This window comes from Ralstonia sp. 1B3, assembly GCF_036631435.1.
On the sequence record NZ_JAPNUG010000013.1, the window covers coordinates 1 to 54,303 of the forward strand.

The 54,303-nt window shown below is 64.0% G+C and carries 34 protein-coding genes and 12 pseudogenes; 27 read left to right on the forward strand and 19 right to left on the reverse strand.

The genetic code is table 11. The features are described from left to right. From dgoD to OWR21_RS03540, 4 genes and pseudogenes are all read left to right on the forward strand, one after another. Positions 1–1,090, forward strand: a 1,090-nt coding sequence (gene dgoD / locus OWR21_RS03525) for a galactonate dehydratase (RefSeq protein ID WP_332394622.1), incomplete at its 5' end; no start/stop codon positions are given. A gap of 115 nt (positions 1,091–1,205) precedes the next feature. Further along, positions 1,206–3,227 (forward strand): annotated as a pseudogene (tkt, locus tag OWR21_RS03530) (transketolase). A gap of 84 nt (positions 3,228–3,311) precedes the next feature. Then, the gene (gap, locus tag OWR21_RS03535) at positions 3,312–4,310 is read left to right on the forward strand and encodes a type I glyceraldehyde-3-phosphate dehydrogenase (RefSeq protein ID WP_009241512.1); all 999 of its coding nucleotides are present in this window, start codon (positions 3,312–3,314) and stop codon (positions 4,308–4,310) included. Positions 4,311–4,622: 312 nt separating this feature from the next. Continuing rightward, positions 4,623–5,666: a LysR family transcriptional regulator gene (locus OWR21_RS03540; protein ID WP_147215941.1), complete on the forward strand. Its 1,044-nt coding sequence runs from the start codon at positions 4,623–4,625 to the stop codon at positions 5,664–5,666. A gap of 71 nt (positions 5,667–5,737) precedes the next feature. Here OWR21_RS03540 and fur read toward each other — a convergent pair. Further along, a pseudogene (gene fur / locus OWR21_RS03545) lies at positions 5,738–6,168 on the reverse strand (ferric iron uptake transcriptional regulator). A gap of 149 nt (positions 6,169–6,317) precedes the next feature. On the opposite strand from fur, the gene OWR21_RS03550 reads away from it, so the two are divergent. The 8 genes and pseudogenes from OWR21_RS03550 to OWR21_RS03585 all read left to right on the forward strand — a co-directional run bounded on the left by OWR21_RS03550 (position 6,318) and on the right by OWR21_RS03585 (position 15,639). Then, complete coding sequence (locus OWR21_RS03550; protein ID WP_316899917.1) at positions 6,318–6,974, forward strand: outer membrane protein assembly factor BamE; 657 nt, start codon at positions 6,318–6,320, stop codon at positions 6,972–6,974. Positions 6,975–7,097: 123 nt separating this feature from the next. After that, the gene (gene dapB / locus OWR21_RS03555; RefSeq protein WP_252690667.1) at positions 7,098–7,889 is read left to right on the forward strand and encodes a 4-hydroxy-tetrahydrodipicolinate reductase; all 792 of its coding nucleotides are present in this window, start codon (positions 7,098–7,100) and stop codon (positions 7,887–7,889) included. Positions 7,890–8,062: 173 nt separating this feature from the next. Then, positions 8,063–10,695: pseudogene (gene leuS / locus OWR21_RS03560) on the forward strand (leucine--tRNA ligase). 30 nt (positions 10,696–10,725) lie between these two features. Continuing rightward, a complete protein-coding gene (locus OWR21_RS03565; RefSeq protein WP_147215948.1) occupies positions 10,726–11,250 on the forward strand; it encodes an LPS-assembly lipoprotein LptE in 525 nt (174 codons plus the stop codon). 25 nt (positions 11,251–11,275) lie between these two features. Beyond that, positions 11,276–12,351, forward strand: a pseudogene (gene holA / locus OWR21_RS03570) (DNA polymerase III subunit delta). A 74-nt stretch (positions 12,352–12,425) separates the two neighbouring features. After that, a complete protein-coding gene (locus tag OWR21_RS03575; protein ID WP_147215984.1) occupies positions 12,426–13,706 on the forward strand; it encodes a glutamate-5-semialdehyde dehydrogenase in 1,281 nt (426 codons plus the stop codon). Between the two features lie 83 nt (positions 13,707–13,789). Next, positions 13,790–14,212, forward strand: a complete 423-nt coding sequence (locus tag OWR21_RS03580; protein WP_027680553.1) for a CopD family protein — start codon at positions 13,790–13,792, stop codon at positions 14,210–14,212. A 17-nt stretch (positions 14,213–14,229) separates the two neighbouring features. Beyond that, positions 14,230–15,639, forward strand: coding sequence for a THUMP domain-containing class I SAM-dependent RNA methyltransferase (locus OWR21_RS03585; protein WP_332394623.1), 1,410 nt, complete (start codon positions 14,230–14,232; stop codon positions 15,637–15,639). A 33-nt stretch (positions 15,640–15,672) separates the two neighbouring features. Here OWR21_RS03585 and OWR21_RS03590 read toward each other — a convergent pair whose 3' ends face one another. The 9 genes from OWR21_RS03590 to OWR21_RS03630 all read right to left on the reverse strand — a co-directional run bounded on the left by OWR21_RS03590 (position 15,673) and on the right by OWR21_RS03630 (position 25,938). Further along, positions 15,673–16,680: a response regulator gene (locus tag OWR21_RS03590; protein ID WP_332394624.1), complete on the reverse strand. Its 1,008-nt coding sequence runs from the start codon at positions 16,678–16,680 to the stop codon at positions 15,673–15,675. An 82-nt stretch (positions 16,681–16,762) separates the two neighbouring features. Continuing rightward, a complete protein-coding gene (phcR, locus tag OWR21_RS03595) occupies positions 16,763–17,869 on the reverse strand; it encodes a two-component system hybrid sensor histidine kinase/response regulator PhcR (protein WP_147215954.1) in 1,107 nt (368 codons plus the stop codon). A gap of 7 nt (positions 17,870–17,876) precedes the next feature. Continuing rightward, positions 17,877–19,205: a sensor histidine kinase gene (locus tag OWR21_RS03600; protein ID WP_147215956.1), complete on the reverse strand. Its 1,329-nt coding sequence runs from the start codon at positions 19,203–19,205 to the stop codon at positions 17,877–17,879. Positions 19,206–19,225: 20 nt separating this feature from the next. Further along, entirely contained in the window at positions 19,226–20,638 is a 1,413-nt protein-coding gene (gene phcB / locus OWR21_RS03605; RefSeq protein WP_332394625.1) for a class I SAM-dependent methyltransferase PhcB, read from the reverse strand. Between the two features lie 659 nt (positions 20,639–21,297). Beyond that, entirely contained in the window at positions 21,298–22,335 is a 1,038-nt protein-coding gene (locus OWR21_RS03610; RefSeq protein ID WP_316872810.1) for a response regulator, read from the reverse strand. A 162-nt stretch (positions 22,336–22,497) separates the two neighbouring features. Further along, positions 22,498–23,958 carry an NAD(P)(+) transhydrogenase (Re/Si-specific) subunit beta gene (locus OWR21_RS03615; RefSeq protein ID WP_147215962.1) on the reverse strand — a complete coding sequence of 487 codons (1,461 nt, stop codon included), beginning with the start codon at positions 23,956–23,958 and terminating at the stop codon, positions 22,498–22,500. Then, positions 23,955–24,284 (reverse strand): NAD(P) transhydrogenase subunit alpha, encoded by a 330-nt coding sequence (locus OWR21_RS03620; protein ID WP_316890044.1) that lies wholly within the window; start codon positions 24,282–24,284, stop codon positions 23,955–23,957. The genes OWR21_RS03615 and OWR21_RS03620 overlap by 4 nt, the downstream gene beginning before the upstream one ends. 70 nt (positions 24,285–24,354) lie before the next feature. Continuing rightward, entirely contained in the window at positions 24,355–24,717 is a 363-nt protein-coding gene (panD, locus tag OWR21_RS03625) for an aspartate 1-decarboxylase (protein WP_009241493.1), read from the reverse strand. Positions 24,718–24,798: 81 nt separating this feature from the next. Then, positions 24,799–25,938, reverse strand: coding sequence for a Re/Si-specific NAD(P)(+) transhydrogenase subunit alpha (locus tag OWR21_RS03630; RefSeq protein WP_147215965.1), 1,140 nt, complete (start codon positions 25,936–25,938; stop codon positions 24,799–24,801). Positions 25,939–26,170: 232 nt separating this feature from the next. On the opposite strand from OWR21_RS03630, the pseudogene OWR21_RS03635 reads away from it, so the two are divergent. The 5 genes and pseudogenes from OWR21_RS03635 to OWR21_RS03660 all read left to right on the forward strand — a co-directional run bounded on the left by OWR21_RS03635 (position 26,171) and on the right by OWR21_RS03660 (position 32,804). Further along, positions 26,171–28,296: pseudogene (locus OWR21_RS03635) on the forward strand (TonB-dependent siderophore receptor). Between the two features lie 2 nt (positions 28,297–28,298). Continuing rightward, a complete protein-coding gene (locus OWR21_RS03645) occupies positions 28,299–29,438 on the forward strand; it encodes a DUF1624 domain-containing protein (protein ID WP_332394627.1) in 1,140 nt (379 codons plus the stop codon). 72 nt (positions 29,439–29,510) lie between these two features. Further along, the gene (locus OWR21_RS03650) at positions 29,511–30,005 is read left to right on the forward strand and encodes an NUDIX hydrolase (RefSeq protein WP_332394628.1); all 495 of its coding nucleotides are present in this window, start codon (positions 29,511–29,513) and stop codon (positions 30,003–30,005) included. After that, positions 30,002–31,114 carry a tRNA 2-thiouridine(34) synthase MnmA gene (mnmA, locus tag OWR21_RS03655; protein WP_332394629.1) on the forward strand — a complete coding sequence of 371 codons (1,113 nt, stop codon included), beginning with the start codon at positions 30,002–30,004 and terminating at the stop codon, positions 31,112–31,114. Before OWR21_RS03650 ends, mnmA begins: the two co-directional genes overlap by 4 nt. Before the next feature lie 91 nt (positions 31,115–31,205). After that, positions 31,206–32,804: an FMN-binding glutamate synthase family protein gene (locus OWR21_RS03660; RefSeq protein ID WP_332394630.1), complete on the forward strand. Its 1,599-nt coding sequence runs from the start codon at positions 31,206–31,208 to the stop codon at positions 32,802–32,804. A gap of 20 nt (positions 32,805–32,824) precedes the next feature. Here OWR21_RS03660 and OWR21_RS03665 read toward each other — a convergent pair whose 3' ends face one another. Continuing rightward, positions 32,825–33,433: a glutathione S-transferase gene (locus OWR21_RS03665; protein ID WP_316872817.1), complete on the reverse strand. Its 609-nt coding sequence runs from the start codon at positions 33,431–33,433 to the stop codon at positions 32,825–32,827. A gap of 239 nt (positions 33,434–33,672) precedes the next feature. On the opposite strand from OWR21_RS03665, the gene purB reads away from it, so the two are divergent. The 4 genes from purB (at position 33,673) to OWR21_RS03685 (ending at position 37,220) form a co-directional block, all read left to right on the forward strand. Then, positions 33,673–35,046 (forward strand): adenylosuccinate lyase, encoded by a 1,374-nt coding sequence (purB, locus tag OWR21_RS03670; RefSeq protein ID WP_316890035.1) that lies wholly within the window; start codon positions 33,673–33,675, stop codon positions 35,044–35,046. Positions 35,047–35,308: 262 nt separating this feature from the next. Then, complete coding sequence (locus OWR21_RS03675; RefSeq protein ID WP_332394631.1) at positions 35,309–35,890, forward strand: cytochrome b; 582 nt, start codon at positions 35,309–35,311, stop codon at positions 35,888–35,890. 98 nt (positions 35,891–35,988) lie between these two features. Then, positions 35,989–36,561 carry a YceI family protein gene (locus tag OWR21_RS03680; protein WP_316890127.1) on the forward strand — a complete coding sequence of 191 codons (573 nt, stop codon included), beginning with the start codon at positions 35,989–35,991 and terminating at the stop codon, positions 36,559–36,561. A 62-nt stretch (positions 36,562–36,623) separates the two neighbouring features. After that, the gene (locus tag OWR21_RS03685) at positions 36,624–37,220 is read left to right on the forward strand and encodes a YceI family protein (RefSeq protein ID WP_316872820.1); all 597 of its coding nucleotides are present in this window, start codon (positions 36,624–36,626) and stop codon (positions 37,218–37,220) included. A gap of 98 nt (positions 37,221–37,318) precedes the next feature. On the opposite strand, the gene secF is transcribed toward OWR21_RS03685, so the two are convergent. The 5 genes and pseudogenes from secF to queA form a co-directional block, all read right to left on the reverse strand. Beyond that, positions 37,319–38,290: a protein translocase subunit SecF gene (secF, locus tag OWR21_RS03690; protein ID WP_147216132.1), complete on the reverse strand. Its 972-nt coding sequence runs from the start codon at positions 38,288–38,290 to the stop codon at positions 37,319–37,321. A gap of 78 nt (positions 38,291–38,368) precedes the next feature. Further along, positions 38,369–40,256 (reverse strand): annotated as a pseudogene (gene secD / locus OWR21_RS03695) (protein translocase subunit SecD). Between the two features lie 113 nt (positions 40,257–40,369). Continuing rightward, positions 40,370–40,699: a preprotein translocase subunit YajC gene (yajC, locus tag OWR21_RS03700; RefSeq protein WP_332394632.1), complete on the reverse strand. Its 330-nt coding sequence runs from the start codon at positions 40,697–40,699 to the stop codon at positions 40,370–40,372. A 105-nt stretch (positions 40,700–40,804) separates the two neighbouring features. Further along, positions 40,805–41,947: pseudogene (gene tgt / locus OWR21_RS03705) on the reverse strand (tRNA guanosine(34) transglycosylase Tgt). A 2-nt stretch (positions 41,948–41,949) separates the two neighbouring features. Further along, positions 41,950–43,002, reverse strand: a complete 1,053-nt coding sequence (queA, locus tag OWR21_RS03710) for a tRNA preQ1(34) S-adenosylmethionine ribosyltransferase-isomerase QueA (RefSeq protein ID WP_332394633.1) — start codon at positions 43,000–43,002, stop codon at positions 41,950–41,952. Positions 43,003–43,092: 90 nt separating this feature from the next. Between queA and recG the strand changes: the two genes are divergently transcribed. Beyond that, positions 43,093–45,276, forward strand: a complete 2,184-nt coding sequence (recG, locus tag OWR21_RS03715) for an ATP-dependent DNA helicase RecG (protein WP_332394634.1) — start codon at positions 43,093–43,095, stop codon at positions 45,274–45,276. A gap of 145 nt (positions 45,277–45,421) precedes the next feature. On the opposite strand, the pseudogene OWR21_RS03720 reads toward recG, so the two are convergent. Beyond that, positions 45,422–46,581 (reverse strand): annotated as a pseudogene (locus tag OWR21_RS03720) (metallophosphoesterase). Between the two features lie 152 nt (positions 46,582–46,733). On the opposite strand from OWR21_RS03720, the pseudogene OWR21_RS03725 reads away from it, so the two are divergent. The 5 genes and pseudogenes from OWR21_RS03725 (at position 46,734) to ubiA (ending at position 52,117) form a co-directional block, all read left to right on the forward strand. Then, a pseudogene (locus OWR21_RS03725) lies at positions 46,734–47,678 on the forward strand (LysR substrate-binding domain-containing protein). Between the two features lie 303 nt (positions 47,679–47,981). Then, positions 47,982–48,224: a hypothetical protein gene (locus tag OWR21_RS03730; protein WP_332394637.1), complete on the forward strand. Its 243-nt coding sequence runs from the start codon at positions 47,982–47,984 to the stop codon at positions 48,222–48,224. Positions 48,225–48,397: 173 nt separating this feature from the next. Further along, a complete protein-coding gene (locus OWR21_RS03735) occupies positions 48,398–48,898 on the forward strand; it encodes a Dps family protein (protein ID WP_147216072.1) in 501 nt (166 codons plus the stop codon). Between the two features lie 211 nt (positions 48,899–49,109). Continuing rightward, positions 49,110–51,174, forward strand: a pseudogene (gene katG, locus OWR21_RS03740) (catalase/peroxidase HPI). Positions 51,175–51,241: 67 nt separating this feature from the next. Beyond that, on the forward strand, positions 51,242–52,117 hold the full coding sequence (gene ubiA, locus OWR21_RS03745) for a 4-hydroxybenzoate octaprenyltransferase (protein WP_332394635.1): 876 nt from the start codon (positions 51,242–51,244) through the stop codon (positions 52,115–52,117). Between the two features lie 521 nt (positions 52,118–52,638). On the opposite strand, the pseudogene proC reads toward ubiA, so the two are convergent. Next, positions 52,639–53,461 (reverse strand): annotated as a pseudogene (gene proC, locus OWR21_RS03750) (pyrroline-5-carboxylate reductase). 30 nt (positions 53,462–53,491) lie between these two features. Beyond that, positions 53,492–54,204 (reverse strand): annotated as a pseudogene (locus OWR21_RS03755) (YggS family pyridoxal phosphate-dependent enzyme). Positions 54,205–54,303 lie beyond the last annotated feature (99 nt).

Sequence of the window (54,303 nt, forward strand, 5' to 3'; positions counted from 1 at the left end):
CGAGACCGACGAGGGCGTCACCGGCTGGGGCGAACCCGTCATCGAAGGCCGTGCGCGCACGGTGGAAGCAGCGGTGCACGAGCTCTCCGATTACCTCGTCGGCCAGGACCCGAGCCGCATCAATGACCTCTGGCAGACCATGTATCGCGCCGGCTTCTATCGCGGCGGCCCGATCCTGATGAGCGCCATCGCCGGCATTGACCAGGCGCTGTGGGACATCAAGGGCAAGGTGCTGGGCGTGCCGGTGTACGAACTGCTCGGCGGCCTCGTGCGCGACAGGATGCGCACCTACAGCTGGGTCGGCGGTGACCGCCCGGCCGACGTGATTGCCGGCATGAAGGCGCTGCAGGCCGGCGGCTTCGATCACTTCAAGCTCAACGGCTGCGAAGAGATGGGCATCATCGACACGTCCCGCGCGGTGGATGCTGCGGTCGCCAAGGTTGCTGAGATTCGCTCGGCGTTCGGCAACACCGTCGAATTCGGGCTGGATTTTCACGGCCGCGTTTCTGCGCCGATGGCCAAGGTGCTGATCAAGGAGCTGGAGCCGTATCGCCCGCTCTTTATCGAAGAGCCCGTGCTGGCCGAGCAGGCCGAAACCTATGCCCGCCTGGCCGCCCACACCCATCTGCCGATTGCCGCCGGCGAGCGCATGTTCTCGCGCTTCGACTTCAAGCGCGTGCTGGAGGCAGGCGGGGTGTCGATCCTGCAGCCGGACCTGTCTCACGCCGGCGGCATTACCGAATGCGTGAAAATCGCCGCCATGGCCGAGGCTTACGATGTGGCGTTGGCGCCGCATTGCCCGCTTGGCCCCATCGCGCTGGCGGCCTGCCTGCACGTGGATTTCGTCAGTTGGAACGCCACGTTGCAGGAACAGAGCATGGGCATCCATTACAACAAGGGCGCCGAACTGCTCGATTACGTGCGGAACAAGGCCGATTTTGCGCTGGAAGGCGGCTATATCCGCCCGCCGCGCCTGCCCGGCCTGGGCGTGGACATCGACGAGGCGCTGGTCATCGAACGCAGCAAGGAAGCCCCCGACTGGCGCAACCCGGTGTGGCGCCACGCCGACGGTTCCGTGGCGGAGTGGTAAGCCGGGCGGGGGAGGGGACGTCGTAGCACGTTTTACTGACCGCGATCACCCCAGCCGGGTCATTCCCGTCTGGTAAAATCGCGGTTTTCCCGCCTATCTCCTGCCGCAGGTTCGCATGACCGCCCCCGCCCTCCACTCGAATACCACCCAGCCTACCCAGTTGATGGCCAGCGCCATTCGCGTGCTTGCCATGGATGCCGTCCAGCAAGCCAATTCCGGCCACCCCGGCGCGCCGATGGGCATGGCGGATATCGCCGTGGCATTGTGGAGCCGTCACCTGCGTCACAACCCGCTCAACCCCCGCTGGCCCGACCGTGACCGCTTCGTGCTGTCCAACGGCCACGGCTCGATGCTGATCTACGCGCTGCTGCACCTGACCGGCTATGACCTGCCGATGTCGGAGCTGAAGAACTTCCGCCAGCTGCACAGCAAGACCGCCGGCCACCCGGAATACGGCATCACTCCCGGCGTGGAAACCACCACTGGCCCGCTCGGCCAGGGCATCACCAACGCCGTCGGCATGGCATTGGCCGAGCGCCTGCTGGGCCAGGAGTTCAACCGCCCCGGCTTTGACATCGTCAATCATCACACCTACGTCTTCCTGGGCGACGGCTGCCTGATGGAAGGCATCAGCCACGAGGCCTGCTCGCTGGCCGGCACGCTCGGCCTGAACAAGCTGATCGCGCTGTGGGACGACAACGGCATCTCGATCGACGGCGACGTCGTTCACTGGTTCAACGACGACACCCCGAAGCGCTTCGAAGCCTACGGCTGGAACGTGATCCGCGCTGTCGACGGCCATAACGTTGCCGCCGTGGAAGCTGCGATTGCCGAAGCCAAGAAGTCGGACAAGCCCACGCTGATCTGCTGCCGCACGCTCATCGGCAAGGGTGCGCCCAACAAGGAAGGCGGTCACGACGTGCACGGCGCCCCGCTGGGCGGCGTGGAAATCGCGGCCGCGCGCGAAGCGCTGGCCTGGCCGCACGCACCGTTCGAAATTCCGCAAGCCGTGTACGACGCGTGGGATGCCAAGGGCCAGGGCAAGCACTGGAAAAGGCCTGGAACGCGCTGTTCGATGCGTATTCGGAGCGTTATCCGGCCGAGGCCGCGCAGTTCGAGCGCCGCATGCGTGGCGAACTGCCGGAAGCCTTCGACAAGGCCGTCGCCGAGTTCATCGAGAAGTGCGAGCAAAGGCCGAGACCATTGCCACGCGCAAGGCCAGCCAGAACACGCTCGAAGCCTACGGCCCGGTGCTGGGCGAGCTGCTGGGCGGCTCGGCCGACCTGACCGGCTCGAACCTGACCAACTGGAGCGGCAGCAAGGCCGTGCGTGTGGATGCCTGGGGCAACCACATCAACTACGGCGTGCGCGAGTTCGGCATGAGCGCCATCATGAACGGCATCGCGCTGCACGGCGGCTACATTCCGTACGGCGGCACGTTCCTGACGTTCTCCGACTACAGCCGCAACGCGCTGCGCATGGCCGCGCTGATGAAGATCCGCTCGATCTTCGTCTTCACGCACGATTCCATCGGCCTGGGCGAAGACGGCCCGACGCACCAGTCGATCGAGCACGTTGCCAGCCTGCGCCTGATCCCGAACATGGATGTCTGGCGCACCGCCGACACCACTGAAACGGCTGTCGCTTGGGCGGCCGCCATCGAGCGCCAGAACGGCCCGAGCTGCCTGATCTTCAGCCGCCAGAACCTACCGTTCCAGGCGCGCAATCCGGCCACGCGCGAAGCCATTGCGCGCGGCGGCTACGTGCTGCGGGATGGGGCAAATGCGGCCGCCAACGGCAAGCCGGACGTGGTCATCATCGCCACCGGCTCGGAAGTTGGCCTAGCGGTCGGTGCAGCAGACCAGCTCGCCGCCGAGGGCATCCATGCGCGCGTGGTGTCGGTGCCTGCCACCACCGTGTTCGACAAACAGGATTCGGCCTACAAGGCGAGCGTGCTGCCGGCAGTGCCGCGCATCGCCGTGGAAGCGGGTGTGACCGATTTCTGGTGGAAGTACCAAGTACAAGCCGTGGTCGGTATCGACACGTTCGGTGAGTCGGCCCGGCAGGCGTGCTGTTCAAGCACTTTGGCTTCACCGTCGAGAACGTGGTGAACACCGCCAAGAGCGTCATTGCTTAACTGATTTGCGCACGCGGCACCCACGAGGTGCCGCGCTGTTTTTATCGCATCGTCGATTTCTTTTCTGCTATCAGGAGACTGACCATGACCATCAAGATCGGCATCAACGGCTTCGGCCGCATCGGACGCATGGTGTTCCGCGCCGCCGCCGCCAACTTCAAGGACATCGAAGTCGTTGCCATCAACGACCTGCTCGAGCCCGACTACCTGGCGTACATGCTGAAGTACGACTCGGTGCACGGCCGCTTCGACGGTGAAGTGTCGGTCGACGGCAACACGCTCGTCGTCAACGGCAAGAAGATCCGCCTGACCGCCGTGAAGGACCCGTCCGAGCTGAAGTGGGGCGAGGTCGGCGCCGACGTGGTGATCGAATCGACCGGCATCTTCCTGACTAAGGAAGGCGCGCAAAAGCACATCGACGCGGGCGCCAAGAAGGTGATCATGTCGGCCCCGTCGAAGGACGACACCCCGATGTTCGTGTACGGCGTGAACCACGAAACGTACAAGGGCGAGGCGATCATCTCCAACGCTTCGTGCACGACCAACTGCCTGGCACCGGTTGCCAAGGTGCTGAACGACAAGTGGGGCATCAAGCGCGGCCTGATGACGACCGTGCACGCTGCCACCGCCACGCAGAAAACCGTTGACGGCCCGTCCAACAAGGACTGGCGCGGCGGCCGCGGCATCCTGGAAAACATCATCCCGTCGTCGACCGGCGCTGCCAAGGCCGTCGGCGTGGTGATCCCGCAACTGAACAAGAAGCTGACCGGCATGTCGTTCCGCGTGCCGACCTCGGATGTGTCGGTGGTCGATCTGACCGTCGAGCTGGAAAGCGCCGCCACGTACGCTGAAATCTGCGCCGAAATGAAGGCACAGAGCGAAGGCGCGCTGAAGGGCGTGCTGGGCTACACCGAAGACAAGGTTGTCGCTACGGATTTCCGCGGCGATGCCCGCACCTCGATCTTCGACGCCGAAGCCGGCATCGCACTGGACGGCACCTTCATCAAGGTCGTGAGCTGGTACGACAATGAGTGGGGCTACTCGAACAAGTGCCTGGAAATGGCGCGCGTGGTCGGCAAGTAATCCTGCTGAACGGCACAGAAGAACGCGCCTTCGGGCGCGTTTTCTTAGGTGGGCCAAGCGCAGGCCCCGTCACAGGCATGTCCGGCTCGCCCGGGGTCCCGTCGACGTTTGTCATAGACGAGAAAGAAAACGTTTGCGGGCGAGCAAATTTCCAATTCGCGCTACAGGAATTCGCTTTGAAAATCGGGTTGCAGTCCGTACACTGAACAAATACTACATTGTGATGTGGCGGGCTTTTACGTCGCGTCCGGCCCATTGCCTCGGCAATGGTTGCCTTTCCAGTTTTCCAACGTGTTCGAGCCAAGGCGTCCCATGGTCAACGTCGATACCAAGCTGCTGGTGATTTTTGTTGAGCTGCTGAGCAAGCGCAACGCCACCTACGTGGCTGAAAAGATGCACATGACCGCACCGGCTGTCTCGCATTCGCTGGGTCGTCTGCGCGAGATCTTCGACGATCCCCTTTTCATTCGCGTTCCGCACGGCCTGACACCCACGCCCAAGGCGCTCGAGCTGGGCCCGAAGGTGCGCGAGATGCTCGACCTGTGGGCGGCCATCAACGAGGGCGATATCGCCACGTTCGACCCCGCCGAAGCCACCGGCACGTTCAACGTCAGCTTTGCCGGCACGCTGGGCGATGCGCTGTTCGACCGCTTCCTGCTGCGCATCAAGCGCCTGGCGCCGGCATTGCAGGTGCGCCTGACCGAGTCGTCTTCGTGGGAAGCCGATGTGGCCGCCATGCGCGCCAACGAGCTCGATCTGGCCTTCTCTCCGTTCCCCACGCGCCACCCCGAGATCATGGAAGAGGTCGTGACCTCCTTCAACATGTGGGTCTGCGCGCGCAAGGACCACCCGATCCTCGGCGATCGCTGCACGCTGGAGCAATACCTTGACTGCGAGCATATCTTCATCGCGCAGGGCAGCCCGGGCAGCCGGGTCGCGCCGTCGCTCATTCCGCTGGACTACGCCTTGCAGCAGCGCGGCCTCAAGCGCAACTCGACCATGACGGTGCACAGCTGGCGCACCCAGGGCGAAGTGGCGGCCCAGACCGACATGATCTTCACGGTCAATTCGCTGATGAAGGATATGGTCTGCAAGATGTACGACCTCAACGCATTCCCGCTGCCGACCGAGCTGGAAACTGTGCTGGGCCTGAACATGCTGTGGCACCGCAGCCGCAACACGCACCCGATGCTGGTGTGGGCGCGTCAGCTCTTCAAGCAGGTCGTCGCCGAATACACCGGGCAGGCGTCCGGCGCGCCGGCCCATCCGCCCGTGCAGGCCAAGGAACACGGCAAGGCCGAGAAGGGTGGTCAGGGCGACGCAGAAAAGGAGGGTGAGACGCGGCTGTCCGCCTGACATCCGCCATCTCGCCGCTCCAATGAAAAACGGCCGCAGACGATGCGGCCGTTTCCTTTGGCGACGACGCTTCAGCGCTTTGGCCGGTGCGGGCAGGCTTCCTTCGTGCAATTGCCATAAAGCGACAGCGCGTGCTCCTGCAGCGCAAAGCCGCGCGCACGGGCGATGCTCTGCTGGCGCTGTTCGATCTCGGCATCAAAAACTCTTCGACGCGGCCGCAATCGAGGCACACCAGGTGATCGTGGTGCTTGCCCTCGTTGAGTTCGTAGATGGCCTTGCCCGATTCGAAGTTGTTGCGTGACAGCAGCCCCGCCTGTTCGAATTGCGTCAGTACGCGATAGACCGTGGCCAGGCCAATGTCCATCTGCTCGGCGAGCAGGATGCGGTACACGTCTTCGGCGCTCATGTGGCGCTCTTCGCTGGTCTGAAAGATCTCGAGGATCTTCAACCGCGGCACCGTGGCTTTCAGACCGATGTTCTTGAGGTCTGCAGGACTCGGCATGCGCCAGGCTCCCTAGAGTACAATGTTCGGATTCCAATCATAAGGGTTTTGGCGGCAAAAGTCCTATTGACGGGCCTGCACAATGTGCCTGGCCGTCGCCGATTCCTCCCGTACCGGCACACCCGGAACCGTTTGAAGGCCGATCGCTCATGACCTTTTCCTTTGCGCGCAGTCCTGTCCGTTTTGCCCACGTCGCCCGTCGCGGCGGCCTGTTGATGGGTGCCATGCTCGCTGCGTCGGCGTTGCTGGCCGGATGCGGCACCTATGACAGCACCACGCGCAAGATCGCCAATGCCGTCACGCCGTATCGCATCGACATCGTGCAAGGCAACTTCGTGTCGCGCGAACAGGCGGCGCAGCTCAAGGAAGGCATGACCCGCGACCAGGTGCGCTTCGTACTCGGCACACCGCTGTTGACGGATATGTTCCACGCCAACCGCTGGGACTATATTTTCTCGTTCAAGCGTGGCAATACGGCTGTTGTGCAGGAACGCAAGCTGACCGTGTGGTTTGACGGCGATCGCCTCGCCAAGTGGGTGGGCGCTGATGAACTGCCGTCCGAAGCGGAGCTGATCTCGGAAATCGACGGCATCAAACGTCCGAAGAAGGACGCCGCGCAGGCCGCTGCTGCCGCGGGCGCGGCACCCGCTGCACGTGCACCGTCGATTCCGTCGGCTGAAGTGACGGACCGCGTGCAGTCGACCGCAGGCTCCAAAAACAACGTTGACGTGACGCTGCCGGAGCGCCGCACTGGCGGTGGTGGTACTGACACCAGCGTTCCGCCGCCGGCCACCCAATCGCAGTGAACGCCGTGAAGCGCGCATAGCCAGCGCGCCGGCATCACGACTTCGAGCGAGCGGCGGACGGGTTCCGCCGCTTGTGCGTTTTACAGACCGTTTTCTCTTTTGCAGCTTTTCGCTCTCACCGACATGAAAATTGCGATTGCAGGCGCCTCGGGCCGCATGGGCCAGATGCTGATCGATACCGTACTGCGCACGCCGGGCGTGACGCTGGGCGCCGCGCTGGACCGCGCGGGCAGCGATGCCGTGGGACAGGACGCCGGCGCCAAGCTTGGCAAAACCACCGGTGTCATCGTGACCGACGACGTGCGCGCGGGTCTCTCGCAAGCCGACGTGCTCATCGACTTCACGCGTCCTGACGCAACGCTGAATCACCTGAATGTCGCCCGTGAGCTGGGCACCGCGGTGGTCATCGGTACGACCGGTTTCACGGCTGAGCAAAAAGCCAGCTTCAAGACCTACGGCGAGTCGATCGGCGTGGTGTGGGCGCCCAACATGAGCGTGGGCGTCAACGCGACCTTCAAGCTGATCGAAGTCGCCGCGAAGATCCTGGCGCAGGGCTACGACGTCGAGATCATCGAGGCGCATCACAAGCACAAGATCGACGCCCCGTCGGGCACCGCGCTCAAGATGGGCGAGATCGTGGCCGAGGCGCAGGGCACCAAGCTGGCCGATCGCGCGGTCTATGCGCGCGAAGGCGAGACCGGCCCGCGCGAGCTTGGCACCATCGGCTTTGCCACCGTGCGCGGCGGGGACATCGTCGGCGACCACACCGTGCTGTTTGCGGGCGACGGCGAGCGCATCGAAATCACGCATCGCTCCAACACCCGCCAGTCGTATGCCGAAGGCGCCGTGCGCGCTGCGGTCTACGTGGCCGGCAAGAAGGGTCTGTACGACATGAACGACGTGCTCGGCCTGTAATCAGGCTGGCGGCAGAAGGCGCTGGCAGGCCTGTCCAGCGCCTCTTTCCACTGCTCGCGATCGCCCGGATGGGGCGGGTGGCGACGGTATAATCGGGCCTTCCGTTATTCAATCCGGCTGCGCGCGTTGGCGGCGCGGCTGCAATCGCCGGGGCATCCGGGCGACCCATCACCATGCAAGACAAATACTCCCCGTCCGACGTCGAACAGCAAGCGCAGCAACACTGGCAGGCCCTGGATGCCTACCGCGTGACCGAACATGCGCGCGCTGCTGACGGCTCGGACAAGCCCAAGTTCTACGCCTGCTCGATGCTGCCGTATCCGTCGGGCAAGCTGCACATGGGCCACGTGCGCAACTACACGATCAACGACGTGATGACGCGTCAGCTGCGCATGAAGGGATACAACGTGCTAATGCCGATGGGCTGGGACGCCTTCGGCATGCCGGCGGAAAACGCGGCGCTCAACAACGGCGTGGCACCGGCTGCATGGACCTACGACAACATCGCTTACATGAAGAAGCAGATGCAGTCGATGGGCCTGGCGATTGATTGGTCGCGCGAGGTTGCCACCTGCAACCCGGACTACTACCGCTGGAACCAGTGGCTGTTCCTGAAGATGCTCGAAAAGGGCATCGCCTACCGCAAGACCGGCACCGTGAACTGGGACCCGGTCGACCAGACCGTGCTCGCCAACGAGCAGGTGATCGACGGGCGCGGCTGGCGCTCGGGCGCGGTGGTGGAAAAGCGCGAGATCCCGATGTACTACCTGGGCATCACCAAGTATGCGCAGGAACTGCTCTCCGACCTGGACCCGCTGGGCTGGCCCGAGCGCGTCAAGCTGATGCAGCAGAACTGGATCGGCAAGAGCGAGGGTGTGCGCTTTGCATTCCCGCACAACATTGCCGCTGACGACGGCAAGCTGATCAACGACGGCAAGCTGTACGTCTTCACCACGCGTGCCGACACGATCATGGGCGTGACGTTCTGCGCCGTGGCCGCGGAGCATCCGATTGCCGCGCATGCCGCGCAGGGCAACCCGGCGCTCGCCGCGTTCATCGAAGAGTGCAAGCACGGCAGCGTCATGGAAGCCGACATGGCGACCATGGAAAAGAAGGGCATGCCGACTGGCCTGACGGTCACGCACCCGCTTACCGGCGAATCCGTGCCGGTGTGGGTCGGCAACTACGTGCTGATGACCTACGGCGACGGCGCCGTGATGGGCGTGCCCGCGCACGACGAGCGCGATTTTGCCTTCGCGAACAAGTACCACCTGCCCATCAAGCAGGTGATCGACGTGAAGGGTCAGCGGTACGACACGACCACCTGGGCCGACTGGTACGGCGACAAGGAACACGGCGTGCTGTTCCACAGCGGCAAGTACGATGGCCTGAACTATCAGCAGGCCGTCGACGCCGTGGCTGCCGATCTGGCCGCACAAGGCCTGGGCGAGAAGAAGACCACCTGGCGCCTGCGCGACTGGGGCATTTCGCGCCAGCGCTACTGGGGCACGCCGATCCCGCTGATCCACTGCGAGAGCTGTGGCGTCGTGCCGTGCCCGAGCAGGACCTGCCGGTGCGCCTGCCCGAAGATCTCGTTCCGGATGGCACGGGCAACCCGCTCGCCAAGGATCCCCGCTTCCTGAATTGCACGTGCCCGTCGTGCGGCAAGCCCGCGCGCCGCGAGACCGACACGATGGATACCTTCATCGATTCGTGCTGGTACTACATGCGCTATACGTGCCCGGACGGCGAGACCATGGTCGATGCCCGCAACGATTACTGGATGCCGATGGACCAGTACATCGGCGGCATCGAGCACGCGATCCTGCACCTGCTGTATGCGCGCTTCTGGACCAAGGTCATGCGTGACCTGGGCCTCGTCAAATTCGATGAGCCGTTCACCAACCTGCTCACGCAGGGCATGGTGCTTAACGAGACGTACTACCGGGAAGATGCCGCAGGCAAGAAGCAGTGGATCAACCCCGCCGACGTCGACGTGCAGACCGACGAACGTGGCCGCCCCGTGGGTGCCACGCTCAAGGCCGACGGCCAGCCGGTGGTGATCGGCGGCGTCGAAAAGATGTCGAAGTCGAAGAACAACGGCATCGACCCGCAAGCGCTGATCGATCAATACGGTGCCGACACGGCGCGCCTGTTCACGATGTTTGCTGCGCCGCCCGAGCAACAGCTCGAGTGGAACGACGCCGGTGTGGAGGGCGCCTCGCGTTTCCTGCGCCGTCTGTGGAATTTTGGCGTGGCCCATGCCGACGCCATTCGCGCCGGTCACGGCAATGGCGTTGTGGCGGGTGCAACGGATGCCGATCGCGCGCTGCGCCGCGAGCTGTACACCGTGCTCAAGCAAGCGAATTACGACTACGAGCGCCTGCAGTACAACACCGTCGTCTCGGCGACGATGAAGATGCTCAACGCGCTGGAAGGCGCCAAGGACGCCGGTGCCGACGCACGTCGCGAAGGCTTGGGGCTGCTGCTGCGCGTGCTGTACCCGGTCGTGCCGCACATCACGCACGTGCTCTGGACGGAACTGGGCTACGCCGGTGCATATGGCGATCTGCTCGACGCCCCGTGGCCGCAGGTCGACGAAGGCGCGCTGGTGCAGAGCGAGATCGAACTTGTGCTGCAGGTCAACGGCAAGGTGCGCGGCAGCATCGTCGTGCCGGCCGACGCCGATCGCGCCGCCATCGAAGCGATTGCCGCCAAGGATGAAGCGGTCCAGAAATTTGCTGAAGGCAAGCCGCCCAAGAAGATCATCGTGGTGCCGGGCCGTCTGGTGAACGTGGTGGCCTGATCGGCCATCCCACTCAAGGAACGCATGGTTATGTCGTTGTCCCGAGGTTTGTCCCGCCGCCGCTTTGGTCGCTCTGTCATTGCCCTGGGGATTGCGCTGCCGGCGCTGTCCGCCTGCGGCTTCCACATGCGGGGCAATACCGACTTCGCGTTCAAGCGGCTGTACATCAACTTGCCGCAGAACTCGCAGATGCGCGCGCAGTTGCGCCGGCTGATCGACAACGGCTCCGACACCGTCATCGTGTCGGATAAGAAAGACGCCGATGCGCTGCTCGACGTGCTGGCTGAAGACCGTGTGAAAACCATCTCGTCGCTCACGCCGCAGGGTGTGGTGCGCGAGTACCGCATCACGTATCGCTTCCGCTTCCAGCTGCGCGATGCGCACGACAACCTGCTGATCCCGCCGTCGGAAATCACGCAGTTCCGCGATCTCTCGTACAACGAGACGCAGGTGCTCGCCAAGGACTACGAAGAAGCGGCGCTCTACCGAGACATGCAGGGCGATACGATCAACCAGCTCGTGCGGCGCCTGGGCGCCGTGAAGCTGCCGTCGTAAGCGGCGGATCAGGGCAAGGTTTGCCATGCAATTGCGGCTCGACGCGCTCGAAGGTCATCTGAAGCAGGCTTCTGCCAAGGGCTCGCGCCGCTGTACGTGGTGCATGGCGACGAGCACCTGCTCGCACTTGAGGCGGTCGATGCGCTGCGGCAGGCCGCGCGCGCGCAGGGCTTTACCGAGCGCGACGTGATGAGCGTCGAGCGTGGCTTCTCGTGGTCGCGCGTGACCGAGGCCCAGCAGTCGATGTCGCTGTTCGGAGATCGCAAGATCGTCGAGCTGCGTATTCCGTCGGGCAAGCCCGGCAAGGATGGCGGCGAAGCACTGCGCGCATTGGCTGCGGGCACGCCGTCCGGGCCGGCCACCGACACCGTCACGCTGATCACGCTGCCGCGTCTGGATTTTGCGACTGCCAAGTCGGCGTGGTTCGCGGCGCTCGAAGGCGCGGGTGTGTCGATCAAGGTCGATTCGGTGGACCGCACCAAGCTGCCCGGCTGGATTGGCGAGCGTCTCGCGCGTCAGCAGCAGCGTGTGGAGCCCGGTGAGCCTGGCCGCCGCGCGCTGCAGTTCATTGCCGACCGTGTGGAGGGCAATCTGCTCGCCGCGCATCAGGAAATCCAGAAACTCGGCTTGCTGCATCCGCCCGGTGTGCTGACGTTCGACGATGTGCACGATGCGGTCCTCAACGTGGCGCGCTACGACGTGTTCAAGCTATCCGAAGCCATGCTGGCGGGCGATGTGCCGCGTCTGGTGCGCATGCTCGAAGGCCTGCGCGGCGAGGGCGAAGCTACGGTCCTGGTCCTCTGGACGTTGACGGAAGAAATTCGCGTATTATCAAAAATCGCTTCGGGCGCGGCCCAAGGCAAGCCGGTGGCGTCCATGCTGCGAGAACTCCGGGTGTGGGGGCCACGCGAGCGGCTGGTGCCGCAGGCGGCGCAGCGGCTGTCACAGCGCGAGCTGGAGGGTGCGCTCTCCATGGCCGCCAAGCTGGATCGGCAGGTCAAGGGCTTGCGCGAGCCGTCGCTGCCGGCCGAGCCATGGGATGGCCTGCTGCAACTGGCGATGCGCATCGCGCGGCCGGGCAGTCTTCCGGTGCCGGCCTGATCCACACCATCGGCCGCAAGTCTCCGAATTGTCCTCACACTGAATTTGCCGGCAGCTCGCCGGTCGCGATCATCATGAAGCAGCTCGACGTGAACGAATACATGGCCCTGGTCGGCCGTCAGGCGCGCACCGCCTCGCGTGGCATGGCCCGGGCCGGCACCGCGCAGAAGAACCGCGCGTTGTTGCACATTGCCGCCGCCGTCCGTCGCGATGCCGCCAAGCTCAAAGAGGTCAATGCCCGCGACGTCGAACGTGCTCGCGCCAACGGCCAGGACGCCGCCTTCATCGACCGCCTTACGCTGACTGATCGTGCCATCGAGACCATGGCCGCCGGCCTGGAGCAGATCGCCGCGCTGCCCGACCCGATCGGCGAGATCAGCAACATGAAGTTCCGCCCGACCGGCATCCAGGTCGGCCAGATGCGCGTGCCGCTTGGCGTGATCGGCATCATCTATGAGTCGCGGCCGAACGTGACGGTGGATGCCGCGGCGCTGTGCATCAAGTCTGGCAACGCGACCATTCTGCGCGGCGGCTCCGAAGCGATCGAATCGAACGGCGCGCTGGCGGCGCTCATCGAGGAAGGGCTGGCCGATGCTGGCCTGCCTGCCAACGCCGTGCAGGTGGTGGCCACCACGGATCGCGCGGCGGTCGGCAAGCTCATCACCATGACGGAGTACGTCGATGTGATCGTCCCCCGCGGCGGCAAGAGCCTGATCGCGCGACTGATCGAAGAAGCGCGGGTGCCGATGATCAAGCATCTGGACGGCATCTGTCACGTCTACATCGACGTCGACGCCGACATCGAGAAGGCCGTGCGCGTGTGCGACAACGCCAAGACGCAGCGCTACGCACCGTGCAATACGATGGAAACGCTGCTCGTGTCGCGCGATGTGGCTGCGCGCGCGCTGCCGCCGCTGGCAAAGATCTACCAGGACAAGAGCGTGGAACTGCGCGTGTGCCCGGCCACGCGCGCCACGCTGGAAGCCGCCGGGTTCGGCAATCTGAAAGACGCCGTCGAGGCCGACTGGCACACCGAATATCTCGCGCCGATCCTGTCGATCCGCACCGTCGACGGCCTGGACGATGCCATCGAGCACATCAACACCTACGGCTCGGCGCACACCGATTCCATCATCACCGAGAACTACTCGACCGGCATGCGCTTCCTGCGCGAGGTCGATTCGGCCAGCGTGATGATCAACGCGTCCACGCGCTTTGCCGATGGGTTCGAGTACGGCCTGGGCGCCGAGATCGGCATCTCCAACGACAAGCTGCATGCGCGTGGGCCGGTGGGGCTGGAGGGGCTGACCTCGCTGAAATACGTCGTGTTCGGGCACGGCGAGATCCGCACCTGATATCGCTTGCTGCACATTGAGCGCCGCCATGAGCGGCGCGCTGTTTACCGATCGCGCTTCACACCATTCACGGGACGCTTCGCATGCTCTGGGTCAAAGCCTTTCACATCGTCTTCATTGCGTCGTGGTTTGCCGGGTTGTTCTATCTGCCGCGCATCTTCGTCAACCTGGCAATGGAAACCGAGCGCGCGGCCATCACGCGCCTGCTGATCATGGCCCGCAAGCTGTTCCGCTTCACGACGATGCTGGCGATTGTCGCGATCCTGCTCGGGTTGTGGCTGTTCCTGGGATATCGCATCGGGCTGTATCCGCCCAATGGCTGGATGCACGCGAAGCTCGCGCTGGTGCTCGTGACGATCGGCTACCACCATGGCTGCGGCGTGCTGCTGCGCAAGTTCGAGGCGGGCGCCAACAAGCGTTCCCACAAGTTCTACCGCTGGTTCAATGAACTGCCGGTGCTGTTGTTGCTGGCGATTACGATCCTGGTGGTCGTGAAGCCGTTCTGATTTTTTCTGGTTTTCCGATGGCAACTGCTTACTTCGCGCCATGCCCCCGAGGGCTGGAACAGGCGCTGGCCGATGAACTGGCCGAAATCGCCATTCGCCCCGAGGTCGATGAGCTGGCGGCGTTCGAGGTGGGCCGCACCGTGCCGGGCGGCGTGCATTTCTTCGGCACGCAGGGTGCGGCGTATGCCGTCAACCTGCACAGCCGCATTGCCAGCCGGGTGCTGATGCGCCTGGCTTCGCGCGGGTATCGCTCGGAAGACGACATCTACGCGCTGGCCGCCGCGCAGCGCTGGGAAGACTATTTCACGCCCGACGAGATGATCCGCGTGGACGTGACCGCGCACAAATCGCCGTTGCAGAGCCTGAAGTTTGTCGGCCTGCGTGTGAAGGACGGGGTGTGTGACCGCTTCCGCCAACGCATGGGCGCGCGGCCCAGCGTTGATACCGTCTCGCCGGACGTGCGCATCTACGCATACCTGACCGAGACCGATTGCACAATCTATCTCGACACCACCGGCGAGCCGCTCTTCAAGCGCGGCTGGCGTCAGGAAAAGGGCGAGGCGCCGCTGAAGGAAAACCTCGCCGCCGGCATTCTGCGCCTGACGGGCTGGACGGGCGCACATGGCATGCCGTTCTACGATCCGATGTGCGGCAGCGGCACGTTCCTCGTTGAAGCTGCACAACGCGCGCTCGGCATTGCGCCGGGCGGTCAACGCGCCTTCGCCTGCGAATGGTTGCAGGACCACGATGCCAAATGCTTCAAGCGTCTGCGCGAAGCCGCTGCCGACGCGGCCGCCGCATCCATGCGCCGGGCACCGCCGCTGGTGGCGGGCGCCGACATTTCCACCGACATGCTCGCTTATGCCGCCGCCAATTGGCAGCGTGCCGGTCTGCCCGGCGAGCCGGTGCTCAAGCAGGTCGATGCGCGCTTCGGCAAGCCGCCGTTCGAGGCCGCCGGCGTGTTGTTGATGAACCCGCCTTACGGCGAGCGTATCGCCGTGCGCGGTGCACACGGTTCTCGCCGCCGCCGGCCGGAAAGCGAAGGCGACGAGGATGGCACCGTGTTCGAGCGCGCCAGCCGCGCCATGGGTGCCCCGGGCGACGATGGCCGCCGTCCGATGCGCGAACTGCGTCAGCCGGAGCCGCCGCCCCCGATCGACCCCGAGGAAGAGGCCGCCGCCAACGAATTTGCGCAGGCCTTTGCCGGCACGCTCAAGCGTGAATTCGCCGGCTGGAAGGCGTTCGTCTTCACGGGCGATCTCTCGATGCCGCGTCGGATGCGGCTGAAGGAGTCGCAGCGCACGCCGCTGTACAACGGCAACATCGAATGCCGTCTGTTCCGCTTCGACATGGTGAAGGGCGGTATGCGCGATCGCCCGGAGCGGCCTGTAAAAGGCGATGCCTCAAACGACAACGCCGACGCATAAGCATCGGCGTTGTGTGCCAACGGCGGGCCCGGTTCAGGCGGCCTGCAGATCCTGGAAATGCTGCATCCACGCCGTGAGTTGTTCCGGCGTGAGCTGCGTCTGGTTGTCGAGCAGGCGCAGCTTGACGGTCGCGCCGTCGCGCTCGGCCGTGAGCGACCAGCCTTTTCCGTCGAGCCACAGCAGGAACGCCAGCCATTTGGCATGCGCGTCCGACACCTTGTGCGTGGACGCGGCTTCCAGGAATTCCGTCAGCGTGGTGAGATCCACCACCGCCGCAGCATCGCTGCCCGACGGCGAGACCTTGCCGTGCAGGACCTCGGCCAGCACCTCCAACGCCTGGGCTGCCGGCTTGCTGTCAAAGCGTGACGACAAGTCGAGATAGGCCTGGCGCACAGCGTGGCTGAACTCGCCGGTGCGCAGGCTTTCTTCGCCGACCAGCTCGGTGTAGTCCTTCATCGCCCAGTCCGGCTGCGCGAGCGATTGCAGACCTACGGCGGCAGCGGCTCGCAGGTAATCGTTGACGGCGCTGAATGACGACAGCCCCGACACCGCGAGGTACAGCGTCTGCAGCGCGCCGATGCGGTGCGTGAGCGTCTGGCTTTGGCGCACGGTCATCTTCTCGCGCAGCAGCGCGTCACGCTCACGGCGCAAGTCAGAGAATTCCAGCGCCTGCTTCAGTTCCACGCGCAGCGCCGTGATGTCCCACGGCTTCTTGATGTAGCGGTGAATCTGCCCCTGGTTGACGGCCTCCACCGTGTCTTCGATTTCGGAGTAGGCGGTGGTCAGGATGCGCACCAGGTGCGGATAGCGCTCACGTGCGTAACGCAGCAGTTCATTGCCGAGTTCGCCCGGCATGCGCTGGTCCGACACGAGCACGCCGAGCGTGGCGGCGTGCTGGTCGAGCATGCGCTTGCCTTCTTCGACCGAGGTGGCGGTGACGACCGGCGCCAGTGAACCGATGGCACGGCCGAAGTAAGTCAGCGCCAATGTCTCGTCGTCCACGTACAGGATCTTGGGCTCGTTGCCCCCGGGATTGGTCATCCGTCACTCCTCATAGCAAATGCAGCCAATACGGCGAACGCGCGGATCACGTGCGGCGTGGTTCGTAGTGTTGATGGTCTTGTCATGGGAACGTCAGAGTCACGCGCGTGCCTGCGCTGGGTGCAGAATCAATCGCAATCGCTCCCCCGAACGATTGCATGATCCGCGTACAAAAAATCATGCCCATGCCGTTGCCGCCTTCTTCGGCGCGCGTGGTCACGGGGTCGATGGTCAGCCGCGCAAGAACGTCCGGCGCGATGCCTGGGCCGTTGTCTTCGATGCGGATCATGTGCTGGGCGTTGCCCGCATCCGGAGCGCGGCTGGCGATGATTTCGAGCTTCGGCGCATCGGTCTGCCGCAGTGCCTGCAACGCATTGCTCGTGAGCGACGAGAGCACCAGCATCACGCAGTTGGGCAGCGTCTGGATCGGAAAATCGTCTTCCACGCGGTACGACACCCATTCGCGCTGCGCGTTCGTGAATGGGTACGTGTCGAACAATGCGCGGATCAAGCCGCCCGCACTGTTGGGCGTGGCTGCCGTGCCGGGCTTGCCGTAGGTATTGCGCACGGAATTCAGGAACGTGGCGATGACCGAGAGGCAGTAGCGCGCGTTGTCCTGCACGCGGTCGGCGGCGCGGCCAATTTCTGGAAGGGCGCCGGGCGTGGGCTCCGTCTGATCCACGCGCATGCGGATGCCGCGCGCAAAGTTCGAGATGGCGGCCAGCGGCGTGTTCAGCTCATGCGCAAGAAAAGCCAGCGTTTCGTCGATTGCCATGAGGCGCTGGGTACGCAAGAGGCGATCCTGGCGCAGGGCCAGCGCCTCCTGCAGCGAGCGACGCACGTCTTCGGGCTGATAGGGCTTCTCCAGGATCTTGAACACGCGTCCGGTGTTCACGGCCTGAATCAGCAGGTCCTTGTCGGCATATGCGGTGACGAGGATGGTGGCAATGTCGCCGTATTCCGCGTCGATGAAGCGCAGCAGTTCGGTGCCGTCGCCGCCCGGCATGCGGAAGTCGGTCAACACCACGCTGATGCGCTCGTGGGAATCGCGCAGCACGGCCTTGGCCTCTTCGACGCTGTTGGCTGTCAGCACCTCATAGCCGGCGCCGATCGTGCGTGCAAACCATTTGCAGGCCTGCGCTTCGTCGTCGACGTAGAGGATGGTGACGGTGTCCGGCGTGGTGTCCATGATGCGTCTACTCCGAGCGCGGCAGATCAAACGTGAAGCGCGCCCATTCGCCTTCCTTGCTCGTCACCGCCAGGGTGCCGCCGTGGCGCTGGATCACGCTGTAGCTGATCGACAGCCCCAGTCCCAGGCCCTTGCCGACATCGCGCGTGGTGAAGAACGGCTCGAACACGCGCGACAGGTTCTTCTCCGAGATGCCGGGGCCGTTGTCGGTCACCACCACATGCAGGCGGTTGTCGATCCACTCGCCGGTAATTTCGATGCGTGGGTTCTCGCGCTGCACCTTTTGCATGGCAAGCGCGGCGTTCGACAGCAGGTTGATCAGCACGCCGATGATGGCCGCCTCGTCGCCGCGCACCAGCGTATCCGGCGGCAGCTTGCGTTCGAGCGCCACGCCGCGCAACTCGTGGCTCGTCAGCCGGACGGCCGAGTCGATGGCCTTCTCCACCAGGAATGGCGCATCGGCCTCGCCCTTCTCGGGGCTGCGGTAGGCGAAGGTCTTCAGGTCTGACACGATGTGCTGCACGCGCTGCATGCCTTCCTTGGCATCGGCCAGGCATTCGAGCAGCATCGGGCTGCCCTTGGCGATCGGGTCTTCCTGCGCCACGGCGATGGCCATCAGGCAGAAGTTGACCGGGTTGTTGATCTCATGCAGCAGTCCGGCAGACAGTGTGCCGATAGCGGCCATCTTTTCCTGCTGCAGAAGCTGGCCCTTGATGTCGGTGAGGTTCTGGTTGGTCTGCGCCAACTGCTCGTTCTTCTGCGCCACCTCTTCCTTGAGCCGGAAGAGCTGGAAGCGCCCACGCTCGTTGAAGTACGTGTACAGCGTGCTCGTCGCAATCGAGAACAGGATGAACAGCGAATGCACGATGAAGATCTCGCGCGACTGGATCCCGCCCGGGTGCAGCGTGCATGCGATCACCCAGAAGATGTATGTGCATGTGCCGAACAGCACGGCCTGCAGAAAGCCGATCGGCATCACCATGCCCACCGCGTAGATCGCCAGGTTCAGCCCAGAGTAATACGGTGAACTGGCGCCCTCGGTGTCGTAGATCATCCACGAGATCATGATCTGCGGGCAGATCAGCCAGAAGAACGTGAGGCTCTGCACGTGTTCTTCGCCCCAGCGCGTGTACAGCACCAGCAGTGCGCCGAACATGATGAGCGACGTGATGACGCGCAGCGACGCGAACAGCCAGAGCTTGTCCACATACATGCCGTAGTCCAGCCCGACACCGGCCAGCACCAGCACGATGCCGGTAATGGCCGCCATGCGGCTGAAGACGAGCCGGAACTGCTTGAGCTCGGCCTGGTATCCGCGATGTGTAATGGGCTCCATGCGTGTTCCTGGGCTGCGGATTAAGCGGCGGGTGTGGCGGGCCCGGCCACGCTGGCCTGGGCGAATACGTTGACGCCGGTCACGTCGGTATAGACGCGCACGTCGTGCGAGCCCTCGGGCAGCAGCTCGGCCATCAGCGGTTCATCGCGATAGACCAGGTACCACTCGAGCACGTGTTCCATCACGAAGCGCATCGGGTTGTTGCCGTGCACGTTGGTCGCAAGAATGGCGCCGCCTTGGCGCGTGCGCGCAGCAAAGTAGGAGAGCAGGCGCTGGCAGACCTTGTTGGACAGATAGTCGAACAGGCCAGCGCAATACACGGCATCGCAATCGCCGGCTTGCGGGCTCTCGGCCGTGATGCGCCGCTTGAGCAGTTGATGCACCGATTCATGCACGAAATCGACGGTGACGGTCTTGCGCGCGCGGTCCATGGCACGGCGCATCTGCTCGCGGGTGTAGTTGAGCGTCTCTTCGCTGAAGTCCACCAGCTCAAACGACAGCAGCGACGGTTCGGGATGCTGCTGAATGAAGCGCTGGATTTCCACCGCCGGCCCGCAGCCCACGTTCAGCACCTTGAAGGTCCGGCCTGCCGCCTTCGCCTGTGCAGCCAGGTCGCTCAGATACTGCACAAGAATGTCGATGCGGTTACGGTGCGCCTCGGCCACGTCGGTGCGCAGGAAGGCGGCGTTGACGATCTGGAAGTACGTGTTTGGCCCTTCGCGCGGGTCGGAGAGGATCTGGTTGACCATCTCATAATCGCCTGCGTAGCCGAGCGGCTTGGTGTACGTGCGATAGATGAACGGCGCGCGCAACAGCAGCGGATGCAGCGCCGCTTGCGCGAACGTGCGGTGCGCGGGTGCAAGCTCCGCCTCGACCTTGCCGGCTTCCGATTCCAGACCGTCCATGTAGCCCTTGAGCTTGAGCATGATCGGCTCGGCCAGCTCCTGGAAGACATCCATGCGCAGCTTGTTGTCTTCGCGCGGCAATGTCTTCGACAGATCCACTTGCTCCACCCAGCGCGACACCTCGGCCAGGAACGCACGCATCTCGTTGACGACGATCTGATAGTCGCGATGGATGCGGAAACGCTCCTGCCATTCCTGCACGAACGTTCGCGCTTCTTCGCCCACCGAAGCAGGCGTGTCGGCCACTTCCGACAGCTCGCGCCATTCGTCGATCAGCGTGAGCGAGACAACGGCGGTCAGGCCCGTGTTCACCAGGCTGATCACCACCGCCTTGCCGAGATAGGCCTGCCGGGTCCCCATCTTGATGGCGAGCTCGGACAGCACCTCGCTCACCTGCACGATCGAATAGGGGTTGTAGATCTCCATCACCAGGGCACGCCGCTGCAGCGTGATGATGGTGCCGCGGACCTGCTGACCCTGTGAGTTGCGGAAGCTGACCGCGGGATCGATTTGGTTGGGTGAGTACACGGTGCGAATTTGCCGGAGACTTCAGGGAAAACGTCTGCCAAGCGGGACGCTCACTCCAACAACCGCGCACTCGGAGTCGCACTGCGAATCCGGGCACCGCGAACACGGCGCGCCCCGCCGACACCGCTGGGCATGCCGCCGCATCAGTCGTGAAAGCGTGCTTGAAGCCGTCCGCTGGCCGTGCGCAATACGCGCCAGCCCGGGCGTCTCGCCCAAACCCGCTCCGAAAAGATCGGGGAAGATGACCGACTGCAGCCGGCGCCTTCAGTATCCCTACTGCGGCACCCTTACCTGTACTGCTCGCCGATCAACAGCGTGGCAACGGGAATCGTGCAACCGTGAACCATGACCAGATTGGAACGATGCACTCCCCTGACATCCGCAACGCGCGCTGCTTGAACGCGCGGCCCGCTGCTGCATCCCAAATCGTCTCTCAAGGAGAATCCCGCACAGTAATGAACTCCAGGCGCCGTATCGAATGTTGCGTGCCGGCACCCGCGTTCGCCATGATGCCGCAGCTATGCCACGCACGCATCAGGGCGATTCAGCCGGGCCACGCTCTGACGTCGTGGCTGCCGGATGACGCAATCGATTGTACTTGCCCAATGTGACCCACACAATGCGGAAACCCGCAGTGCAGAGCAAGCGGAAACACCACCTCAGCGTGATTTGCGGCCGGTGAGCGCGTCCGGATCCTGCTTGTAGTTGGTGAGAAACTGGGTATAGCTGTAGACCTGCGCCGGCAGCAGGTGGCTCGGCATGTCGAACAGTGCGTAGTAGTACGGCTCGCGGCCCTGGCATACCTCGGCGGGCAGGCAATATTGTTCCCACTCCACACAGGCCGGGGTGTACATGCCGTCGCCAGGCCAGAAGAACGGGACGATCTGCTTGTCGTGCAGCCCCTTGAGCAGCGCGTCGGGCGCGTTGTAGGCCTCGGCGTTTTCCAGGTGCGTGAGCATGCTCGCGTTGGTCTCGATGACCATGAGCGTCGCCCGACCATCAGCGGTGAGCAGCAGCACGCCGGCGGGGTGCGGATACAGGTAGTACTCGATGAAGCGGTAGCGCGCGGACAGCTCACGCACGAGCCGTGTGATCGCCGGGTCCGACAGAAAACTGAAGGAGTGGCGCGACAGCAGATCGCGCAGTGTGCTCGACAGGTTGCTGAAGTAGCGCACCTGCAGCGCTTCGATTTCCGCGCTGAGCCGCTCGGCCATCGCCGGATTGTCTTTCTTGATGTAACGGTCGATCAGGCCGTCGTTGAAACCCTGCACGGCGATGTTTTCGTCGGCCATGCCGGTGAGCAGGATCGTCATGCACGGCAGGTCTTTGAGCTTGGCGCAGAATTCCAGTCCGTTCATGCGCGGCATGGAGTAATCCACCACGATGACGGACGGCTGCAGGAAGCGGTTGACCTCGTGGATCTGGCGGTAGACGCGGTCGACGTCGAGCTGGATTGTGCGGCGTTCGGTCGAGAACGTCAGATCATCGTGGGTGACCCGCACCGGCAGAAAACCCGGCATGCGCAGCGAATGCCACTGGCGCAGCCACGCCAGCGCCTCTTCCGGGTCATTGAAGGCCAACAGCGCACGCGATGGGTCCATCTGGAACCCAAGGCTTTCCACGAACGATTGGCTGTCGTCGACCACCACCGTCAGGGTCGGGTGGAAATAGACCGGCAGGGCGCTGTCCTGTTGCATACGTCGGGAAGAGTCGGAAGAGGGCTGGGTGCAGCGCACGGCCGGTGTGGCCAGCGCTGCCCGTTTCCACTACGTTACTGTCTGCCGCCGCCGGGAGCAAGCGGAACCGGTCTGACCTGACGGACCGTTGACGGCCGTCAGTGGAGCCGCCAGTGCGCCGCTTTACTCGACGGATTTCACCATGTCCTCGACGACCTTCTTGGCGTCGCCAAACACCATCATCGTCTTGTCCATGTAGAACAGCTCGTTGTCCAGCCCGGCGTAGCCGGCATTCATCGAGCGCTTGTTCACGATGATCGTCTTGGCCTTGTAGGCCTCCAGGATCGGCATGCCGGCAATGGGCGACTTCGGATCGTTCTTGGCCGCCGGGTTGACCACGTCGTTGGCGCCCAGCACCAGCACCACGTCGGCCTGGCCGAACTCGCCGTTGATGTCTTCCATTTCGAAGACCTGGTCGTAAGGCACTTCCGCTTCGGCCAGCAGCACGTTCATGTGGCCCGGCATGCGGCCGGCGACGGGGTGGATCGCGTATTTGACGGTCACGCCCTTGTCCGACAGCTTTTCGGTCAGCTCCTTCAGGGCGTGCTGTGCGCGCGCCACCGCCAGACCGTAGCCGGGGACGATGATGACCGTCTCGGCGTTGCCCATGAGGAAGGCCGCATCATCGGGCGAACCCGATTTGACCGGGCGCTGCTGCCCGCCGCCACCCGCTGCCGCTCCGGCGGACGCTTCGGAACCGAAGCCGCCCAGGATCACGTTGAAGAACGACCGGTTCATCGCCTTGCACATGATGTAAGACAGAATTGCACCGGATGAACCGACCAGCGAGCCGGCGATGATCAGCATCGGGTTGTTGAGCGAAAAGCCGATGCCGGCCGCCGCCCAGCCCGAGTACGAGTTCAGCATCGACACCACCACAGGCATGTCTGCCCCGCCGATCGGGATGATGATCAGCACGCCCAGCACAAACGCGATGGCCGTCATGATGATGAACGGCAGCCAGCTCTGGCTCAGGAAGAACAGGATGCCGAAGCCGAGCATGGCCACCGCCAGCAGCAGGTTCAGCATGTGCTGGCCGGCAAACTGCACCGGCGCGCCCTGGAACAGGCGGAACTTGTATTTGCCCGACAGCTTGCCAAAGGCGATGACCGAGCCCGAGAACGTGATGGCGCCGACGAAGGTGCCGATGAACAGCTCCACCCGGTTGCCCAGCGGCAGCACGTTGTCGCCCGCCACGGTGATGCCGAAGGCCGACGGTTCTGCCACCGCGGCGACCGCAATACACACTGCAGCCAGACCGATCAGTGAGTGCATGGCGGCCACCAGCTCCGGCATCTTGGTCATCTCGACCGTGCGCGCCACGTAGGCGCCGATGCCGCCGCCGACCACCAGGCCCGCGAAGATCAGGATGAAACCCGTGGAGGCGCCGCTCTCGGTGCCCGCAAACATCTCGGCCTTGAGCTTGTAGATGAGTGCGACCGTCGTGACGGCGGCGATCGCCATACCCGTCATGCCGAACGCGTTGCCGCGCCGCGCCGTGGTCGGGTGGGAGAGCCCCTTGAGCGCCTGGATGAAGCAGACCGAAGCCAGCAGATACAGCAGGGTGACGAGGTTCATGCTCATTGCTTGGCTCCCTCGCTCTGACCGGCCTTGGCCTTCGGCTCTTTCTTCTTGAACATTTCCAGCATGCGCTGGGTGACCAGGAAGCCGCCAAACACATTCACCGCTGCCAATGCCACCGCCACCACACCCATGGTGCGGCCCAGGCCCGTTTGCGTGAGGCCGGCCGCCAGCATGGCGCCGACGATGATGATGGCCGAGATGGCGTTCGTCACGGCCATCAGCGGCGTATGCAGCGCCGGCGTGACCGTCCACACCACGTGGTAGCCGACGTAGATCGCCAGCACGAAGATGATCAGGTTGATCACCGTGTGATTGACCAGCTCCATGAGTGCTCCTCCTCGCTTCTTGGTCGATGTGCGAAGCGGCCAGACCGTTCAGGCCCGGCCGCCCGGCGCGTCAGGTTTCCTTGATGGCCTTGATCTTGTTGCCCTCGCCCAGCAGCACGACCTTGGGCTTGTAGCTGGCGACTTCTTCTTCGTTCATCGGGGCATAGGTGCAGATGATCAGCAGATCACCTACGTGCGCCCGGCGCGCTGCGGCACCGTTGAGCGAGATTTCGCCCGAGCCGCGCTTGCCCTTGATGATGTAGGTGGAGAAACGCTCGCCGTTGTTGACGTTGTACAGCTCGATCTTTTCGTATTCGCGCATGTCGGCGGCGTCGAGGAGGTCCTCGTCGATGCCGCACGAACCTTCGTAGTCCAGATCGGCCTGGGTGACCGTCGCGCGGTGCAGCTTGGCGCGAAGCATGTTGCGTTGCATGAAGCTTCCTTGAAACAGAAATGAAATCGCCACTGGCGACCGCGCCGGGCCGTGACGCCCGGCAGGCCGCCGTCTCCGTTCTTATTTGGCGGCGCTCGTGGCTGCGGGAGCGCGCACCACCTGGCCGGCCTGGCTGAGCAGGCAGGCGGCCACGATGTCGTCTTCGCGGTTGATGTTCAGGCCGCCATCCTTGTCGATGATCAGCTTGAGGAAATCGAGCACGTTACGGGCGTAGAGGGCAGAGGCGTCGGCCGCCACCATCGACGCGAGGTTGGTGTAGCCCACCAGCGTGACGCCGTGTTTGACGACCACGCGGTCGGCTTCGGTCAGTGGGCAGTTGCCGCCTTGCGCAGCCGCCAGATCGACGACGACCGAGCCGGGCTTCATGGCCTGCACGGTGGCTTCCGACAACAGCGTCGGCGCGCGGCGGCCCGGGATCAGCGCCGTCGTGATGACGATGTCGGCCTGGGTTGCGCGCGTGTGCACCAGTTCCGCCTGGCGGCGCATCCAGTCGGGCGGCATCGGGCGGGCATAGCCGCCGACGCCCTGGGCGATTTCGCGCTCTTCGTCCGTCAGGAACGGCACGTCCAGGAACTTGGCGCCCAGCGATTCGATCTGCTCTTTCACCGCCGGCCGCACGTCGGATGCCTCAATGACGGCACCCAGGCGCTTGGCCGTGGCGATGGCCTGCAGGCCGGCCACACCAGCGCCGAGGATCAGCACGCGCGCGGCTTTCACGGTGCCGGCTGCGGTCATCAGCATCGGCATGAAGCGCTGGTAATGGTTGGCAGCGACCATCACCGCCTTATACCCGGCGATGTTGGCCTGGGAGGAGAGCACGTCCATGCTCTGCGCGCGCGTGGTGCGCGGCGCCGCTTCCAGTGCGAACGCGGTGACGTTGGCGGCGGCGAGGCGGGCCGTGTTCTCGTCATCGAACGGATTGAGCATGCCGACCAGCACGGCGCCCGGCTGCATCTGCGCCAGTTCGGCCGCTTCCGGCGAGCGCACCTTCAGCACGATCTGCGCGCCCAGCGCCTCGGCCGCGGTGCCGATTTTGGCTCCGGCCGCGACATATGCGTCGTCTGGCTGGGCAGCGGCGACACCGGCACCCGATTGCACCGTCACCTGATGGCCAAGCGCCACGTACTTTTTCACCGTTTCCGGGGTCGCGGCAACGCGCGTCTCGTCCGCCCGCGTCTCCTGCGGGATGCCGATGTGCATCGTGTTCTCCTCGTCATGGTGCCCGCGCGTGCGGAATGGCGCGCTGGGTCGGTTTTGTTGAACGATGTGGAGCTTACCCGAACTTTTGGCAGGCGGACCGCTCCTGAAACGCTGCTCGAACATGAGCATTGGCTTAGCGACACGCGCCGGAATGTCGCGCGGGGCTCTCCTTTTATTGCAACTGAATTGCAATTACGTTAGCGTGGCTGTTTTCCATGTGCCAATTATTGCCATGCAGCGTAGACGACGGTCCATCCCCTCGCAAACCAGATGGAGCCTTCTTGGAGCGGTTTTGTGCAGCGCATCAAATATATGCAACGCCGAGCCGGCCCCAACGTTTGCGCTGGATGAATCCATTGTGAGAGGCTCGGCGGGCGACGAACGTTTGCGTGTGCGGCGGGCGAGCTCCGCCACGCTGACCGACACGCCGCTCAAAGACGTGCCGCAGGCGGTGGGCGTCGTGACGCGCGGCGCGCTCGATGACTTTGGCGCAACACGTTTGGACACTGCGCTTGACTGGGTCAGCGGGATCAGTCGGCAGAACAATCTGGGCGGCATGGCCGACAACTTCGCCATTCGCGGCTTTGCGGGCGACCTCAACACGGGCGCGGATTACCTCGTCAATGGCTTTTCGGCCAATCGCGCCAACAGCGTGCCGGTGGACGCCATCAACATTGGGCGCATCGATGTGCTCAAGGGGCCATCGGCGGCGCTGTATGGGCGCAGCGACCCGGGCGGCATCGTCAACATCGTCACGCGTACGCCGCAGTTCAAACCGTCGCGCGAGGTGACGCTGGCGGTGGGCAACCCCGATCGATACCGGCTCGCGACAGAGATGACCGGCCCGCTGTCCGAGCGCTTTGCCTATCGACTGGGCGTGGCGGCGGAAAGCAACCAGAGCTTTCGCGATTTCTCGTCGACTCGGCGATACGTCGTCGCGCCGTCGCTCACGTGGTTGGCGGCGGACGACACCGTGGTCACCTATGCGTTTGAAGCGGCGCAGCTGAACACGCCGTTCGACCGGGGCATCGTCGCCATTAACAAGCAGCTGGGCGCGTTGCCGCCTTCGCGCTTTCTGGGTGAGCCTGGCGATGGCGATACGACTGTGCGCACGCAAAGCCATCAGTTAACCGTCGAGCACCAATTGAACAGAGGCTGGAAACTCAATGGCGGGTTGCAGTATCGATCATCGCAATTGTTCGGCAAGTCGTCGGACGCCGCGAGCCTGCAGGCGGACGGCCGCACCCTGTGGCGCCAGGCCCGTGAACGCGACTACCACGCCAATGACCTCGCCGGCCGTGTCGACGTGCAGGGCGATGTGCATACCGGAGCGGTCAAACATACGCTCGTCGCGGGTGCGGATTTCTACAACTTCCGCTACGACCCGGTGCTGTATCGCGCCAACCCGAGCGCCGGCGCGCCGTATGCCATCGATATTTTCGACCCCGTCTATGGCCAGCCGCGCCCGAATGTGCGGCCGAGCATCAGCACGCGCGAGTCCCAGCGCGGTTATGGCGCCTTCGTGCAGGACCAGGTGACGCTGTCCCCGCAATGGAAGCTGCTGGCCGGCGTGCGCATGGACCGCTTCCTGCAGCACGCCGACAACCGCCTGACCGGCACGCGCGTGGCGCAGCAGCAGACCGCCTATAGCCCGCGCATCGGCATCGTGTATCAGCCCGTGCAGACGCTGTCGCTGTATGCCAATACATCGCGGTCGTTCCGGCCCAACACGGGAGTGGGCGCGCAGGGCAACGCGTTCGCGCCGGAGCGGGGGCGCGGCCACGAAGTGGGCGCCAAGCTGGAAACCCCGACGGCCGGCTCGGCGGCACGCTGGCGCTGTACTCGATCGACAAGACGAATGTACTGACGGGCGATCCGCGCGATCCGACATTTCAGCGCACGGCGGGTGCGGTGCGAAGCCGCGGTGTCGAGCTGGATGTGTCGGGGCAGGTGACGAAGAACATCAAGATGCTGGCCACGTATGCCTATACCGATGCCCATGTCACCGCCGATACGGTGCTGCCATCGGGCGCGCCGCTGTCGAACATTCCGCGTCATAGCGCCAGCGTGCTGGGCCTGTATGAGTTTGGCGCGGGCGCGTTGGGCAGGGCCGGTGCGGGTGGCGGCGTGGTCTACGTAGGTGAGCGCGCCGGCAACAGCGTCAACAACGGCTTCAAGCTTCCCGCCTACACCACCGTGCGCCTGCATGGCTATGTGCAGCCGACGCGCGCGCTGCGTCTCTCGCTCACGATCGACAACCTGTTCGACAAGCGCTACTACGCCAGTTCGTACAACGAGCTGTGGGTGGCCCCAGGCGCGGAGCGGCAGATCACACTGGCCGCGACCTACAAGTTCTGACGATGGCGCCCACTTCTTCGCGGCTTGCCGCAGTGGATGCGTTGCGCGGCCTGGTCATGATGCTGATGGTGGTCGACCATCTGCGGGAGTTCTTCTTCCTGCACGCGCAGGTGGCCGATCCTGTCAATCTGGCCGTTACGCCGACGGCACTGGCGCTCACGCGCTTCGCAAGCCACCCCTGCGCGCCGGTGTTCGTGTTTCTGGCGGGCATGTCGGCATGGCTGTCCGGGCAAAAGCAGGGCGGGGATCGGCGCGGAGTGTCGGCACATCTCTTCAAGCGCGGGCTGTTTCTCGTGGCTCTGGAACTCACCGTCGTGAACTTTGCCTGGACGTTCACGTTTCCGCCCACAACGGTCTATCTGCAAGTCATCTGGGCGATCGGGTTATCGATGATCGCGCTGGCGGGGCTGATCTGGCTGCCGCGTGGCGGTCTGCTGGCGGTCTCGCTGATGATCGTGGCGGGGCACAACCTGCTCACGGATGCGCAGGTGGCGCCGGATTCATCGTGGCATGCACTGTGGGCGGTGCTGCATCAGCGTGACTGCATTGTGTTGGCCGACGGGCTGCGGCTGCGCACGTCGTATCCGGTGCTTGCGTGGATCGGCGTGATCGGTCTGGGTTATGCCTTTGCGCCGGCGTACGCGCGGCGTTCGCGGGCCCGCCGTGCGTTGTGCTGGCGGCTCGGCGCTGCAAGCCTGACCGGCTTGGCGGTGTTACGCATGCTCAACGGCTATGGCGAGCCGCAACCGTGGGTGCTCGATCCTGATGCGCTGACCACCGCCGTGTCGTTCGTCAATCTCACCAAATACCCGCCGTCGCTCGATTTTCTGCTGATGACGTTGGGCTTGGGGCTGTGCGCGCTGGCGTGGCTGGACCGCCTGCCCGCACGCGCAGCCGACATGCTCCAGACGCTGGGCGCCGCGCCGATGTTCTTCTATCTGCTGCATTTGTATGCGCTGCACGTCGCGTATCTGGCGGCGTTACAGGCGTTGGGCGCAAACCATGGCGAGCGCTTCGGCTTCAACGCGGTATGGCAACTGTGGGCGGCGTGGCCAGTCACGATCGCGTTGCTGTATTGGCCGACACGCTGGTTTGCAAGACAGCGCTCCACCGGGCGCCATCGGTGGATGCGCTATTTGTGAAGCGGTCGCGATCACAAGCGGATGTTGCCTTGCAGGGCTACAATAACGCCTTGTTTTTGTTGCCTTTTTGCCATGAACCAAGCCGTCCGCTGGAAACCCAGCGTTACCGTTGCCGCCGTCATTGAACAGGACGGGCGCTTTCTGCTGGTGGAGGAGCACACCGATGTCGGCTTGCGCCTGAACCAGCCCGCCGGCCATCTCGACCCGGACGAAAGCCTGGTCGACGCCGTCGCGCGCGAAGCGCTGGAAGAAACCGCGCACAGCTTTGTACCGACTGCCTTTCTCGGCTGCTACATGGCGCAGTTCCAGCCGCCGCAGGGGGATCCGGTCACCTATGTGCGGATGGCATTTACCGGCGAGCTTGGCCCTCAAGATCCGCGCCGCACGCTGGACGACGGCATCGTCCGCACTGTCTGGATGACGGCGGATGAAATTCGCGCCAGCCGCGAGCGCCATCGCAGCCCGCTGCTGCTCGCCTGCGTGGAAGACTACCTGGCCGGCAAGCGCTATCCGCTCGACGTCATCCACACGCACGCCAGCGTGTACGGGCTGGGAGTGCAGCCATGAGCAAGAAGCGCATCGTCGTCGGGATGTCCGGCGGCGTCGATTCGTCCGTCACCGCGTGGCTGCTCAAACAGCAGGGCTACGACGTCGTCGGCCTGTTCATGAAGAACTGGGAAGACGATGACGACAGCGAATACTGCTCGACCCGACAAGACTGGATCGACGTGGTCTCGGTGGCCGACCTGATCGGCGTCGATGTCGAAGCCGTCAACTTTGCCGCCGAGTACAAAGACCGCGTGTTTGCGGATTTCCTGCGCGAATACTCCGCCGGCCGCACGCCCAATCCCGACGTCCTCTGCAACGCCGAGATCAAGTTCAAGGCCTTCCTCGACCACGCGATGGCGCTTGGCGCCGACACGATCGCGACCGGGCACTACGCCCGCGTGCGCGAGATCGACGGTCGCTTCGAACTGCTCAAGGCGTTCGACCACACGAAGGATCAAAGCTACTTCCTGCACCGGCTGAACCAGGCGCAGCTGTCGCGCACGCTCTTCCCGCTGGGCGAAATGTCCAAGACGAAGGTGCGGGAGATCGCCGCCGAGATTGGTCTGCCCAACGCCAAGAAGAAGGATTCCACCGGCATTTGCTTTATCGGCGAGCGGCCGTTTCGTGATTTCCTGAATCGATACCTGCCGACCAGGCCCGGCCCGATCAAGACGCCGGACGGCAAGACCATCGGCGAGCACATCGGCCTGGCGTTCTACACGTTGGGACAGCGCAAGGGCATCGGCATCGGCGGCAGCCGCGACGGCAACGGCGATGCCTGGTACGTGGCCCGCAAGGACATGGCGGCCAACACGTTGTACGTGGTGCAGGGTCACGACCACCCGTGGCTGCTGGCGCACACCGTGCACGCCGACGATCTGAGCTGGGTTGCCGGCCAGGCACCCGCCGAAGGCACGCACCTTGGCGCCAAGACGCGTTATCGCCAGGCCGATGCGCCTTGCACGGTCGCACGCGCGGCCGACGGCGCGCTCACGCTGACTTTTCCGGAGGCGCAGTGGGCGGTTACGCCGGGTCAATCCGCTGTGCTGTACGACGGTGAGATCTGCCTGGGCGGCGGCATTATTTCCGCAGCTGAGCCGGCTATCGTTGAAAAGGCGGTCGCCTAATCGGTTTTTGCAACACTGCGTTGTGTCGGCTGCGACTGCTGCTGCACTCGTTTAAGCTTGCGCCCTGATTTGTCTTCAAACAGGGTTGGTCATGCTGCCACGTCGTTACTGGGCCTTTGCGGGCGTTGTGCTGTTGTTTGCCGTCACCGCCGGGTTTGCGGTAGCGGGGCGCCTGCATTGGGTGTGCGCGGTCATTCCGGGCATGTTCGTGATCCTCGGCGTGCACGACATCACGCAGACGCGCCATTCGGTGTTGCGCAACTACCCGCTCTGGGGCCATTTCCGCTTCCTGTTCGAGTTCATTCGCCCGGAAATCCGCCAGTATTTCGTTGAAGACGACACCGACGAAAAGCCCTTCTCGCGCGCCCAGCGCAGCATCGTTTATCAGCGCGCTAAAGGTGAAGTCGACAGCCGTCCGTTCGGCACCGAAGTCGATGTGAAGGTGGCCGGGCACGAATGGATCGGTCACTCGCTGGCACCGTCGCGCATTACCTCCTCGGACTTCCGCGTGATGGTCGGCGAGGGCCGCGCCAAGCCGTATTCGATGTCGGTGTTCAACATCTCGGCGATGAGCTTCGGGGCGCTGTCCGGCAATGCCATTCGCGCACTCAACCGCGGTGCGAAGCTCGGCAACTTCATCCATGACACCGGCGAGGGCTCGATCTCACCGTACCACCGCGAAGAGGGCGGCGACCTGATCTGGGAAGTCGCCTCGGGCTACTTCGGCTGCCGCGACGCCAATGGCCGCTTTGATCCGGATCGCTTTGCCGAGCAGGCACGCAGCCCGCAGGTGAAGATGATCGAGGTGAAGCTGTCGCAAGGGGCCAAGCCGGGCCACGGTGGCGTCTTGCCTGCGGCCAAGGTGACGCCCGAGATTGCCGCCACACGCGGCATTCAGATCGGCAAGGATTGCATCTCGCCGGCCTCGCATTCGGAATTCAACTCGCCGCTGGGTTTGCTGCAGTTTGTGGATCGCCTGCGTACGCTGTCGGGCGGCAAGCCGACCGGCTTCAAGCTCTGCATCGGGCATCCGTGGGAGTTCTTTGGCATCGTCAAGGCGATGCTCGAGTCCGGCATCCTCCCGGACTTTATCGTCGTTGACGGCGCGGAAGGCGGCACCGGCGCCGCGCCGCTGGAATTTACCGACCACGTCGGCACGCCGCTGCAGGAAGGGCTGCTGCTGGTGCATAACACGCTGGTCGGGACCAACCTGCGCGACAAGATCAAGATTGGCGCGTCGGGCAAGATCGTCACGGCGTTCGACGTCGCTCGCACGCTGGCCATGGGTGCCGACTGGTGCAACGCTGCGCGTGGCTTCATGTTTGCGCTGGGCTGCATCCAGGCGCAGAAGTGCCACACCGACCGCTGCCCGACCGGCGTAGCGACACAGGACCCGTCTCGTCAGAAGGCGCTGGTGGTGCCGGACAAGGCCGAGCGAGTGCATCAATATCACGCGCACACGCTGCATGCGCTGCTGGAGCTGACGCAGGCCGCGGGCCTGCAGCATCCGGCGGATTTCCGCGCGCACCACATCGTGCGGCGCGTGTCAGGTAACGAGGTGCAGTTGCTCTCGACGCTGCTCAAGTACCTGGAGCCCGGCGATCTGCTGGCCGGGCGGTACCGTTACCAACTGTATGAGCGCTACTGGCCGATGGCCCAGGCCGAACGGTTTGACCCGGTGGCCGTGTAACGCTCGACCATTGCCATGGATTACTGGGGCTGGGTTTCCATGAAGCTCGGCCGCTTTTCCATGCGCGCGTAGAACGTGGCGAGGTTCGCGTGACGTTCGCGCCAGTCGATCTGCGGCTGGCGGAAATCCAGATAGGCAAGCGCGCAGCCGACGGCAATGTCCGCCAGCGTGAGGTGGTTGCCGTTGCACCAGGTCTTGTCGGCCAGGCCTTGCGACATGGCTTGCAGCGCTTGGTCGATCTTGTGGGTCTGGCGCGCGAGCCACGTTTCGCTGCGCTGCTCCGGTGTGCGCTGCGTGTGTTCAATGCGCAGCATGAGCGCGGCGTCGAGCAGGCCGTCAGCCAGCGCCTCCCAGCAGCGCACTTCCACGCGCTCCCGGCTCGATGGCGGAATGAGGCGCGCCACCGGCGACAGCGTATCGGCGTATTCGGCAATCACGCGCGAGTCGAACAGGGCGCCGCCGTCGTCCATCACCAGGCAGGGCACCTTGCCCAGCGGATTGAACTGGTGGATCTGCGTGTCTGCGCTCCACACGTCTTCCAGCACGAACTGGTAGTCGATTTTCTTTTCAGCCAGAACCACGCGCACCTTGCGGGTGTACGGGCTGGCGTGCGATCCGATCAGTTTCATAGGCATGTCATGTTGGAGGCGGAAGTATAGCTGCGCACTTTCCCGAGTGCGCTGCGCGGCGCCTGAACCGAACTCAACCAAACGGAGGCTTGCTTTAGGCCGGATTGGCCGTGAAAGACAGGTGCCGGGTGGTAAAATCGCGGGCTCGCCTGGGTGCGCGTATGCACCTTGGTTCAACGCGCAACGCCGCGTCCGGGTTGTCCGGATTGAGATTCCCTTCACATTTTTTCCCGCCTGCCATGTCGTCGCTTTCTGCCCTGACCGCTCTGTCTCCCATCGATGGCCGCTACGCTGCCAAGGCCGATCCGCTGCGCGAGTGGCTGTCGGAAGCCGCTTTCATGCGCAATCGCGTGAAGGTGGAGGTGCATTGGCTGATCGCCCTGTCGCAGGCCGGGCTGGCGGAGATCCCGCGTTTCTCGGCCGCCGCCGAAGGCGCACTACTGACGCTGGTCGAGAACTTTGCCGAGGCAGACGCCGCCCGCATCAAAGAGATCGAAGCCGTCACCAACCACGACGTGAAGGCCGTCGAATACTGGATGAAGGAGCGCGTGAAGGGCAACGCCGAGCTGGAAGCCGCCAGCGAATTCATTCACTTCGCCTGCACGTCGGAAGACATCAACAACACCTCGCACGGGATGATGCTCAAGGGCGCGCGCGACACGGTCATCGTGCCGACGCTGCGCCGCGTTCAGGCGCGCCTGGTGGAGCTGGCCCATGCCAACGCCGACGTCCCGATGCTTTCGCGCACGCACGGCCAGCCGGCCAGCCCGACGACGCTGGGCAAGGAAATGGCCAACGTGGCCGCCCGCCTGGATCGCGCCATCCGCCGCATCGAAGCCGTTGAGCTGCTGGGCAAGATGAACGGTGCGGTGGGCAACTACAACGCGCACCTGTCAGCGTATCCGTCGCTGGACTGGGAGGCCTTCTCGAAGAACGTGATCGAGACGCGCCTGGGCCTGACGTTCAATCCGTACACCATCCAGATTGAGCCGCACGACTACATGGCCGAGCTGTTCGACGCCGTGGCGCGCGCCAACACGATCATCCTGGATCTGGACCGCGATGTCTGGGGCTACATTTCGCAGGGCTACTTCAAGCAGAAGACCAAGGCCGGCGAGATCGGCTCGTCGACCATGCCGCACAAGGTCAACCCGATCGACTTTGAAAATTCGGAAGGCAACGTCGGTCTGGCCAACGCGGTGCTGCGCCATCTGTCGGAAAAGCTGCCCGTGTCGCGCTGGCAGCGTGACCTGACGGATTCGACCGTGCTGCGCAACATCGGCGTGGCGTTCGGCTACAGCCTGCTGGCGTACGACGCCTGCTTGCGCGGCCTGGGCAAGCTCGAAACCAACCCGGCCCGCCTGGCCGAAGACTTGGACAACTGCTGGGAAGTGCTGGCCGAGCCGGTCCAGACCGTGATGCGCCGCTATGGCATTGCCAATCCGTACGAGCAGCTCAAGGAACTGACGCGCGGCAAGGGCATTTCGCGCGAGGCGCTGCGTGAGTTCATCGGCACGCTTGCCATTCCGGAGGATGCCCGCAAGCTGCTGCTCGACATGACGCCCGGCAGCTACATCGGCAAGGCTGAAGAACTGGCGCGCCGTATCGCCTGATTGTTGCAAAAATTTGGTGGTGCCGTCTGAAGAACGGCCCGTTCTCGAATCCGAGGGCGGGCCGTTTTGCTGGTGTGCGCTGTAGAACCGTTCTACGCGCCGCTGATATGAACATGCCTAGTCAATCAAAAAATTTGAATCGCTTGGTGAACTTCAGCTTGCCTTGGCCGGTCGGATCGCGCAAATAATGCACAATCGTTTGGCGTCGTGGTCTTACCCACAGGCGCCGCCTACCGAGCGCTACAACATACCGAGGGAACCGATGTCACAAGCCGCCCACTCGAATCTCGCCATGCGCGGCGCCGCTGACCACGGCGCCTATGCCAAGCCCGCGATTGCGCTGCACTGGATCGTCGCGCTGCTGATCTTCGCGGCCTTCGGGCTTGGTCTGTACATGACCGATATCCCAGGCTTTACGCCGACCAAGCTGAAGCTGTTCTCGTATCACAAATGGATCGGCATCACGGTGCTGATTTTTGCGGTGCTGCGCGTGCTGTGGCGCCTGACGCATCCGGCGCCGACGCCCGTGCCCGGTATGCCGAAGTGGCAACACGCCGCCGCCGAAGCCGCGCACGTCGGCTTGTATCTGTTGAGTTTGGCGGTGCCGCTGACCGGCTATCTGCTCAGCGTCGCGGCCGGCGTCAAGGTTGTGTACCTTGGCCTATGGGAACTGCCGATGCCGTTCGACAAGAGCGACGCGCTGAAAGACGTCTTCAGCATGGCGCACGAATGGCTCAACTGGACCATGGCGGCCATCGTCGTGGTGCACATCCTGGCAGCGCTCAAGCACCACGTCGTCGATCGTGACGGCACGCTGCGCCGCATGGTGCCTTTCCTCCGCTGATTTCCAAATGCGCCGGTGCACGGTGTGTGCCGGTGCTTCTGCCTGTCCATCCTGACCAAGACTGCCGGCACGACCGGCCTCACCGAAGGAGTCTGATGATGAAACGTTTTGTGCGCCCCCGCGCCATTGCCCTGGTTGCCGCTGGCGCGCTGTCGATCGCTGCCGTATCGGTATCGGCCATCGCCCAGGTGGACGCCGCCAAGAGCAGCGTCACCGCCACCGGCAAGCAGCTCGGCGTGCCGATGGACATCAAGTTCGGCAAGTTCGACGCCGTCGTCAATTACAACCCGGCCAACGTGGCTGCATCGACTGCCAAGGTGGACATCGATGTCACCAGCGTCGACGTTGGCAGCAAGGAATACAACGACGAACTGAAGAAGAAGGACTGGTTCGACACGGCCAGGTATCCGAGGGCAACGTTCGTCTCGTCGGCGTTCAAGCCCGGCGCGGGCGGCAAGGTGGACGTGGTCGGCAAGCTGACCATCAAGGGCATCACGCAGGATGTGACTGCACCCGTCACGTTCAAGCAGGAAGGTGCCAATCAGGTCTTTGAAGGCGCATTCCCGGTCAAGCGCAACGCATTCAAGGTGGGTGACGGTGAGTGGAAGGATACGTCGGTCGTCTCGGACGACGTGACGATCAAGTTCCGCGTCGTCATCGCCAAGAAGTAATCGGAAGTCTCACCCCAACGTTTTTCGGCCCTCGTGTGCCGCTTTTATCCGCAGGAGTTCTCATGAAATTGCGTACCCTCGTTGCCGCACTGTCGGCCGTTGCTGCCACTGCCGCTTTCGCTGCACCGGTCACGTACCAGCTCGATCCGAACCACACTTACCCGAGCTTCGAAGCCGACCACATGGGTGGCCTGTCGAAGTGGCGCGGCAAGTTTGAAAAGTCCAGCGGCACCGTGACGCTGGATCGCGCTGCCAAGACCGGCAGCATCGATGTGACCGTGCAGACCGACAGCATCGACTTCGGTCACGCCAAGATGAACGAGCACGCCAAGAGCGCCGAAATTTTCGACGTGGCCAAGTACCCGACCGCCACGTTCAAGGGCAACTTCACGAAGTTCAAGGGCGACGTGCCGACCGAGGCCGAGGGCCAGTTGACGCTGCACGGCGTAACCAAGCCGGCCAAGCTGGAAATCGACGCGTTCAAGTGCATGCAGCACCCGATGCTCAAGCGTGAAGTCTGTGGCGCGGACGCCGAGATGAAGTTCAAGCGCGATGACTTCGGTGTCGACTACGGCAAGGCCTACGGTTTCAACATGGAAACCAAGCTGAAGATTCAGGTGGAAGGTGTCAAGCAAGACGCCAACGTCGCACAGCAGTAAGCCAGGCGGCACGCCTCTGCCAAAGAAAAGCCCCGCAATTGCGGGGCTTTTTTGTTGCCCGAAGAACGGAGTCGTCCGGGCAGCGCGGAGCAGGATCTTCAGACCTGCGCGCCGAAGTTCGGGTCGTCTTCCTTCGGGCCACCGGCCTTTTTATCGGCCTTGACCAGATCTTCGCGTTTGACGCCCAGCCACATGCACAGCGCAGCGGCCACGAACACCGACGAGTAGATGCCGAACAGAATACCGATCGTCAGCGCCAGGGCGAAGTAGTGCAGCGTCGGACCGCCGAACACCAGCATCGACACCACCATCATTTCGGTCGAGCCGTGGGTGATGATCGTGCGCGAGATGGTGCTGGTAATCGCGTGATCAATCACCTCGTGCGTGTTCATCTTGCGGTACTTGCGGAACGCTTCGCGGATCCGGTCGAAAATCACCACGGATTCGTTGACCGAATAGCCCAGCACCGCGAGCACCCCTGCCAGCACCGACAGCGAGAACTCCCACTGGAAGAAGGCGAAGAAGCCCAGGATGATCACGACGTCGTGCAGGTTGGCGATCACGCCGGCCACGGCAAACTTCCATTCGAAGCGGATCGACAGGTAGATCACGATGCCGATCACCACGAACAGCAGCGCCAGCAGGCCATCCGTGGCCAGTTCCTTGCCGACCTGCGGGCCGACGAACTCAACGCGCTGGAGCTTGGCGTCGGGGTTCACGGCGGTCAGCGCCGTCATCACCTGTTGGCTCTGGACTGCCGAGGCGATGGGTTTGCCGTCCGGACCGTTCTTGAGCGGCAGGCGGATCATCACGTCGCGCGAGGTGCCGAAGTTCTGCACCTGGGCGTCGGCATAGCCGAGCTTCTCAACGTCGCCGCGGATCTTCGGCAGATCGGCGGCCTGGGTGTAAGCGACTTCCATCACCGTACCGCCGGTGAACTCCACCGACAGGTGCAGCCCCTTGTGGAACAGGAAGAAGACAGCAGCGATAAACGTCAGGAACGACAGCGCGTTGAGGATCAACGCGTGCTTCATGAACGGAATGTCGCGGCGGATGCGGAAAAACTCCATGGTCTGCCCTTTGTGGCGACCGCCCCTTCGTGTCGGGGCAGCGCCGGTTCTATGCGAGATTCGTTGTGGGAGGCGTGATTACTTGGCGGGCGATTCCGTGTTCGTATTGCCCGGCTTCCACATGGCCGATGGCGACGCTCTGCAGCTTCTTCTTGCGGCCGTACCAGAGGTTCACGAGACCGCGGTTGAAGAACACCGCCGAGAACATGGACGTGCCAATCCCCAGGCAGTGCACGATTGCAAAGCCGCGCACGGGGCCCGAGCCGAAGGCAATCAGCGCCAGACCAGCGATGAGCGTCGTCACGTTCGAATCGAGGATGGTCGCCCAGGCGCGGTCAAAGCCGGCGGAGATGGCCATCTGCGCCGAGGCGCCGTTGCGCAGCTCTTCACGCACGCGCTCGTTGATCAGCACGTTCGCGTCAATGGCCATACCGAGCGCCAGTGCGATAGCCGCAATGCCGGGCAGCGTGAGCGTGGCCTGCAGCATAGAGAGCAGCGCGATCAGCAGGAACACGTTCACGCCCAGCGCTGCCACCGAGAACGCACCGAACAGCATGTAGTACAGCACCATGAACACCGAGATGGCAAGGAAGCCGTACAGCGCCGAATCGAAGCCCTTCCTGATGTTGTCGGCGCCCAGCGACGGGCCGATGGTGCGTTCTTCGATGATTTCCATCGGCGCGGCCAGCGAGCCTGCACGCAGCAGCAGCGCCAGGTCGGAAGCTGCCTCGGTCGAGCCCATGCCGGTGATCTGGAAGCGCGAGCCGAGTTCGGACTGGATGGTCGCCACCGTCAGCACTTCGCCCTTGCCCTTTTCAAAGAGCACGATGCCCATGCGCTTGCCGATGTTGTCACGCGAGACATCGCGCAGCATGCGGCCACCCTGGCCGTCGAGCGTGATGTCGACCGACGAATTGTGGTTCTGGTCGAAGCCTGCCGAGGCGCTCGTGATGCGGTCACCCGTGAAGATCACCTGCTTCTGCAGCAGAACGGGCGCGCTGCGGCCTTGCGTGAACAGCTCGTCGCCCAGCGGTACCGGGTCGCCGGCGCGCGGCACGAGCGGCGCGTTGGGATCGGCAAGGCGCGCTTCCAGCGTTGCCGTGCGGCCGATGATGTCCTTGGCCTTGGCCGTATCCTGCACGCCCGGCAATTGCACGACGATGCGGTCCGGGCCCTGCTGCTGGATCACTGGCTCAGCCACGCCGAGTTCGTTCACGCGGTTGTGCAGCGTGACGATGTTCTGCTTGACCGCGTTGTCCTGCACTTCCTTCATCGCGGCGGCGGTGAAGGTGCCGATGAGCGTGGCGCCGTCGGCGCTCTTGTCGACGGTGTAGGCCAGTTCGCGCGTGGAGTCGGCCAGCAGCCCGCGGGCGCGATCGGCGTCGTCCGGGTTGGCGAACTTGATCGTGATTGTGTTGTTGTTGCGGTCGATGCCGCTGTGGCGGATGCCCTTGTCACGCAGCTGCGTACGGATGTCGCCAGCCAGCGAGTCGAGCTTTTTCGTCACGGCGCCGTTCATGTCGACCTGCAGCAGGAAGTGCACGCCACCGCGCAAATCCAGGCCCAGGAACATCGGCTTGGCAAAGAACGGTGCGCCGCTCAACCAGCGCGGCGAACCGGGAAGCAGGTTCAGCGCCACGATGTAGGTCGGGTCGGCCTGATCGGTGTTCAGGCCGCGGGCCAGCACGTCCTTGGCCTTGAGCTGCGTGTCGGTGTCGGCAAAGCGAACGCGCACACTGGCGGAGGTGCCGTTGTTGTCGAAGAACACGCCGTCGGGCTGAATGCTGGCCGCGGCCAGCAGGCTCTCGACCTGCTTTTGCACGTTCAGGTCGACCTTGACGGTGGCCTTGCCAGAAGACACCTGCACGGCAGGGGCCTCGCCGAAGAAGTTCGGCAGCGTATAGAGGAACCCAATGGCAAGCGCCACCAGGATCACAATGTATTTCCAGAGCGGATAGCGATTCATCTTGGAATGCAGAGAGGCGACGCCTAGGGGCGCGGGCGCGGATTCTTAGAATAGGCGCTGCCTGGGGTGCCGGCGCCGGCGCAATCGTGCGGGGCGGCGCCGGGAGGGGCCGATTACAGCGCCTTGAGCGTGCCCTTGGGCAGCACGGTGGTCACGGCGCTCTTCTGGACAGTGATTTCGGTGTTGGCAGCGATTTCCACGGTGACGTACTGCTCGGCCACCTTGCTGACCTTACCGAGGATGCCGGCGGTGACCACTTCGTCGCCCTTGGCCAGGGCTTCGAGCATCGCCTTGGTTTCTTTCTGGCGCTTCATTTGCGGGCGGATCATGATGAACCACAGCACCACGAACATCAGGATGATCGGCAGGAAGCTCATCAGGCCACCCGCGGCACCACCAGCTGCCGGTGCAGTTTGCGCGTAAGCGTCGGAAATCAGGAACACGTCAGAACTCCGTAATGGTTCGTCAATCGGTCAAAAATCGGACCGGACATTCTACCATTGCGATGCTGCGGCAAATGGGCGCGCCCGGCGCCCTGCGAAGGCGGCTTACAGGGCCCCGCGCGCGCGGTCGGCGGCAAAGCGTGCCTGGAACGCGGCAAAGCCATGGGATTCAATGGCGGCGCGCATTTCGGCCATCAATTCCAGGTAGTAATAGAGATTGTGGATGGTGTTCAGGCGGGCACCCAGGATCTCGCCGACGCGCTGCAGGTGGTGCAGGTAGGCGCGCGAGAAATTGCTACAGGTGTAGCAGCCGCAGGTCTCGTCCAGCGGGCGCGGATCGTTGCGGTGTACCGCGTTCTTGATCTTGATGTCGCCAAAGCGGGTGAAGAGCCAGCCGTTGCGCGCGTTGCGGGTCGGCATCACGCAGTCGAACATGTCGACGCCAGCCGCGACGCCCGCCACCAGATCTTCCGGCGTACCGACGCCCATCAGGTAATGCGGCTTGTTGGCCGGCAGGCGCGGCGCCACGTGCTGCAGCACGCGCATCATGTCTTCCTTCGGCTCGCCGACCGACAGGCCGCCGATGGCATAGCCGCCGAAACCCTCGCCGCCCGCATCGGCGTCAATGGCTTGCAAGCCGGCCAGCGATTCATCGCGCAGGTTCTCGAACATGCCGCCCTGGACGATGGCGAACAGCGCGTTCGGGTTGTTCTCACGCTCGAACTCGTTGCGGGAGCGTTGCGCCCAGCGCAGGCTCATGCGCATCGAGGCCGCGGCTTCCGCCTCGGTGGCCGGGCGATCGCCGATCTTGTACGGCGTGCATTCGTCGAACTGCATGACGATGTCGGAATTCAGCCGGCGCTGGATCTGCATCGAGATTTCGGGCGAGAGGAACAGCTTGTCGCCATTGATGGGCGATGCAAACGTCACGCCTTCTTCGGTGATCTTGCGCAGATCGCCCAGCGAAAACACCTGAAAACCGCCGGTCGGATGGGCTTATCCCAGCCGTTGAAACCATGCAGGCCTTTGTGCGTCCATCACTTCCAGACCCGGGCGCAGCCACAGGTGGAACGTGTTGCCAAGGATGATCTGCGCGCCGATGTCCTTCAGCTCCGCCGGCGACATCGCCTTGACCGCGCCATAGGTGCCCACCGGCATGAAGATGGGCGTTTCGACCACGCCGTGGTTCAGGGTCATGCGGCCGCGTCGGGCGAGGCCATCGGTGGTGAGCAGTTCGTACTTGAGCATGGTCAGGCGGAAATGGAGTCGGGTTCAGCGCGGGTGAGCAGCATGGCGTCGCCGTAACTGAAGAAGCGGTAGCGCTGGGCGATGGCGTGCTGATACGCCTCACGGATGGCGCTCATGCCGGCAAACGCCGATACCAGCATCAGCAAGGTCGACTTGGGCAGGTGGAAGTTCGTCACCAGCAGGTCGACGGCGCGGAAACGGTAGCCGGGGGTGATGAAGATGTCGGTCTCGCCGCTGCAGGCGTTGAGCGTGCCGTCCGGCTGCGCGGCCGACTCCAGCGCCCGCATCGATGTGGTGCCGACCGCGATGATGCGGCCGCCGGCCGCGCGCGTGGCGCGGATGGCTTCGGCCAGTTCAGCCGTAATTTCGTACCACTCGCTGTGCATGCGGTGTTCGGCGATGTTTTTCACGCGCACCGGCTGGAACGTGCCCGCACCGACGTGCAGCGTGAGAAAACCGCGCCGAATGCCCATGGCATCAAGCTTGGCGAACAGCGCATCGTCGAAGTGCAGGCCCGCCGTAGGTGCCGCGACGGCGCCCGGGTTGCGCGCATAGACAGTCTGGTAGCGCGTCTCGTCAAAGCTGTCCGGGTCGTGCTCGATGTAGGGCGGCAGCGGCAGGCGGCCGTATTGCTCGATCAGATCCAGCGCCGGCTGCGGGAAGCGCAGCGTGAAGAACGGCTCGGCACGCGGTCCGACCGTCACGTCAAAGGCGTCGGCCAGGCGCAGCGTGGTGCCCTCGACGGGCGACTTGCTGGACCGGATCTGTGCCAGCACCGTGTGTTCGTCCAGCAGGCGCTCGACGAGCACCTCCACCTTGCCGCCGCTGGCTTTGTGGCCAAAAAAGCGTGCCTTGATGACGCGCGTGTCGTTGAAGACCAGCAGGTCGCCGGGGCGCAGGTAGTCGACCAGGTCGGCAAATTGGCGGTCTTCAAAATGCACGCCATCTTCCGCACGACGTACGGCCAGCAGGCGGCTCGCGGTGCGGTCGGGCAGGGCGGTTTGCGCGATCAGCTCAGGCGGCAGATCGAAATCGAAATCGGACAGCGTCAGCATGAAAAGTGGCGCAGACGTGGATTGCGCCAAGTGATGGTCGCGGGCGCCGGTACAATCGGGCGAAACCGCAAAGTTCGCCATGTACGCCCTGTGCCGCCTCGCGCCCGTTCCGCCACTGATGCTGCTCCTATGCCCGACGCTGATACTGTGCCGGCGCCGAAGCCAAAACGCGCAACCGCGACGGACCAGCCTGCCAAGGCAGCGGCCAAGGCGGCCCGCCCCGCAGACAAACTCGCCAAGCTTGGCCTGCACCGCGACGTCGATCTCGTGCTGCATCTGCCGATGCGCTACGAGGATGAAACCACGCTGCTGACCATTGCCGAGGCCACAGCCCGCGCCAACACCGGGTGGGCTGCGCAGGTCGAGGGCACGGTCACGCGCAATGAAGTGGCGTTCCGGCCGCGCCGGCAGCTGGTCGTGCATATCGCCGATGACTCGGGTGAACTGGTTCTGCGCTTTCTCAATTTCTACGGCAGCCAGGTCAAGCAGATGGCCGAAGGCGTGCGCCTGCGCGTGCGCGGCGAAGTGCGCGGCGGCTTCTTTGGCGCCGAGATGGTGCACCCGACCGTGCGCGCCGTGGCGGACGATGAACCGCTGCCCGATCGCCTGACGCCGGTCTATCCGAGCACGGCGGGCGTCGCACAGGCTTATCTGCGCAAGGCGATCCTGAACGCGCTCACGCGCACGCCGCTGCCGGAAACGCTGCCGAACAGCCTCATCACCGGCCCGCTCGCGCCGCTCAAGCTGATGACGCCGGCCGATGCCGTGCGCCTGCTGCATCAGCCGACGCCCGATGTCGATGAGCACAGCCTCGTCGAGCGCACGCACCCGGCGTGGCTGCGCATCAAGTTTGATGAGCTGCTCTCCCAGCAGCTCTCGCTCAAGCGTGCGCAGGCCGCGCGCCGCATGCGCAACGCGCCCGTCCTGCGCGACAGCGGCAAGGATGGGCTGCTCGCCCGCTTCATGAAAGCGCTGCCGTTCAAGCTGACCGGCGCCCAGGCCCGCGTGTGGGAAGAGATTCGCGCCGACCTCGCGCACCTGTACCCGATGCAGCGGTTGCTGCAGGGCGACGTTGGCAGCGGCAAGACCGTCATCGCCGCGCTGGCCGCCTGCCAGGCCATCGATGCCGGCTGGCAGGCTGCGCTGATGGCGCCGACCGAACTTCTGGCCGAGCAGCACTATCGCAAGCTTTCTGCGTGGCTCGAACCGCTGGGCGTCGACATCGTCTGGCTGGCCGGCAGCCTCAAGCGCAAGCAGAAGGACGAGGCGGCCGCACGCGTGGCGGTCGGCACGGCGCAACTCGTGATCGGTACGCACGCGCTGATCCAGGATGCGGTCACGTTCGCGCGGCTAGGCCTGGCGGTGGTGGATGAGCAGCATCGCTTTGGCGTCGCGCAGCGCCTGGCTTTGCGCGGCAAGGCAAGCAACGGCGATGCACCTGCCGCCAACGCCCAGGTGCCGCACCAGCTGATGATGTCCGCCACGCCGATCCCGCGCACGCTCGCAATGACGTACTACGCGGACCTCGACGTCTCCGCCATCGACGAGTTGCCACCCGGCCGCACGCCCATTGTCACGCGCCTTGTGAACGATGCGCGCCGCGACGAAGTGATCGAACGCATCTACGCCGCCGCACGCGAGGGGCGACAGGTCTACTGGGTTTGCCCGCTGATAGAGGAAAGCGAAGCGCTGCAATTGCAGACCGCCGTTGAAACCTTCGAGACGCTCTCGCAAAGTCTGGAAGGCCTGAAGGTGGGCCTTGTGCACGGACGCCTGCCATCCGCCGAGAAGGCCGCCGTGATGAGCGCCTTCGCCGGCGGCGACCTGCACGTGCTGGTGGCCACCACCGTCATCGAAGTGGGTGTAGACGTGCCCAATGCCTCGTTGATGGTGATCGAGCACGCCGAGCGCTTTGGCCTTGCGCAGCTGCACCAGCTACGCGGGCGGGTGGGACGCGGCACTGCATCGGTCTGTGTGCTGCTGTATCAGGCGCCGCTGTCTCCGACGGCCAAGCAGCGCCTGCAAACCATGCGCGAGACCACCGATGGTTTCGAAATCGCCCGGCGCGACCTGGAGATCCGCGGGCCCGGTGAATTCCTCGGCGCGCGGCAATCAGGCGAAGCGATGCTGCGTTTTGCCGATCTGAATCACGATGCGTGGCTCGTCGAATTTGCGCAGGGCGCTGCGGACGAGATGCTCGCGCGCTTTCCTGAAGCCGTGGACACCCACCTCAAGCGCTGGTTGGGCGAGCGCGAGCACTACCTGCGCGTCTAAGCCCGGCGGCGCACGGCTTTTAGTCCGCTAGCCGAGCCTGCTTGCGTAAGCGCTTGGCGGTATACATCGCACGATCGGCCTGGTCCATCAGTGCGGGGACCTCCGTCAACTGAACGTTTTCTTCGTCGGATATCAGTTCTCAGGTTTAGCCGACGGCCGGCTCCAGACGCAGCAGCGTGATTTCCGACGGCGCACCGAATCGCTTGGGCGGGCCCCAATATCCGGTGCCGCGGCTGGTGTAGATCCACAGGCGTCCCAGCCTGTGCAATCCCGCCGTAAAAGGCTGCTGCAGCGGGACAAAGAGGCTCCACGGCCAGAACTGGCCGCCATGCGTGCCCAGAAAGCTGCAGGTCGAAGCCGGCCTCCGCAGCGGCGGGAGCGGTGCGTGGTTGATGCGCGAGCAGGACGGTCGGGGTCACCCCAGGCGGCGACCCGGCCAGCGCCCGGGCCGGATCGCTCGTGTGCGCAGCGTCGAACTTGCCTGCGCTGAAATCGGTCACGCCCGCAATCACCAGCGGCGCGCCGTCGTGTTCCAGCACCGCATGCTCGTTCATCAAGACCCGCATGCCGAGCCGCTCGAACTCCGACACCCAGGGTCCGACGCCCGAGTAGTACTCGTGATTGCCGGTCACCGCAAACACGCCGTGCCTTGCAGACATGCCGGCAAGCGGCGCGATGTGTGGACGCAGCACCTCCACTTCGCCGTCCACCAGGTCGCCCGTCACGGCAATCACATCGGGCTGCAATGCATTGAGCCGTTCGACCACGCCAGCCACATAGGCGCGCTTGATGGTGGGGCCGACATGCAGGTCGGTGATCTGCGCGATGGTGAAACCGTGCAGCGCCGCCGGCAGGCCTGCGATGGGCACCGTCACCCGCGCCACGCGCGGAATGCGACGCGCGTTGATATAGCCGATCACGGTTACCAGCACGGTGAGGCCGACGACAAGCAGGGCCGAATCGTGGCGATAGGCGTGGAAGCACGATCAGCGCGATGTCGCGCAGCAGCGTCAGCACCAGCAGCGACGAGAACAGGCCCATCAGCAACGCGCCAAACCAGGTGACGCGGTCCGCCAGCGAGATGGGCCGGATCACGAAGCGCGCCGCCATCCCGGTAGGAATCATCACCGTCGATATGAGCAGAAAGATGATGCCCGCAGCCCAGCCGGCGCCATTCCAGCCCAGGTCGGGCAGCAGCCGCCATCCGATATAGAGATGCAGCGCTGCGATGAGCGCCACGGCCGTCGTCAGAAAGCGGCGCCTGCCGCGGGGCAGGGATCGGCTGCCGTTAGGTTCGTCACGCATGCTGGGGCGGCTCCTTTGGGTCTTGGTGAGACGTGTCCACGGAAGATGGGGTGACTGGCAGCGTTGTCAATGCCGGGCACCCGTTCAAAGCGCAAGCAACATCGCACGTCCCTTGGTAAAATCTATCGATATCCCCAAGCCGATTGATCGCCATGACGCTCACCGAACTCAAATACATCGTCGCCGTCGCGCGGGAACGCCACTTTGGGCGTGCCGCCGAGGCCTGCTTTCGTCTCGCAACCGACGCTGTCGGTCGCCATCAAGAAGCTGGAAGACGAACTGGCCGTGCAGATCTTCGAGCGCGGCGCGTCGAGTGAGCGTCACGCCCGTCGGCGAGCAGATCGTCACGCAGGCGCAGCGCGTGCTCGAGCAGACGATGGCGATCCGCGAGATCGCCAAGCAGGGGATGGACCCGCTGGCCGGGCCGCTGCGGCTCGGGGTGATTTATACGATCGGCCCGTACTTGCTGCCCGCGCTGGTCAAGCAGATGATCGACACCGTCCCGCAGATGCCGCTGATGCTGCAGGAGAACTTCACTGTGCGGCTGGTGGAGCTCCTCAAGCAGGGCGAGATCGACTGCGCCATCATGGCCGAGCCGTTTCCGGAAGCCGGCCTGATGACGGTGCCGCTGTACGACGAACCCTTTGTCGTGGCGGTGCCGCGCGGCCACGAGCTGGCGAAGGCGTCGTCGGTAGACCCGGAGGCGCTCAAGCAGCAGACCATGCTGCTGCTCGGCAACGGCCATTGCTTCCGCGACCATGTGCTGGGCGTGTGCCCGGAGCTGTCGCGCTTCTCGCAGAACGCAGACGGCATCCAGAAAACCTTCGAGGGTTCGTCGCTGGAAACGATCCGACATATGGTGGCCAGCGGCGGGCATTACCGTGCTGCCGCGTACGTCGGTGCCGAACATGCAGCCCGCCGCCAATGATCTGCTGACGTACGTGCCATTTCAGGAGCCGGTGCCCGACCGCCGCGTTGTGCTGGCCTGGCGCAAGAGTTTCACCCGCATCGCCGCGATCGAAGCGGTGGCCAAGGCGGTCGCGCAATGCGACCTGCCCGGCATCAAGCTGTTGCCGCCCACGCCGCTGATTCACTGATCCCCGAGCTCTGAGCGGGCCGTCACCCCATGACGGCCATAGCGCACGTCTAATTGATAGATAAAAACAATCAAATATGCGATTCAATAGCGTAAAGGTAGACTGTGTTCCATGGTGAGCGCATCGCTCACTGCCGATCACCGTGGAGCCCGTCATGTCCTTGTCGCTTGCCTCGAACACCGTTGCGACCGTGCTGGAATGGCTCGCTGCGTATGGTGAATCGCACTGACCTGACGGATGCACGAAGTTGCTCGCGCGAATGGTGTGGGCATCAGGAAGGCGCAGGGTCGCAAAGAAGAAAACATGGCAATGGTGCGGATGTTCGTTTCGGAGTGGCAGGGATTTGCGGGCACGGTGCGCGCCTCGCAGGCAGAGGTCCCGATGCTGTCGGGCATGCCAGGTAGTGCAGCCGGCGGCTGCGTTGCGCGTGTCGCGGAATCCGCCCGCCTGCAACGAAAGTGGGTGCGCAAGCAGATCGGTCTAACCACCGTGGCAGCCGGCGCTATGATCGTGCTCCTGCACGGTATGGTGCAGCTCATGGTCTGATGATCGGCCTGATCTTCGGTTGTCATCCGTTCTGCGTTTCGTCACAGGACGATGCGACGATCGGAACTTGCTGTGCGAACGGCAACCGAAAGAAGGCTCGAACCGCGCGTGGCCCGACGCTGAATCAGCGAACGGCATCGCGTTTTTGCACACCACTTCATAGGGGAATCTAGATGGCAAAGAAGAACAACGGCGCGCCTGCCGCAGCCCAGATCAACATCGGTATTGCTGACAAGGACCGCAAGAAGATCGCCGACGGCCTGTCGCGCCTGCTGGCCGATACCTACTCGCTCTATCTGAAGACGCATTACTTCCACTGGAACGTCACCGGCCCGATGTTCAACACGCTGCATCTGATGTTCGAGACGCAGTACAACGAACTGTGGAATGCCGTCGACCCGGTGGCTGAGCGCATCCGCGCCCTGGGCTATCCGGCACCGGGCTCGTATTCGGAGTTCGCCAAGCTGTCGTCGATTCCGGAATCGAAGGGCGTTCCCGAGGCGATGGACATGGTGCGCGAACTGGTGGCCGGCCACGAAGCCGTGACGCGCACCGCCCGCAGCCTGTTCCCCGACGTCGACAAGGCCGCCGACGAACCGACCGCCGATCTGCTGACGCAACGCATGGACATTCACGAAAAGACCGCGTGGATGCTGCGTTCGCTCCTGGCTTAAGGCTGGCTTGACGGCCGTTCGCCACGTTTGCGACAGCGTTTCGAGCAACGCCCCTCCCGCGAGCCCGTTGCGTTGCGGGTGGGGCGGCATCAACCCCATGACCTAAACGAGAGAATCGACTGAAGCTAAATGCCCGTTTTCCGGCCATGCTCCCGCTGCTTCCCACGCCTTCGGTGGCGGTACGTCCAACAAGGACTGGTGGCCCAATCAACTGCGCGTTGATCTGCTGAACCAGCATTCCGAAAAGTCCGATCCGCTCGGGTCGAGCTTCAACTACCGCAAGTCGTTCAATGCGATCGACTACGACGCGCTCAAGGCCGATCTGCGTCGCCTGATGACGGATTCGCAAGACTGGTGGCCGGCAGACTTCGGCCACTACGGCCCGCAGTTCATCCGCATGGCATGGCACGCCGCCGGCACATACCGCACCGGCGATGGCCGTGGCGGTGCCGGGCGCGGCCAGCAACGTTTTGCACCGCTCAACTCCTGGCCTGACAACGTCAACATCGACAAGTCGCGCCGCCTGCTGTGGCCCATCAAGCAGAAATACGGCCAGGCCATCTCGTGGGCCGACCTGCTGATCCTGACCGGCAACGTTGCGCTTGAAACCATGGGCTTCCGCACGTTCGGCTTTGCCGCGGGCCGTGAAGACACGTGGGAACCGGACAACGACGTCTACTGGGGCAACGAGACCAAGTGGCTGGAAGCAACGCGCTATTCGGGCGAGCGCAATCTCGCGAACCCGCTGGCTGCCGTGCAGATGGGCTTGATTTACGTGAACCCGGAAGGCCCGGAACACGCCCATGGCGATCCGCTTGAAGCCGCCAAGGACATCCGCGAGACCTTCGCCCGCATGGCGATGGACGACGAAGAAACCGTCGCGCTGATCGCCGGTGGTCACACCTTCGGCAAGACCCACGGTGCCGGTGCGGCAAGCCACGTTGGCGCCGATGTCGAAGCCGCGCCGCTGGAAGCGCAAGGCCTGGGCTGGGCCAGTACCTTTGGCACCGGCAAGGGCGCGGATGCGATCACCAGCGGGCTTGAAGTCACCTGGACGCAGACGCCCGCGCAATGGAGCAACTACTTCTTCGAGAACCTGTTCAAGTACGAATGGGTGCAGGAAAAGAGCCCCGCCGGCGCGCTGCAATGGGTCGCCAAAGACGCCGAGGCGATCATTCCGGGCCCGACGCCCGACTCGCCCAAGCGTAAGCCGACGATGCTGACGACCGACCTGTCGCTGCGTTTCGATCCGGCATACGAAAAGATCTCGCGCCGCTTCCTGGACAACCCGCAGGCGTTTGCCGAAGCCTTTGCCCGTGCGTGGTTCAAGCTCACGCACCGTGACCTCGGCCCGAAGTCGCGTTACCTCGGCCCCGAAGTGCCGCGTGAAGACCTGATCTGGCAAGACCCGCTGCCGGCCGCTACACACAAGGCGACCGAGGCCGATATCGCCGACCTCAAGGCAAGATTGCCGCCTCCGGCCTGTCGGCATCCGAACTGGTTGCCGTGGCGTGGGCGTCTGCCTCGACCTTCCGCGGGTCCGACAAACGCGGCGGCGCCAACGGCGCGCGCATTCGCCTGGCGCCGCAGAACGACTGGGCGGTCAACCAGCCGGTGGCCGGCACGCTGGCCAAGCTGGAGGAAATTCAACGCGCCTCGGGCAAGGCTTCGCTGGCGGATGTGATTGTGCTGGCAGGCAGCGTCGGTATCGAGCTGGCCGCCAAGGCAGCCGGCACGACGATCACCGTGCCGTTCACGCCAGGTCGCGTCGATGCGACGGCCGAGCAGACCGATGCTGCATCCTTCTCTGTGCTCGAGCCCGTGGCCGACGGTTTCCGCAATTACCAGAAGACGCGGTTTGCGGTGCCGGCCGAAGTGCTGCTCCTGGACAAGGCTCAACTGCTGACGCTGACGGCGCCGGAGCTGACCGTGCTGATCGGTGGCCTGCGCGCCATCAACATCAACGCAGATGGCAGCCAGCACGGCGTCTTTACCAGCACGCCGGGCGCGCTGACGAACGACTTCTTCGTCAACCTGCTCGACATGAACACCGAGTGGAAGCCTGCCGGCGACATCTACGAGGGCTATGACCGCAAGACGGGCGAGCGCAAGTGGACCGGCACGCGCGTCGATCTGGTGTTCGGTTCGAACTCGATCTGCGTGCGCTGGCCGAGGTGTTCGGCAGTGCCGACGGCAAGGAGCGCTTCATCAGCGAGTTCGTGGCCGCGTGGGTCAAGGTGATGAATCTCGACCGCTTCGATCTGGCCGCCGCCTAAGCTGCTTTCGGCGGGACTAAAATGGCGCCTTGCCTCGTGCAGGCGCCATTTTTCTTTGGTGATTTCCATGCAATCGTCCGCTGCCCAACCCAGCCGCCTCGTGCTCTATGCGCGCCTGATGCGGATGGACAAACCGATCGGCACGCTGCTGCTGCTGTGGCCGACGCTGTGGGCGCTGTGGATGGCGGCTGACGGCCATCCGCCGCTGTCGCTGGTGGTGATTTTCACGGTCGGCACGTTCCTGATGCGCTCGGCCGGCTGCGCGGTCAACGACTGGGCCGATCGCGACTTCGACAAGCACGTCAAACGCACCAAGGAGCGGCCGATCACCGCGGGCCTGATCGCCCCGTGGGAGGCGCTGGCGGTTGCGGCGGTGCTCTCGCTCGTCGCCTTCGCACTGATCCTGCCGCTCAATGCGCTGACGAAGTGGATGTCGGTTGCCGCCATCGTGATTGCCGGCACGTATCCGTTCTTCAAGCGGTTCTTCGCGATTCCGCAGGCGTACCTCGGCATTGCGTTCGGGTTTGGGATTCCGATGGCGTACGCCGCGGTGCAGGATCAAGTGCCGATGCTGGCGTGGCTGATGCTGGCCGGCAATGTGTTCTGGGCCGTTGCCTACGACACCGCGTATGCGATGGTCGACCGCGATGACGATTTGCTCATCGGCATCAAAACGTCGGCCATCACGTTCGGACGCTACGACGTGGCGGCGATCATGCTGTGCTACGTCGGCTTCTTCGGGATCATGGCCTGGGCTGGCCATGTGATGGCGCTAGGCGTGGCGTACTGGATTGGATTTGCCGCCGCCGTGGTGTTGTCGCTTTGGTATTACCCGATGCTGCAGACGCGGGATCGAATGAAGTGTTTTTTTGTTTTTCGGCATAACAATTGGTTGGGGGCTTGTTTGTTTGCTGGAGTGGTTGGGGGGTATTTGCTGCGCTAAGGGCTTGGTGGTGCATCCCTTGTTTCACTGCCGGGGGCGACTCACTTTCTTTGTCTTGCCAAAGAAAGTAAGCAAAGAAAGGCGCGCCCGATGCGGCGAACCCCTCCTTGAATTTGTGTCGCAAGGAGGGGAAGGAAAACTCGCTTCGCTCAGACAGTTTCCCTTCCTTTTTCCTCCTTGCAACAGAAATTCAAGGCGCCGCATAGGGCAGGGCAAGTCAAAGGACAACAGCCAAACCTCCGCGGCGCCAGCTCAACGACAAAGGCCAACCTCGCGACGGGTTGGCCTTTTCTTTGATGTTCTTGCCCTAGATGGCGCCTTGAATTTGTGTGAGCGGGCGGATCAAGGAAGGAGGCTTGTCTGAGCGCAGCGAGTTTGCCTCCTTCCCCGCACGGTCACACAAATTCAAGGGGAAGTCGCCATCTCGGGCGCGCCTTTCTTTTGCTTACTTTTCTTTGGCAAGACAAAGAAAAGTGAGTCGTGCCCGGCAGGGTACGAAAAAGGGATGGACCACCAAGGCTTCAATCCCTCCCAAACTCCTCCCCCATCTCCTTCCCCCGAGCCGCCGCAGCATGCATCGCCCGCACAAAAGCAGCCTTGATATCAGCACCTTCCATTGAAGTCAGCGCCGCATAAGTCGTCCCCCTTGGACGTGACACGCTCGCGCAGCACCTCAACCGGCTCGGTCGATTGGCCCGCCAGCGTGGCCGCGCCAATAAACGTCTCGACCGCCAACGTGCGCCCATCCCCCGCCGACAGCCCCAGCTCCTGCGCCGCCTGCTGCATCGCCTCGATGAAATAGAACACGTAGGCAGGGCCGCTGCCCGAGATGGCGGTCACGGCATCAATCTGCGCTTCGGCGGGCACCCAAATGCTCTTGCCGACGGCATTGGCGATGGCGCTGGCGGTCGCGCGGTCGGCGTCGGACAAGCCCGCGTTGGCGGCCAGGCCGGTCATACCCAGACCGGAGAGCGCAGGCGTATTCGGCATCGCACGAACCACACGTGCGTGGCCATTCAGCCAGCGCGACAGATCCTGGATCCGGATACCCGCCGCCACCGACAGCACCAGGCTGTCGCCCAGATGCGGTGCCAGTTGCGCACAGACCTCGCGCATCTGCTGCGGCTTGACCGCCAGGACGATCACGTCGCGGTCGGCCAGTTCTGCGCCCGGAGCAGCGGCTGTGCGGGCGCCCCAGGTCTGCTCGGCGCGGCTGCGGGCGGGTTCGGTCGGGTCTACCACCACGATGTTGGCGCCGTGCGCGCCCTTGGCGATCAGGCCGCCGATGAGGGCCGCCGCCATGTTGCCGCCGCCGATGAAGCCGAGTTTCAGAGTGTCGAGCATGAGAGTGGTGGTGTGAGAGAAAACAGGAATTCAGGCGTTGGCGTAATGCCGCGCGCCGAAGATGGCGCTGCCCACGCGCACAATCGTGGCGCCTTCGGCAATCGCGTCTTCCAGGTCGGCGGACATGCCCATCGAGAGGGTATCGAGCGGGATGCCGGCCTCGCGCAGCCGGCCTGCCAGGGCACGCAGATCAGCAAACGGCTTGCGCTGCGCCACCGGGTCATCGCTGGGCTCGGGCACTGCCATCAGGCCGCGCAGCTGCAGGGCAGGGACGAGACGGCTTGTGCCACGGCAAGCACGTCATCGAAAACGGGCAGCAGGCCATGTTTGCTGGCTTGGCGGCTGATGTTGATCTCGAGACAGACCTGCAGCGGCGGCAAGGTGTCGGGGCGCTGGGCCGACAGGCGCTCGGCGATCTTTAGGCGATCGACGCTGTGCACCCAGTCGAATTGTTCGGCCACGGCGCGCGTCTTGTTGCTCTGCAGGGGGCCGATGAAGTGCCAGCGGATCGGGTCGGGGCCCGTGCGCAGGTCGGCCAGCGCGTCGATCTTGGCGATGCCTTCCTGCACGTAGTTTTCGCCGAAGAGGCGTTGCCCGGCGGCATGCGCGGCGCGCACCGCATCGGCGTCGAACGTCTTGGAAACGGCCAGCAATGTGACACCCGCAGCATCGCGCGAAGCCAGTGTGCAGGCCGTTGTGATCCGTTGACGCACGGCTTGCAAGTTGGCGGCGATTACAGACATAATCCGGCGACGTTTGTTACAAATAAACAAGGTTCCGGCACGTCAAATCAACGGCTCGGAGCGCGTCTGGAGGCGCCTTTGCGACGCCCGGGCGACATA

Excerpts from the sequence above, each read along its gene's own strand:
- gap (WP_009241512.1), top strand. The coding sequence starts at position 3,312 with ATGACCATCAAGATCGGCATCAACGGCTTCGGCCGCATCGGACGCATG.
- OWR21_RS03540 (WP_147215941.1), top strand. The coding sequence starts at position 4,623 with ATGGTCAACGTCGATACCAAGCTGCTGGTGATTTTTGTTGAGCTGCTG.
- OWR21_RS03550 (WP_316899917.1), top strand. The coding sequence starts at position 6,318 with ATGACCTTTTCCTTTGCGCGCAGTCCTGTCCGTTTTGCCCACGTCGCC.
- dapB (WP_252690667.1), top strand. The coding sequence starts at position 7,098 with ATGAAAATTGCGATTGCAGGCGCCTCGGGCCGCATGGGCCAGATGCTG.
- OWR21_RS03565 (WP_147215948.1), top strand. The coding sequence starts at position 10,726 with ATGTCGTTGTCCCGAGGTTTGTCCCGCCGCCGCTTTGGTCGCTCTGTC.
- OWR21_RS03575 (WP_147215984.1), top strand. The coding sequence starts at position 12,426 with ATGAAGCAGCTCGACGTGAACGAATACATGGCCCTGGTCGGCCGTCAG.
- OWR21_RS03580 (WP_027680553.1), top strand. The coding sequence starts at position 13,790 with ATGCTCTGGGTCAAAGCCTTTCACATCGTCTTCATTGCGTCGTGGTTT.
- OWR21_RS03585 (WP_332394623.1), top strand. The coding sequence starts at position 14,230 with ATGGCAACTGCTTACTTCGCGCCATGCCCCCGAGGGCTGGAACAGGCG.
- OWR21_RS03590 (WP_332394624.1), bottom strand. The coding sequence starts at position 16,680 with ATGACCAATCCCGGGGGCAACGAGCCCAAGATCCTGTACGTGGACGAC.
- phcR (WP_147215954.1), bottom strand. The coding sequence starts at position 17,869 with ATGGACACCACGCCGGACACCGTCACCATCCTCTACGTCGACGACGAA.
- OWR21_RS03600 (WP_147215956.1), bottom strand. The coding sequence starts at position 19,205 with ATGGAGCCCATTACACATCGCGGATACCAGGCCGAGCTCAAGCAGTTC.
- OWR21_RS03610 (WP_316872810.1), bottom strand. The coding sequence starts at position 22,335 with ATGCAACAGGACAGCGCCCTGCCGGTCTATTTCCACCCGACCCTGACG.
- OWR21_RS03615 (WP_147215962.1), bottom strand. The coding sequence starts at position 23,958 with ATGAGCATGAACCTCGTCACCCTGCTGTATCTGCTGGCTTCGGTCTGC.
- OWR21_RS03620 (WP_316890044.1), bottom strand. The coding sequence starts at position 24,284 with ATGGAGCTGGTCAATCACACGGTGATCAACCTGATCATCTTCGTGCTG.
- panD (WP_009241493.1), bottom strand. The coding sequence starts at position 24,717 with ATGCAACGCAACATGCTTCGCGCCAAGCTGCACCGCGCGACGGTCACC.
- OWR21_RS03630 (WP_147215965.1), bottom strand. The coding sequence starts at position 25,938 with ATGCACATCGGCATCCCGCAGGAGACGCGGGCGGACGAGACGCGCGTT.
- OWR21_RS03645 (WP_332394627.1), top strand. The coding sequence starts at position 28,299 with ATGGCGCCCACTTCTTCGCGGCTTGCCGCAGTGGATGCGTTGCGCGGC.
- OWR21_RS03650 (WP_332394628.1), top strand. The coding sequence starts at position 29,511 with ATGAACCAAGCCGTCCGCTGGAAACCCAGCGTTACCGTTGCCGCCGTC.
- mnmA (WP_332394629.1), top strand. The coding sequence starts at position 30,002 with ATGAGCAAGAAGCGCATCGTCGTCGGGATGTCCGGCGGCGTCGATTCG.
- OWR21_RS03660 (WP_332394630.1), top strand. The coding sequence starts at position 31,206 with ATGCTGCCACGTCGTTACTGGGCCTTTGCGGGCGTTGTGCTGTTGTTT.
- OWR21_RS03665 (WP_316872817.1), bottom strand. The coding sequence starts at position 33,433 with ATGAAACTGATCGGATCGCACGCCAGCCCGTACACCCGCAAGGTGCGC.
- purB (WP_316890035.1), top strand. The coding sequence starts at position 33,673 with ATGTCGTCGCTTTCTGCCCTGACCGCTCTGTCTCCCATCGATGGCCGC.
- OWR21_RS03675 (WP_332394631.1), top strand. The coding sequence starts at position 35,309 with ATGTCACAAGCCGCCCACTCGAATCTCGCCATGCGCGGCGCCGCTGAC.
- OWR21_RS03680 (WP_316890127.1), top strand. The coding sequence starts at position 35,989 with ATGAAACGTTTTGTGCGCCCCCGCGCCATTGCCCTGGTTGCCGCTGGC.
- OWR21_RS03685 (WP_316872820.1), top strand. The coding sequence starts at position 36,624 with ATGAAATTGCGTACCCTCGTTGCCGCACTGTCGGCCGTTGCTGCCACT.
- secF (WP_147216132.1), bottom strand. The coding sequence starts at position 38,290 with ATGGAGTTTTTCCGCATCCGCCGCGACATTCCGTTCATGAAGCACGCG.
- queA (WP_332394633.1), bottom strand. The coding sequence starts at position 43,002 with ATGCTGACGCTGTCCGATTTCGATTTCGATCTGCCGCCTGAGCTGATC.
- OWR21_RS03730 (WP_332394637.1), top strand. The coding sequence starts at position 47,982 with ATGGCAATGGTGCGGATGTTCGTTTCGGAGTGGCAGGGATTTGCGGGC.
- OWR21_RS03735 (WP_147216072.1), top strand. The coding sequence starts at position 48,398 with ATGGCAAAGAAGAACAACGGCGCGCCTGCCGCAGCCCAGATCAACATC.
- ubiA (WP_332394635.1), top strand. The coding sequence starts at position 51,242 with ATGCAATCGTCCGCTGCCCAACCCAGCCGCCTCGTGCTCTATGCGCGC.